Here is a 55,961-nt window from a genome sequence, read left to right on the forward strand (position 1 = left end):
GCGGTGGCCGCAGGGGCGGCAGCCTCGATCGCGCACCTCAAGCAGGACCAGGCGCTGCGCGAGCGGCACCAGACCCAGGCAAAGATCCTCAAGCTGCGGCTCAAGGGGCTGGGCATGCCGATCATCGACCACGGCTCGCACATCGTGCCGGTGATTGTCGGCAACCCGGTGCACACCAAGAAGCTGTCGGACATGCTGCTTGAGGGCTACGGCATCTACGTGCAGCCGATCAACTTCCCGACCGTTCCGCGCGGCACCGAGCGGCTGCGCTTCACGCCGTCGCCGGTTCATGGGCCGAACGAGATGGACAAACTGGTCCAGGCGATGGACGCGCTTTGGTCGCATTGCGCGCTCAATCGTCAGGAGCTGAGCGCCTGATCGGACTCTGGAAATATTCACAGCCGCAGATGTAATTGCGACGGCTGACTCGTCGGTATTGTGGCCCCGCGGTTTCCAAAATCGCGGGGTCTTGCTTTGTTCCGGAAACTGCCGCTGGGGAATGGGGAAAAGCCACGCACCCTGCGCAGAAGCGCGCCGATGACCCCCTGATTTTGTGTAATTTCAGTTGTTCTGTGCTAACGTAGGTTCAATAAAGGCCGCGACCCGAATCGCGAGCCCGTGATTTGGCAGGCGCAGGCTGAACGGTGGAGCACAAGGCGGAACGCATGATTGGGCGTAATTCCCCTCGTATGTCTGAAGACAATCAGGACGCGGATACCTCTCCGCGAAGCTTCGACGATTTCACGCTGGAGCTTGGTGACGTCATGCGCGGTGAACGCGCTACCATGGGCAAGTCGCTCCTGGACGTTCAGCGAGAACTGCGGATCAAGGCCAGCTACATCGCCGCGATCGAGAACTGCGATCCCTCGGCCTTCGACACGCCCGGCTTCATCGCCGGCTACGTGCGCTCCTACGCCCGCTACCTCGGCATGGATCCCGACGAATGCTATCGGCTCTTCTGCGAGGAGAGCGGGTTCGCCGTGGCGCATGGCATGTCCGAGAAAGCCTCGACGATCCGCAAGGGGCAGGGGCATCTGCCCGCGCCGGCGGCCCGCGATATCTTTGAGCAACCCCGCATGCCCTTCGTTCCGGCGGGCGAGTCGTTCTTCTCGCGCATCGAGCCGGGTGCCATCGGCTCGCTGCTGGTGCTGATCGCGCTGATGAGCGGCATCGGCTACGGCGGCTACGCGGTGCTTCGCGAGGTGCAGCGCGTGCAGGTTGCGCCGGTGGACCAGACCCCGCTTGTGCTGAGCGATCTTGACCCGGTTCAGCCGACCGCCGCGCCGTCGCAGAACGGCGAGGAGCAGGTGGCAAGCGCCGAGGGCGCGGGCCCGTTCTCGCCGCCGTCGAACGAGGCGCTGGATCGGCTGTATCGCCCCAAGGCGCTGGACGTGCCTGTGCTGGTGGCGCGTGACGCGCCGATTTCCTCGCTGGACCCGTCGACTGTCGGTGCCTTTGCTCAGGCGGAGCGCAACCAGCTGCCGCAGGTGGACACGGCGTCGGCCGAGGCCGCGATGCAGGTGGCCGGGCTTCCTGCTCCGCTTCCGGGGGCCGCGCAGTCTCAAACCGTGCTTGACAGGGCCGCAGTCACCCTCGTCGCGGTGCGCGCCGCCTGGGTGCGTGTACGCGGCGCCGCTGGCAACGTTCTCTATGAGCGGGTGATGGAGCCGGGCGACACCTGGACCGTGCCCGAGGGGCAGGCCGAGGCGAGCCTCACAGTCGGCGAGTCGGGTGCGCTCTACCTCGCGACCAATGGCCAGACCCTCGGCCCGCTTGGCCCCAAGGGGCAGGTGACACGCGACGTGGCGCTGGTGCCTGAGGTGGTGACCGCCGCCTATCAGCCCGCGGTGCCGCAGAACGACGCCGATCTACAACGCGTCTTGGCCAAGCTCTCCGAAACCGCCGTGCCGGCCGCAGCGCAGACCCAGGTCGCGCAGGCTGCCCCCGCGGTGACCCAGCCCGGCGCGCCGAAGGTGCTGCAGGACAGCGCCCCCGGCGTGACGATGATCGCTGTCCGCCCTGCATGGGTGCGCGTGCGCTCGGCTGATGGCTCGGTGATCTTCGAGAAAACCATGCGCGCCGGCGACACTTGGACCGCACCCGCCACGCAGGATCCGGCCAATCTGCGCGTCGGCGAATCCGGCGCGGTCTACTTCGCGGTGAACGGTCAGACCTACGGGCCGGTCGGTGCTTCGGGCACGGTGACCAAGAACCTGCCGCTCTCGGTCGAGCACCTGACCTCGGCCTTCAAGGTCGCCGATCTCAGCCGAGACGCCGACCTGTCGCGTGTGGTTGCCGAACTCTCCGGCGATTTCGCCCGGGCCGACTGAGCGCGTCCCTCACGTCTTTTCGTCTCGCCCATCGCGGGCTGATACGGCTGCGCTCTGGTTTCACCGGCGCGCGGGCGCTATGTTGAGGCCAAATACCAACGCATGCCCTCAGGAGGCCTCCAGTCCATGAGCCACAACCCGATCCGCCCCTGGCGCAGCATCGAGCGCCGCAAGTCCCGGCAGATCATGGTGGGCAACGTGCCGGTGGGCGGGGATGCACCGATCTCGGTGCAGACCATGACCAACACCGTCACGACCGACGTCAAGGCGACCATCGAACAGGTCCAACGCGCCGCCGAGGCGGGCGCCGACATCGTGCGGGTCTCGGTGCCCGACGAGGCCAGTTCGAAGGCGCTGAAGGAGATCGTGCGCGAAAGCCCGGTGCCGATCGTTGCGGACATCCATTTCCACTACAAACGCGGCATTGAGAGCGCCCTCGCCGGTGCTGCCTGCCTGCGCATCAACCCCGGCAACATCGGCAGCCCAGAGCGCGTGCGCGAAGTGATCGCCGCGGCCCGCGACAACGGCTGCTCGATGCGCATCGGGGTGAACGGCGGCTCGCTGGAAAAGCACCTGCTGGAAAAGTACGGTGAGCCCTGTCCCGAAGCGATGGTCGAGAGCGCACTCGATCATATCCGGATCCTCGAGGACAACGACTTCCACGAGTTCAAGATCAGCGTGAAGGCCTCGGATGTCTTCCTGTCGGCGGCGGCCTACATGGGGCTGGCCGAAGCGACGGACAAGCCCATCCACCTTGGCATCACCGAGGCTGGCGGTCTGACCTCTGGCACCATCAAGAGCGCCATCGGCCTCGGCCAGCTGCTGTGGATGGGGATCGGCGACACGCTGCGTGTCTCGCTGTCGGCCGATCCGGTCGAAGAGGTGAAGGTCGGCTACGAGATCCTGAAATCGCTCGGCCTGCGCCACCGCGGCGTCAACATCATCTCCTGCCCGTCCTGCGCGCGTCAGGGCTTTGACGTGATCAAGACCGTCGAGGCGCTGGAGCAAAGGCTCGAACACATCAAGACACCGATGTCGCTGTCGATCATCGGCTGCGTGGTGAACGGCCCGGGCGAGGCGCTGATGACCGACGTCGGCTTCACCGGCGGCGGCGCGGGGTCGGGCATGGTCTATCTGGCGGGCAAGGCCAGCCACAAGATGTCCAACGACCAGATGATCGACCACATCGTCGAAGAGGTCGAGAAGAAGGCCGCCCAAATCGAGGCCGAGGACGCTTCGAAAGCGCAGGCCGCGGAGTAGAATGGTGACGCGAGCGCGCGCTTTGGTCGGGGTTCTCCCGCCCGCTGGCCAGCGGCTCGATTTTACCGAACTGCGCAGCCTCGAGGGCATGCGCCGCTCTCAGGGGCTGATCAGCATCGGCCTGGTCGCCGCCGCCGCACTGGGGATCTGGGCTTTCATGGGGGTGCCGATGCTGCTGCCCTGGCTCGGCGTCATGCTGGCGTCAGTCGGCCTGCACTCCCTTGCCGTGAGGTCGCTTCCTGACACGGGCGACCGGCGCAGGCTGCTGCTGCCGGTTTTCACGCTGCTGCTCTCGGGGCTCGTCTATATCGCCGGGGGCATGATCCTCTGGGTGCAGGGCGATCCGGGGCTGACGGTGCTGTCGCTGCTCTTCATCTTCGTGGCGCTGCTCAACACGCTGACCTACCGCGCGCAGATGCGGATGTTGCTGGTGCTCGACCTGTCATTGATGGGCACCGGCATCCTGGCGCGGGCCGGCTGGCTTTGGTACGACGCGCCCGGCACGGCCGACACTGTGCTGGTGAGCGCGGCTCTGGTGATCTGCTACCTGTTCTTCTGCCGTGTCGCCTGGGGCGTGCTGCGCACGCGCGAGGCGCTTGAAGCCGCCACCGGCGACGCGCTTGTTGCGGCGCGCGGGCGCGCCATGGAGCAGCTCACCGGGGGCGTAGCGCATGATTTTAACAACCTGCTGACGGCGGTGCTGGGCAACATGGAGCTTGCCCGGCTGTCGCCGACGCCGAGCGAGCGCGACGAGTTGCTTGACGAAGCCGAGCGTGCGGCGCGGCGCGGCGCCGAGCTGACCGGCCAGCTTCTGGCCATGGCGAGCTGCGCGCGCCTCAAGCCGGTGTCCATGTACCCGGATGAGTTGGCCGAGGGGCTGGTCAGGCGTGCTGCCGACCTGCTGGGGCCGGGGCACGAGCTGGGGGTGAAGGTCGCGCCGAACCTGCCGCAGATCTGCGTCGACGGCCCGAAGCTGCAGGGCTGCCTGATCGAACTTGTCTCAAACGCCCGCGATGCGATGCCGGAGGGCGGCACGATCGAACTGCGCGTGCACTCCGAAGTGCGCGGCGGATCGCCATCGGTCTGTTTTGATGTGCGTGACCACGGCACCGGCATTCCGCCGGACCTGATGCCGCTGGTCTGCGAGCCCTATTTCACCACCAAGCCGGTGGGCGAGGGCTCGGGTCTCGGGCTGGCCATGCTGCGCGGATTTGCCGAACAGTCGGGCGGCACCTTCGAGCTTTCGGCACCCGCCTTCGGGTCGGGGACGCTGGCGCGACTGTCTCTGCCCCTGTCCACCGAGCAGCGCAACGTGGCGGCCGGACCGGCGGCAGAGATCGCCTCTGCCGCCGAATAGCGCTCAGCTCTCCTCGCGCACCTGGCGCAGGATCTGCCGCATGCCGTCGATCGGCACGTAGCCACGGAGCATCTGGTCGCCGAAGACGAACGTCGGAGTGCCGCTGATCTGCATCCGCTGCGCGAGTTCATGGGTCTCCTTGATGCGACGATCGACCTCGGGGTCGCTCATCTTGGCGAGGATCTCGTCGGCATCCAGCCCCAGCGTGGTCGCCAATTTCGACAGGACCGGCTGCGAGGGCTCCTGCTTCAGCGAGATCAGCGCATCATGCATCTGCTTGTAGGCGTCCGGACCGGCGACCAGCATGGTGGCCAGCGCAAAGCGCGACGAGGTCACCGAGTCCTGCCCGAGGATCGGGAATTCCTTGATGATGATGCGGATGTTGCCGTCGCTCTCCACCAGTTGTTCGACCTCGGGGAAGGCCTTGCGGCAATAGCCGCAGCGGTAGTCGGAGAACTCCACGATGGTCACGTCGCCGTCGGGGTTGCCACCGACCCAGCTGTAGCCGTCGTCGAAGAGCGCGCCGGCGTTGTTCTCCACCAGATCGACATCGGCCATGGCCTGCTGCTCGGCCTGCTTGGTCTCGAGCGCGTTGACCGCCTCCATGATGACCTCGGGGTTGTCGAGCAGATACTCGCGCACCTCGGCACGGAAGGCCTCACGCTGTTCCGGCGTCAGCTTCTGGAGGTCGAAGTCCTGCGCGAGGGCAGGGGGCGCCATGAGGCCCGTGGCCACGGCCAGCGAGGCGGCGGCGCGGCGAAAGGCGGTGCGTCGGGTCGTTGGGGTTTGCATCTTGTCTCCGTCGGTCAGGGCGCCCGCTCGGGCGGTATCTCAGCGTTTCCTTGCGGCGCGCTCTGATGCGTCTAGCACATCCTGCGCGCGGTTCCACGGGGCGGATCCGCGTGGCAGCAGATCTACCGCGCGCTTGGCGTGAATTCCGGCATCCTCCATCCGGCCCTCTAGCGCGTAGCGCTGCGCTGTGGCCTCCGAGGCCATGCCGTTGTTGTTCGCGCGGGCGTAGGCGACCGAAAGGTCGCGCAGGATGCGCGGGTCGGCCCAGTCGCGGCCGCGCGCCTCTTCCAGCGTCGAGAGCGCGGATTTGAACTGGCCCGACGCGAGTTGCGCGCGCCCCAGTCCGCCCAGGATCTGCGCGTTGCGCGGCGCGAAGGCGCGGGCCTGCGCATAGACGCGGGCGGAGTCGGCCGGGCGGCGACCCTCCAGCAGGATCTGGCCCTTGAGATCGTAGTAGAAGGGATCCTTGGGCCGCAGCGCGATGGCACCGTCGATGGCCCTCAGCGCCCCGGGCAGATCCGACTGCCGGTGCCGCGCCACCGCCTCGCGCATCAGAGCGATGTCGCGGCTGCCGCTGTCGTCGAGCCGCCCCAGCGTCCAGCCGGGCGCGCGCAGAAATGCCGAGAGCTTGCCGCGGGCGCGCAGGAACCAGTAGTCGGCAGCGGGATCGTTGTGTTCGGCCACCTTCGCTGCGGCGACCAGCCCCTGCGTCGTGCGGAAGCGGTCGCGGGTCAGCGGGTGGCTGCGCATGTAGGGATCCTGCCGGCCGACGTTCAGCGCCTCCTGCCCGAGAAACAGCTCCTGCACCGTGAGGGCACCGCTCGGGTCGATACCCGCCTGCACCAACGTCCGGATCGAGGCGATATCCGCAGAGCTTTCCTCGGCGCGGGTATGGCTGAGGAAATTGCGCAATGCAGAGCCCTGCGTTCCGAGCATGATCCCCGCCGCCGCTTCGCCGCTGCCGGTCGCCGCCCCGGCCGCGGCGGCCAGCACCATGCCGAGGCCCGCTGCATTGCGCGCCGCGCGCATGTTTGCCATCCGGCGGGACAGGTGGCCGCCAGTGATATGCGCCGCTTCATGTGCGATCACTGCCTGCAGCGACTTTGCGTCGGGCAGCTTCATGATCAGCCCGGAATGCACGAAGATGCGGGTCGTGTCGGCGACGAAGGCGTTGAGCCGGTCGTCCTTGATCACCAGCACATCGACCTGCGCCGGGCTGAGGCCGGCGGCGCGGAGCACCGGAGCCGAGATTTGCGCAAGGGCGTGTTCGAGGTCCGCGTCGCGCAGCAGCGTCGCGGCACGGGCCGAAGGCGCCGCGAGCAGAACCGCGAGCGCGCAGAGCGTGGCGATGAGGCGCAGCGCGGCGCGCGGTCCCGGCATTGACCCTCCCCCGGAAGCTTCGTACTTCGCCCGAAGACGATTTGCCGAGCCACCATGGGAGAGAGACATGCGAAACTCAAGCCGGGGGGCGGTCGATCCCTTCATCGTGATGGACGTGATGGAGCAGGCGCGCGCCGCCGAGGCCGCAGGCCGCCACATCATCCACATGGAGGTCGGCCAGCCCAGCTCTCCCGCGCCTGAGGGCGCCCGCAAGGCGCTGGCCCAGGCGATGGAAAGCGATGCGCTCGGCTACACGGTGGCGCTCGGCATCCCCGAACTGCGCGCGCGCATCGCGCGGCTCTATGGCGAGTGGTACGATGTTGACCTGAACCCCAACCGCGTGGTGGTCACGCCGGGCTCCTCGGGCGGCTTCATCCTTGCCTTCTCGGCACTTTTTGATGCCGGTGACCGCGTGGCGCTCGGCGCGCCGGGCTACCCCTCCTATCGGCAGATCCTCAAGGCGCTCGACCTGCGCCCGGTGGAGATCCAGACCGCCGCCGAGAACCGCTACCAGCTGACCCCCGAGGACCTAGCAGGCGTCGACTACGAGGGCGCCATGGTCGCCTCGCCGAGCAATCCCACCGGCACCATGCTCGGCAAACCCGAGCTCGCGGCTCTGGTCGAGGCGGTGCAGGCGCGCGGCGCGGCTTTCCTGTCGGACGAGATCTACCACGGCATCGATTACGACAAGAAACCGGTCACCGCGCTGCAGGTCTCGGACGACGTCTGCGTGATCAACTCCTTCTCAAAGTATTTCTCGATGACCGGCTGGCGCGCCGGCTGGCTGGTGGTGCCCGAAGCGCAGGTCCGGCAGGTCGAGCGGCTGGCACAGAACCTCTTCATCTGCGCGCCGCATGCCTCACAGGTCGCCGCGCTTGCAGCCATGGACGCAACCGAGGAGCTGCAGGCCAACCTCGCGGTTTATGCGAAGAACCGCACCCTGATGATGGAGGGGCTGCCGAAAGCCGGCTTCGATCGCATCGCGCCGCCGGACGGCGCCTTCTACGTCTATGCCGACGTCAGCCACCTGACCGACGACAGCCGCACTTTCGCCGCCGAGATCCTCGACAAGGCGGGCGTCGCGGTGACCCCGGGGCTCGACTTCGACCCTGCCCGTGGGGCAGGGACGCTGCGGTTCTCCTATGCGCGGGGCACGGCGGAGATCGAGGAGGGCCTGACACGGCTCAAGGCCTTCATGGACTCGCGTGCCTGAGCGGCACGGCGGGGCGAGCTTGGTCCGCGCCTGGCTTTTGCCTGCTTCGCGCCACGCCAAGCCACGTGCGAATCCTGCCCGGCGCTGCTAGGCTCGCGCCAAGCAACAAGAAGACAGACAGAACCAAAGTCGGGCGGATGGGCAGTTTTTTCCGGATCATCTTGGCGGGCGCGCTCTGTGCCCTGCTGGTCAGCGGCGCGCGGGCGCAGGACATTGCGCAGGAGCGGGCGCTCGGCGGGCAGGCGCGTTTCATCGCCGGCACCGTCAGCGACGCCGACTGGGGGAAGGGAACCGAGCTGACGCTCTCGCTCAGCCAGGGCGTGCCCTGGCGCGCCTTCACCCTGACCGAGCCGCCCCGGCTGGTTGTGGACTTCCGCGAGGTCGATTGGACCGGTGCCGAGGCCGCCGAGATGGACCGTTCCGACGAGGTGGCCGGGCTGCGCATGGGGCCGTTCCGCTCCGGCTGGTCGCGGCTTGTGGCCGAGTTGACCGGGCCGATGGTCCTCGACCGCGCCGGGATGCGCATCTCCGAGGAGACCGGACAGGCCGAGCTTTCGCTGCGCCTCGCCTCGTCGAGCGCCGCTGAGATGGCGGCGCGCTCCGGCCTGCCGCGCGACCCGCGCTGGGACCTGCCCGCCGCCAAGGGCAAAGCCGCGCCGCGCCGCGCCGAAGGCGCGCCGCTGCGCATCGTGCTAGACCCCGGACACGGCGGCATCGATCCCGGCGCACAGCGCGACGGGCACAATGAGGCCGACCTCATGCTCACCTTCGCCCGGGACCTGCGCGACGTGCTGCGCCGAACCGGCTTCGAGGTGCTGATGACCCGCGACGCCGACGTCTTCGTCTCGCTCGAGGCGCGCGTGGCGCAGGCGCATGACGCCCGCGCCGATCTTTTCATCTCGCTGCACGCCGATGCGATCGAACAGGGCATCGCCCATGGCGCGACGGTCTACACGCTCTCCGACGATGCCTCCGATGCCGCCTCCGCGGCCCTGGCCGAGCGCCACGACCGCGACGACATCCTCGCGGGCCTGGACCTTTCGGGCTCCGACGACCGGGTCGCGAACGTGCTCCTCGACTTGGCCCGGCTCGACAACGCGCCGCGGGGCAGGGCGCTTGCCGGTCACCTGGTGGCGGGCATCCGCAACGCGGTCGGGCAGGTGCACAAGCGGCCACAGCGGCAGGCGGGCTTCTCGGTGCTCAAGGCGGCGGACATCCCCTCGGTGCTGATCGAGGTCGGGTTCCTGTCCACCGAGGAGGACCTGCGCCACCTTCAGGACCGCGCCTGGCGCGCTGGCATGGCGGCGGGGATCCGTGACGGAATTCTGGCCTGGGCCCTGGAGGACGAGGCGCTGGCGCGGCTGCGGCGCCGATAGCGAGGGGGCGGGGCTGCCGACACAGGCCAGTCATTGGACCCATTGGCGGGACAGGGCTGGGTCGGGGGCGAACACGTATCCGAACATGCGCGCTGCGAACACGCACCCCTGCGCCAGCGACGGGCTCGCGATCGTTCGCGTGCCCTGACCCAAGGATGCCGGCTAAGCGGCGGAAAACACGTCGGGACAGCGGCTGCTACAGCCTGGCGGCCCGATGCCGAGGAAGACGGGCGAAGGAGAGGATTTGCGATTGCGGAGCGATCCGCTTTGCCGTAAGACCCCGCGCAGGCACCCGTAGCTCAGCTGGATAGAGCGCTGCCCTCCGAAGGCAGAGGCCATAGGTTCGAATCCTATCGGGTGCGCCATATTCCATCTATCTATCTGAAAGACTTCCAAGGCCTTCATGGGTAAGGCTTGGTGGAGGGTTGACGCAGTTCCTCAAGCGGGTATGCGGCTCGCTCCAAATTCGCTTACCGGAGCGCTGCTCTCCCGAGAAAGAGCCATTTTAATCCCCTATTGTTCACTGGCGCGATGGTAGGGCGGGCCCAGAGCTTCTCAGACGCGGTATTTGGCCTCATCTTGTTGGCCCTGCGCCCAGCGAAGGTCCGGGACGCCTGCCGCACTTCTCGCAGAGCGAATGAGGTTATGCGCGTCCTCCTGCGCGTCGCGGACCTTGGGCGCAGCTTCGATGGGGGCTGACATGGCAACGGGTGAGAGACGTGCCGACTTCGAGGCCGGGAGGCTTTGCCTCGCCCCGGTTGCGAGGAGCTTGTTTTGCCCCGAGGTCAGGGGCTTGCGCGCCGGATTGACGAAAATCCCCGGACCGGCTATCGCCCGTTTTGATGCACCCGAAGGCGGTGCAGCGTGTCGCCCGCCGCGTGGCCATTTCCGGAAAATGAGCGGGCCCCTTGGACAGATGAATGATGCTGGGAACGTCTTTTCCCTGTGGTGACCCGATGGCCGAGCGCCGCGCCGGCTTTGCCGAGACGCTGGCCCACCTGGGGGATTTCGGCGGCGCGATAGAGGCGCTGCGCGGCGCGATGGAGCTTGTGCCGGGCTGGGCGGCGGGCTGGTTCCGCCTTGGCGAGTATTTAGAGGCGGTGGGCGAGGTGGGTGCTGCGGCCGAGGCCTGGGACAAGGCGGTGGTCGCCGATCCACGCGACCCACTGGGCGCCGGGTTGCGCCGCGACCTGCTGCGCGGCGTGCCGGTGGCGGAGAGCATGCCGCCGGCCTTTGTGGAACTGCTCTTCGACCAATACGCGCCGCGCTTCGAGCGATCTCTGGTGGGCAAGCTGAATTACCGCGGTCCCGAGCTGCTGCTCGCGGCGCTGCACGCGCAAGGGTTCGAACGGGCGCGGCATGCGCTGGACCTCGGCTGCGGCACCGGCCTGATGGGAGAGCTGCTGCGTCCGCAGTGCGGCTGTCTCGATGGTTTCGACATTTCCTCGGGCATGCTGGCCGAAGCCGCGTCGAAAGGTGCCTACGATCTGCTCGAAAAGCGCGACATCGCCGAGATGGCCGCGATCCTGCCGCGCTACGACCTGATCGTGGCGGCGGATGTTTTCATCTATCTCGGCGCGCTCGAGCGGGTGATTGGCTGGTGCGCCGGAGCACTGGCGCCGGGCGGGCACTTCGCGTTCACGCTGGAGCTGGGCGATGCGCCGGTTCAGCTGCGCGAAAGCCGCCGGTTCGCCCATTCCCGTGACTACGTGACGGGGCTGCTGGCGGAGGCGGGCTTCACCGGGGTCGCGCTGACCGATTGCGTGCTGCGCCAGGACCGCGGCCAGGACGTTGCGGCGCTGCTGGTTGCCGCGCGCGCTCCCGCGCGCGTCTTTGACCGCGAGGGGGATGGCGAGGCGGAGGCGCTGGTCTAGGCCGGCGCCCCTGCGTCGCGGCGATCAGAAGTTGAAGCTGAGGTTGAGGCGCAGGGCGCTGTCGCCGTCGAAGTTCGACGCCGCTTCGAGCCGGCCGCCCAGCCCGTGCCCACCTTCTGCGCCGTAATCGAGGCCCAGAGACAGCTGGTCCTGGCTCAGCAACTCGCTGGCCTCGAAGCTGCGGCTGCCGGCCTCGGTGACATAGGTCAGATCGTCCTGATCGCCGCCGAAGACCGTGTAGGCCGCATAGGGCCGCAGCGTGCCGCCGACGGCGCGCATCGGCGCGCCGAGCTCGGCGCGGAAGGCCGAGGCAAAACTCACACGGCTCTCGACCTCGCCGCCCTTGCGCACCAGATCGTAATCGCCAGTGGCGTGGCGCAGCAGGTCGCCGGTGACCACGAGGTCGAACCCGGTGCCCGGGGTTGCGCCCTCGCGCAGCATGGTCTCGCCGCGCAGGCTGAGGCCGAGGATGCGGCCGTCGTGATCGCTGCTGCCGCTGGCCGAGGCGGGGCTGGAGAGCTTGTTGTGGGTACGGCCCATGTAGAGCGCGCCGCCGTAGCTGACGCCATTCGACTCGCCCGCGTAGCCGGTGCCGAGGAAATACGAGCGGATGCGCGCCTCATGGGTGTCGTCGTCGAGGTAGGACACGCCCTGACCGTAGCCGGCGAAGGCCGAGAGCCCGTTGCCGAAGCCCCAGCCCAGCACCAGCCCGCGGCTGTTGTAGCCGGCGTCCTGCGCGTGATCCGGTGCGCTGGTGCCGCCTGCCGCGTAGCCGCCGAGGAAGAAGCCGTCTTGCCGGCTGGTCACGGCGGTGCGGCCGATGCCGAATCCGATCTCCCGCGAAAGCAGGTCGGTCTGCGTCAGCGGCGCCGGGTCGAGCGTGGGCACCGAGGCCGCCTGCGCCTGAGCGGCGAAAGGCGCGAGCGTGGCAAGAAGGGCGAGGCGGAGGAGAGCGGATGCGCGGGTCATATTTCCGGCTTTAGCCCCAAGGCATGGCGCTGCCCAGAGACGAAGGGTCACAGCCGCGTGACCCCCGGGGCACTACAGTTTGCGCCGAGCGTTGAGCGCCGCGGTGATCGTGCCGTCGTCGAGGTAGTCGAGCTCGCCGCCGATGGGCACGCCCTGCGCCAGCGAGCTCATCGCCACGCGGGTCTCGAGCTGGTCGGCGATGTAATGCGCGGTGGTCTGACCGTCGACCGTGGCGTTGAGCGCGAGGATCACCTCGGTGATCCCCTCGCTCTCGACCCGCGCCACGAGCTGCGGGATGCGCAGTTCTTCGGGGCCGATGCGGTCGAGCGCCGAGAGCGTGCCGCCGAGCACGTGGTAGCGGCCCTTGAAGCTGCCGCCGCGCTCCATCGCCCAGAGATCGCCCACGTCCTCGACTACGCAGATCTGCCCGTTGCCGCGCCGTTCGTCGGCGCAGATCGGGCAGATCTCGGAGGTTCCCACATTGCCGCAGTTCAGGCATTCGCGCGCCGTGGCGGCGACCCGCGTCATCAGATCGGCCAGCGGCGTGAGCTGCAACTCACGCTTACGGATGAGATGCAGCACGGTGCGCCGCGCCGAGCGCGGGCCGAGGCCCGGCAGGCGGGCCATCATCTCGATCAGCGCGTCGATGTCGCTGCGGTCGGGCATTCGGGGATGACCTTCTGGGGCGCAGGCCCGGGCTGCCGGTGGCCGCAGAGCGCCTGCGGCGCTCCGCTCCGTTCGGCCAGATGCCGTGCCTGCGGCGGGCGTCTTAGAACGGCATCTTCATGTCGGCGGGCAGGCCAAGCTCTTCGGTGAGCTTGCGCATCTCCTGCTCGGCGCGGTCCTGCGCCTTGGTCTGCGCGTCCTTGATCGCCGCAAGGATTAGGTCCTCGACCACTTCCTTGTCATCGCTGTTGAAGATCGACGGGTCGATGTCGAGGCCTTTCAGCTCGCCCTTGGCGGTGGCCGTCGCCTTGACCAGACCCGCGCCGGACTCGCCGGTCACCAGCGTGCTGTGCAGGTCTTCCTGCAGCGCGGCCATCTTGCCCTGCATCTCCTGCGCGGCTTTCATCATCTTGGTCATGTCGCCAAGACCGCCCAATCCTTTGAACATCTGATCTCTCCTGTGTGAGCTTGCACCCTAGATACGGATCACGCCGCCGGGCGACAAGGGAGGCGCCGGCGTATTTGGAGAACAATGAAACGGACGGCGCGGGCGGGTGGCGGCGCGCCGCGCGTATTTTCGGAAAGATGAAAGGGGCCTTATGTGCCCGGCGGGGCAGGTGGCCCGATCACCTTTCCGTCTCACTTTCCGTCGCGGCCGGCAGCCTCGTCGAGCAGGCGCGTCAGGAGCAGCGCGGCGCCGCCGATCATCAGCGAACGACCGAGCGAGTCGGTGACATTGGTGGGCGCGAAGGTGGCGACCTGATCGCGCGATGCGAGCGCCGCGCGCCGCGCCTTTGAGCGGCGCGGCAGATCTCCGAACTGGCGCGGCTCGGGCACGTGGCCGAAACGCGGCTTGGCCTTCAGCAGGATGGCACCAATCGCCAGCAGCCCGCCGGCGAAGAGCATCGGCGAGAGGCGCTCGCGGCGGCTGGCGGGAAGCGCGTCGCCAATGCGGTCGCGCAGCGCGGGGAGAGTGGCCTTGTGGACGGCTTTTGCGGGATCGAAGCTCATGGCGGGTCCTCCGGGATATGACCAGAGCCAAACCCCGAAGGTCCGCCAGATGTTCCCCCGTCGGGTGCGGGTTACTCTTCCTCGAAGGGATCCCACTCGTCCTCGACCTCGGGAAGCGCCTCGACCGCGGCCTGCTGCTGCTCGGCTTCGGGGGTGCGGATCGCGACGATCTTCGCCTTGGGGAAGGCGGCGAGCGTGGCCTGCACCAGCGGGTGCTGCTCGGCCTCGGCGCGCAGCTCCAGCTCGGCGGCGTCACGCTTTTCGACGATGGTCGGTGTCTCGCAGCCGTTGACCAGCGACACGCCCCAGCGCGCGCCGGTGAACCGCTGCAGGGCGGTGCCGAGCCGCTGCGCCAGATCGCCCGCGGCATTGCGCGCCGGGGTGAACTCGATGCGGCCGGGCTGATAGGCGGCAAGACGCACGCCGCTTTCCACCTCGACCAGAAGCTTCACGTCGCGGTTGGCGCGGATCAGCTCGAGCACATGCTCGAAAGTCGGGTAGCGGGCAAGCGCGTTGTTCTGCGCCACCGCGGGCACAGCATTGCCGTAGATCGCGCTGGGGCCCGAGGGGCCGGGGTGGGTGGGCTGTACTTGGGAGCCGTAGGCCTGCGTGCTGCCTGCCTGCGCCGGGGCGCCTGCGGGCGCGTGGGCATAGCCTCCACCGCCGGGGCCATTGGGGCCGGGAGCGGGCGGGGGCGGCGTGTCCTGCAGTTTGCGCAGCAGCTCCTCGGGCGAGGGCAGCTCGGCCACATGGGTCAGCCGGATCACCGCCATCTCGGCGGCCATCATCGCGTTGGGCGCCTGCGCCACCTCGTCCAGCGCCTTGAGCAGCATCTGCCACATGCGGGTCAGCGCCCGCATGCCGAGATTGGCCGCCAGCGCCGAACCGCGGGCGCGCTCGTCGGGGCCGACGGTGGGATCCTCGGCCGCCTCGGGGGTGATCTTCACCACCGAGATCCAATGGGTCAGCTCCGCCAGATCGCGCAGCACCGCCAGCGGGTCGGCGCCCTCGGCGTATTGCTCGGAAAGTTCGGTCAGCGCGCCCGGGGCATCGCCGTGCATGATCTTCTCGAAGAGGTCCATGACCCGGCCGCGGTCGGCGAGGCCGAGCATGGCGCGGACCTGGTCGGCGGTTGTTTCCCCGGCGCCATGCGAGATCGCCTGGTCGAGCAGCGAGGTGGCGTCGCGGGCCGAGCCCTCGGCGGCGCGGGTGATCAGCGCCAGCGCGTCATCGGTGATCTCGGCGCTTTCCTTGCCGGCGATCTTGCGCAGCAGGTCGATCATCACCTCGGGCTCGATGCGGCGCAGGTCGAACCGCTGGCAGCGCGACAGCACCGTCACCGGCACCTTGCGGATCTCGGTGGTGGCGAAGATGAACTTCACGTGGGCGGGCGGCTCTTCCAGCGTCTTGAGCAGCGCGTTGAAGGCGCTGTTCGAGAGCATGTGCACCTCGTCGATGATGTAGATCTTGTAGCGTGCCGAGGCCGCCCGGTAGTGCACGCTGTCGATGATCTCGCGGATGTCGCCGACACCGGTGTTGGAGGCGGCGTCCATCTCCAGCACGTCGACGTGCCGGCCTTCCATGATCGCCTTGCAATGCTCGCACTGGCCGCAGGGTTCGGTGGTTGGCCCGCCGGTCCCATCGGGGCCGATGCAGTTCATCCCCTTGGCGATGATCCGGGCGGTGGTGGTCTTCCCGGTGCCGCGGATGCCGGTCATGATGAAGGCCTGCGCGATCCGGTCGGCCTTGAAGGCGTTCTTCAGGGTGCGCACCATGGCATCCTGCCCGACGAGATCGGCAAAGGTCTCGGGGCGGTACTTGCGCGCGAGTACCTGGTACTTGGGGCTGTCGTCAGTCATGGAATCCGTGGCGCTCCTTCGGTTGCGGCCAAGGTAAGGTGGGGGAGGGGCGAGGTAAAGCCGGGCGTCGGGGCGGCGGCGATCCCTCCGCATGTGTTGCGCGGGGACTTCCCCATGCGCCGCCGCTCTGGTATTACGCCTTCAGGCCCGATCGCAGGGGGCCGCCCCGTCCGCGGAAAGCGCGCGCACCTGCCTTTGAGAGCCGATCCCATATCTTCGGTTTCACTCCTGCCCAGACCAGCGGACACTCGGGCAATGACGGAGGATACCGGCATGCTCTTTGCTGAGCCCTTATCGGGGGCGACCCCATCCATCGAGGACTTGCGCCGCGAGGCGCGCCGACTTCACAAATCCTACGAGGCCGGCGAGCGCACCGCGCGCGAGCGCCTGCGCGAGTTGCCGCCGCGCGGTGACGGACGTGAGCTCAAGCGTGCCGACTTCCTGCAGGTCGTGGCGCGCGAGCGCGGTTTCGAGAGCTGGCCCAAGCTCAAGCTTGCTGCCGAGACGCAGGGCCTTGACCGGGCGGCGAAAATCCAGCGGCTGAAGATCGCGCTGTTCCGCGGGCAGATGCCGGTGGTGCAGGCGCTGCTGACCGAGACGCCCGACCTCGCCGAGGGGCTCTTTGGCCTGCAATGCGCGCTGGCGGATTTGCCGGGCGTGCGCGCGGCGCTGGCGAAGACGCCGCAGCTCGCCAGCGAGCGGCTGGGGCCACGCAGTCCGATCCTGCACCTCGCCTTTTCGCGCTGGCATCAGGTCCATCCCGAGCTGCGCCCGGTGACGCTGGAGATCGCCGAGCTGCTGGTCGCGCAGGGGGCGGATGTGAACGACGCGCAGGACGGGGCAGGGGGAGAGAAGCTCTCGGCGCTCTATGGTGCGCTCTGCGTCTCCCGCAACCTCGATCTGGCGCGTTGGCTGCTGGAGCACGGGGCCTCTCCCGACGACGGCGAGTCGCTCTACCATGCGGTGGAGATGGGCACGCAGGACGGTCTGAAGCTGCTGCTCGAACATGGCGCAAAGCCGCAGGGCACAAATGCGCTGCTGCGGGCGCTGGATTTCAACGACCACGGCGCGGTGGAGCTTCTGCTCGCCCATGGCGCGACATTGGACGAAGACGCGCAGACCATACCCGCGCTACACCAGGCTGTGCGGCGCGGCTGCGACCGGCGGATGGTGGAGCTGCTGCTCGAGGCCGGGGCCGATCCGGTGCGCGAGTGGCGCTGGGTCTCGCCCTACGCCTACGCCAAGGCGCTTGGCAGCCGTCCGCTGGTCGAGGTGCTCGAGGCCCGGGGCATCACCGCCACGCTGTCGCGGGAGGAAGCGCTCATGGCCGAGGCCGCAGAGGGGCGCATCACCAAGGACGCCTACATCGACCCGGAGGCGCTGCCGCCTGCCTACGATGGGCTGCTGCGCGGCCTCGCAGGGCGTCCGGACCGGCTGGAACAGATCGCGGCGCTGGTTGCGCTGGGGATGCCCTATGACGCACCGGATGCGTCCGATGGCGTGACCCCGGTGCAGGCCGCTGCCTGGGAAGGCTATCCAGAGGTGATGGGGTATTTCCTCAAGCTGCGCCCCGACATGAGCCACGTGAACGCCCATGGCGGTACATTGCTCGGCACGCTGCTCCACGGGGCCGAGAATGCGCCCGAGACCGGGGAGCGTGATCATCTCGCTTGCCTGTCGCTGCTGCTCGCGCATGGGGTTGCACTGCCGCGCAAGGCCATGGCGATGGTCGGGAGGCCGGACATCGCAAGCGTCCTGCGGGACTGGGCAGAGGCGCACCCGGGGCAGGTCGTCTGATCCGGGCCCGGGCTTTGGGTGGTTCGCCCTAACCGGGAAATTCTGTTTCACAAAATCGCGGCAGCCCCTACAATCAGGGCTGCCGCACGGATTTTCAAAAAAGGAATTTTATCATGCGTCTCAGAGGAGTGCGCCGAAGCAGCAATGTCGAGGACCGCCGCCGCTCCGGCGGGCGTGTCGCCATGGGGGGCGGGCTTGGCGGCATCGCGCTGCTGATCGTTCTGGCCATCGGCTATTTCGCCGGCGTCGACGTCACGCCGCTGCTGAACGACAGCACCATGCAGACCTCGAGCGAGCCGCGCGAACTGACGCCGCAGGAAAAGCTCGCCGGTGAGTTCGCCTCGCAGGTGCTGGCCACCACCGAGGAGGTCTGGAGCCAGCTGCTGCCCGAACAGGCGGGCCGTGACTACGTGCCGCCGGTACTGGTGCTGTTCTCCGGTCAGACCGCTTCGCCCTGCGGCGGTGCCAGCGGCGCAACGGGGCCGTTCTACTGCCCGCTCGACCAGCAGGCTTATCTCGACACCGAGTTCTTCGCGACGCTCGAGCAGCAGCTCGGCGCCGAGGGCGATTTCGCCGCCGCCTACGTGATCGCCCATGAGGTCGCTCACCACGTTCAGAACTTGCTCGGCATCCTTCCGCAGGTCGAGGAAATCCGCCAGCAAGCTAACGAGACGCAGGCCAATGCGCTGACCGTGCGGCTGGAGCTGCAGGCCGACTGCCTGTCGGGCGTATGGGCGACCCACGTCGACGGAATCCTCGAACCCGGTGACGTCGAGGAGGCGCTGAACGCGGCCCGGATGATCGGTGACGATCTGCTGCAGAAGCGGGCAGGACGGGTGCCGCAGCCGCACACATTTACCCATGGCACCAGTGCGCAGCGCTCGGGATGGTTTGCGCGCGGCTACGAGGCGGGCAATATCGCCGCATGTGACACCTTCTCGGGGGACATCTGATCCGATGATGATCTACGCGCTCTCGGTGCTCGACGGCATCCTCGCGATCTCGCCCCTGCCGGGGGCGGGCGGGGATTTCGCCGGTGACATGGCGCATGTGACCGAGTGGCGCCCGGCGCTGGTGATCACCCTCGTCACCCGCTCTGAGATGGAGGCGGCCGGCGCGGCGCTGCTCGGGGCGCAGGCGCAGGATCACGGCTCGCGCTGGGTGCACTTGCCGATCCCGGATTTCGGCACCCCGCCGGAGGAGGTGCTGCGCCTCTGGCCCGAGGTGAGCCGTCACGCGCAGCAGGCGCTTGCCGGCGGCGGTCGGGTGCTTGTGCATTGCCGGGGCGGCTGCGGGCGCTCGGGAATGGTGGCGCTGCGGCTGATGATCGAGGCTGGCGAAGCCCCCGACGATGCGTTGGCCCGGTTGCGGCATGTCCGCCCCTGCGCCATCGAGACCGGGCCGCAGATGCGCTGGGCCCTGCAGGCGCAGCGCGGCGCGGCGCAGTTCCTGCGCCACGCGGACTGAGCGCGCCGACCGTCACGAGCGCCGCCGCAGCCGATTGCCACGCCCGCGCCGCTCGGCTAGACCCTGCCTTGCAGAGCCAGCCTTTCGCCAGCCCCTGATTTTTCAAGGAGATGGTGAATGATCCTCCCCCGCAGACGCTTCCTGACCATGTTTGCCGCCGTCGCATCCTGCGCCGCCGTCCCGGCGCTGGCGCAGAGGCGGCAGCTCCCTGCGACCTTCCCGCTGTTCGACGCGCCGCCTGCCAGTCACAGGCTGACGCATTTCGACGTGACGGCGGAGGGTCTGACCTATCGGCTCTTCCTCGCTCGCCCGCGCGCAGAAGCCCCGGCGGCGGGCTGGCCCTCGCTCTGGATGCTCGACGGCAACGCCGCCTTCAGCCGCCTCGACGCCGCGCGGCTCGAGGCGCATCCCGGCCTTGCGGTGATCGGCATCGGCTACCCCATCGAGGAAGCCTTCGACGGCGCCTCCCGCGCCCGCGACTATACGCCCGTGCCGCTGGAGACTCCGACGCACGGGCGCGGGCGTGACTGGCAGTTCGGCGGGCAGGAGGCGTTCCGCGCAAGGCTGCTCGGACCGCTGTCGGCAGCACTTGCGGAGCGGGTGCCGCTCGACCCGGCGCGCCGCAGCCTCTGGGGGCATTCCTACGGCGGGGTCTTTACGCTGGCCACATTGTTGCAGGATCCGGGGGCATTTCGCGCCTACATGCCGATCAGTCCCACCGCCGGTTTTGGCGGCGGGGCGCTGCAGGCAATGGCGTCGGAGGCCCCGAGGCTGCAAGACGGCAGCGCCGAGGTGCTGATGATGCTCGGCGACAGCGAACACCGCTCGGGCACACCCGAACCGGCGGAGCCGCGACCCAGCCCCGACACCATGGAGCTGGGCGCGCGACTGGCGCGGCGCGGCGACCTGAACGTGCAGGTGAAGGTGCTGGAAGGGCTCGGCCACGGCGCGACCTTCGCCGCCTCCTTCCCGCGCAGCTTCGTGCTGGCGGAGGCGTGAACGACGCCGCTCAGGGAAAGACCAGGTAACCGCCGCGCCCGCCGTCGAGGGTGAAGCTGGCGCTGCTGCCGGTGCCTTCCTCGGGCGTGGCGAAGAGCGCGTTGCCCTGCGCCCCGTCGGTGCAGGCCAGTGCCGAGCCCATGCTCGGGAAGAGCGCGGGCGGCCCGTCGAGCTGGCCGAGGCAGGTGACACGGGTCTCTGGCAGGGTCAGCAGCAGGACGTAGTTCTCGCCGTCCGAGCTGAGCACCTGCGCCAGAGCGGTGCCACCGCCGTTCATCTCGCCCACGCCCTGCAGCGCCTGTCCGGGCGCGGTGAGCGGGGTCGTCGCGGGGGCGCGCTCGACCATGGGTGGCTGCGCAACGCGGGCGGCGGAGGCGGGCGGCGCGCTGACCACCGGCGCACCGGGCGAGTTGCGGATCTGCTTGGTGCGGGCGGGGCTGTCGCGCTCGATGGTCATGACCGGCTCGCGCACCGACCCGTCGGCTCCGGGTATGCGGCTACCGAGATCTATGGACAGGCCCAACCCTCCCAGCCCGCCGTAGCCGCCGCCCCAGTCGTCAGGCCAGTCGCCAGCCCAGTCGCCGTTGCCGCCCCAACCGCCACCCCAGCCGGGCCGGTGCGGGCGGTCGGGACGTGAGGGCCAGCCGGGACGGTCTGGCCAGCGGAAGAACGGCCGGTCGCGGTCGGGCCTGTCGAGATCGACCACCGTGCCCTGCGCCCAGAGCGGTGTGGCAAGGCTGATGAGCAGCGGGACGAAACGGGCGATCCTGAACATCGGGGCGAGCTCCGGGTGGAAAAAGTGTCGGTCCCAGAATGACATGCGAGTCGCGGTCCGGGCGCAAGCCCGAACTTCGCGGGGCAAACCGGCATAAGTGTGGCGCCGCGCGGATGTGACCGGCCCGGCGCGTCCCCGCACGCCGGGCCCAGGAGCGTCAGACGTAGCGGTTCCAGAGGTTCTCGAGCCGTTCCTGCCGCCCGGAGCGCGGTTCGGGATTGATCCCCTCGTCCCGCACCCGCGCCTCGATGCTCGCAAGATCGGACGTCAGCAGCGCCTTGCTCTCGGGCCTGTCCCAACCGGCGTAGCGCTCGGCGCGCAGCGTCTCCAGCGTGCCGTCCTCGAGCAGCTTTGCCGCTGCCTTCAGCCCGCGTGCGCAGACATCCATCGCCCCGGCGTGGCCAAGGATCAGGTCCTCCGGATCGAGCGACTGGCGGCGCAGCTTGCTGTCGAAATTGGTGCCGCCGGTGGTGAAGCCGCCCGCCTTCAGCACCTCGTAATAGGCGCGGGCGACCTCTGGCACGCTGTCGGGGAATTGGTCGGTGTCCCAGCCGGACTGGTAGTCGTTGCGGTTCATGTCGATCGAGCCCAGCAGCCCCAGCGAGGCGGCCAGCGCCAGCTCGTGCTCGAAACTGTGCCCGGCGAGGATGGCGTGGCCCTGCTCGATGTTGAGCTTCACCTCATTCTCCAGCCCGAAACGCTTGAGGAAGCCGTAGACCGTGGCGACGTCGTAGTCGTACTGGTGCTTCGACGGCTCCTGCGGCTTCGGCTCGATCAGGATGGTGCCCGGAAAGCCGATCTTGTGCTTGTAGTCGACTACCATGGACAGGAAGGCTCCGGCCTGCTCGGCTTCGCGCTTGAGGTCGGTGTTGAGCAAGGTCTCGTAGCCCTCGCGCCCGCCCCAGAGCACGTAGTTCGCGCCGCCCAAGCGGTGGGTGGCATCCATGCAGGTCTTCACCGTCGCGGCGGACCAGGCAAAGACCTCGGGATCGGGGTTGGTGGCCGCGCCGGACATGAAACGGCGGTGGGTGAAGAGGTTCGCCGTGCCCCAGAGCAGGCGGGTCTGGGAACCCTCCATCTTCTGGCCGAAGTAGTCGACGATTTCCTCGAGATTGCGCGTGGTCTCGGCGAAGCTTGTTCCCTCAGGCCTTACGTCCGCATCGTGGAAGCAGAAGAAGGGCACGTTCAGCAGGTCGAACATCTCGAAGGCCACGTCTGCCTTCAGTTTCGCTTTCTCCATTTCCGAGCCGAACCAAGGTCGGTCGAAGGTGCGTCCGCCGAAGGGGTCGCCGCCTTCCCATGCAAAGCTGTGCCAGTAGGCGACGGCAAAGCGCAGGTGGTCCTCCAGCCGCTTGCCCATGACGATCTCGTCGGGGTTGTAGTGGCGGAAGGCGAACTCGCTGTCCCCGTCCGGCTGGTAGGTGAGTTTCGGGATGTCTCCGAAAAAGCCCGTCATGAGTGCCTCTTGATATGCTGGGGTGTCCGCGATGCGCGGGTCAGTGATGCGGGTGCTTGCCGAGGATGATCATCCCGAGGATGTCCTCGTCGGTGACCTCCTTCACGTTGACCGTGCCGACGAGCTGGCCGTTCTTCATCACCGAGGCGCGGTCGCAGAGTTTCATCACGTTGTGGATGTCGTGCTCGATGAGGAAGATCCCGATGCCCTGCGCCTTCAGCTGCTCGATCAGCTCGGCGACCATCTGCGTCTCCTGCGGGCCGAGCGCGGCAGTGGGCTCGTCCATGATCAGGATCCGGGCGTTGAAATAGACCGCCCGCGCGATGGCCACCGACTGCCGCTGCCCGCCCGAGAGCGCCTTCACCGGGTCCTGGAACTTGCGGAAGTTGGGGTTGAGCCGGCCCATGATCTTGCGAGTCTCGGCCTCCATCTGCGCATCGTCCACCAGCCCCGTGGGCGAGACCAGCTCGCGCCCCAGAAAGAGGTTCGAGGCGGCGTCGAGATTGTCCGCCAGCGCCAGCGTCTGGTAGATCGTCTCGATGTTGTAGCGTCGCGCGTCGCGCGGGTTGTTGATCTCGACCTTCTCGCCGTCGATGAGGATCTCGCCGCTGTCCATGCGGTAGGCGCCAGACAGGCACTTGATCAGCGTCGACTTGCCCGCGCCGTTGTGGCCGAGCAGGCCAACCACCTCGCCGGGGTAGAGGTCGACCGTGACGTGGTCGACCGCCTTGATGCCGCCGAACGAGACCGAGACGTCGCGCATCTCGACCAGCGGGGCTCCGGTTCTGTCAGCCATCACGCGTCTCCCGTGCGTTTGCGGTAGAGGATGTCGATGAGCACGGCGAGCACCAGAACGACGCCCACGACGATGTTCTGGAACGGCGCGTCGACGCCGACCATGGCCATGCCCGATTGCAGCGACTGCATGATCAGCGCGCCGAGGATGGCGCCGTAGATCGTGCCGATGCCGCCCGCCAGCGCGGTGCCGCCGATCACCGCCGCAGCGATCACCCGCAACTCGTCAAGCGTGCCGATGTCGTTGGAATGGAACGACAGGCGTGCCGAGGCGACCATGCCGGCGAGCGCGCAGAGCACGCCCATGATGGCAAAGACCTTCACCGTCAGCAGCCGGGTGTTGATGCCCGACAGCTCGGCCGCCTCGGGATTGCCGCCGGTGGCGAAGATGTAGCGCCCGAGCCTGGTGCGGAGGGCGACCACGGTCATCACCACGGCCACGGCGATCAGCAGCAGCACAGAGTAGGGGATGCCATAGCCTGCCGTGAAGCCCTCGGGCATGGTCTCGCCGCGCGCCTCGAAGGCGCGGCGCAGCACCCGGGACGGCACCTCGTAGGCATTGAGGATGGCGACGAAGCCGAGGATCGCCACCGCCGTGAGCGCCATGAGCAGCCCTTCGGCCCAGAGCGGCTTGACCGGGAACTCGTGGTTGATCCGCGCCTTGCGGGCCTGGGCGATGGCGGCGCAGGCGACCACCGTGGCGAGAACGCCGAAGATCCAGCTGCCGGTCACGCCGAGCGTGCCACCGATGCCGCCGAGGGTCTGGAAGCTGTCGTCGAGCGGGCCTATGGTCTGGCCGCTGGTCAGGTACCAGGCGACGTTGCGCCAGACCAGAAGCCCGCCCAGCGAGACGATGAAGGCGGGCACCGCGAGATAGCCGACGATCCAGCCCTGGAAGGCGCCGATGAGACCGCCGGTGACCAGCCCGACGACGATGGCGGCGGGGGCGATCACCGGATTGCCGTAGTCGAGCCCGAGCCCGGGCAGCAGCTGGGTCTGGGTGATCGCCATCATCGCCGAGCAGGTGGCGAGCAGCGAGCCGACGCTCAGGTCGATGTTGCGGGTGACGATGACGAAGACCATGCCGGTGGCCATGATCGCCACGCTGACCGTCTGGATCGTCAGGTTGAAGATGTTGCGCGGGGTCAGGAAACGGCCGTCCGTCAGGACGTTGAACACGATGCAGACCAGGATGAACGCGCCGACCATGCCCAGAAGGCGGGTGTCGAATTCGAGGGTCTTGAAGATGTTCCTGCGGCCGGCCCCTGCGCCGGAGGCGTTCGCCTCTGCCATGGTGACCTCTGGGGGTTGGATCCGTTGCTTGGAGCGGTGTCTGGGGTGCGCTGCCCCCGCCGCGACGTGCAGGGCGGGGGCAATTCCGTCAGCCTCAGGCTGCCGGGATCAGTTGCAGGGGGCCGGGCCGTCCGTGACGCCCTGGCACAGTGCGTCCTTGCCGATCCAGCCAGCGTCGACCACGGTGCTCAGGTTGTCCTTGGTGATCGGCACCGGCTCGAGGAACTTCGCCCAGAGCGTCGTGCCTGCCGGAGAGGTCCATTCTGCCGCGCCGTCGATGTCGCTGGCCATCGTGTCGGCGGCCAGTTCTACGGCGATCTCGCCCGCCGCCTTGCCCAGCTCGCGCGCGTCCTTCCAGACCGAGACCGTCTGCGTGCCGCGCGCCACGCGGTTCAGCGCGGCATGGTCGCCGTCCTGTCCCGATACGGGGATACCGTCGAGCCCCTGCGCGGTCAGTGCCGCCACGGCGCCGCCGGCGGTGCCGTCGTTCGAGGCGACCACCGCGTCAACAGCATTGTCATTGGCGGTCAGGATCTGTTCCATGTTGCGCTGTGCGTTGGCAGGCAGCCAGCCATCCGTATAGGCCTCGCCGACAATGGTGATCGCGCCGCTGTCGATCGCCGCCTGCAGCACCTCCTGCTGGCCGCCGCGCAGGAAGTCTGCGTTGGGATCGGTGGGTGAGCCCTTGATCATCACGTAGTTGCCTTCGGGGGCCGCCTCGAGCACAGCGCGGGCCTGCATCCGGCCAACCTCGACGTTGTCGAAGGTCAGGTAGAAGGCGCGGCTGTCCTCGATCAGCCGGTCATAGGCGATCACGGGCACGCCCTCGTTGGCGGCGGCCTCGACGGCGGGGATGATGGCCTGGGTGTCTTGCGCGAGAATGATCAGCGCGTCCACGCCCTGCGCCATCAGCGACTCGACGTCCGATAGCTGCTTCGAGGACGAGGATTGCGCGTCGGCCGAGATGTAAGTCGCGCCCGCCGCCTCCAGCGCAGACTTGATCGCCGCCTCGTCGGTTTTCCAGCGCTCCTCCTGGAAGTTGGACCAGGACACGCCGACGGTCTGGGCGGATGCCGTTACGGCAAGCCCGAGTGTGATGGCCGCAGAGGCCAGCAAAGTCTTGTACATGTTTTCCTCCCTAGGTGCCCCGGTGGGGCTGCGCCGTTCTCCCTCGACGCAGCGTCAGCCTGAGCCTCTTAAATTCAGTTGTCAAAGTAAATTTGGCCGCGCATAGTGCTGTGCAGAGCAAAATTTGGTCGATATGCGCCGATAGATGCCGTTTGGGTGACCGGTCTGCGAATTTTAAGATGAATTTTGTTCGCGACTTAAATGAATTCTGGGCGCACGAAGGTATGAATGACGACGCGGAACTCCTTGGCTGCGGCCCCCTTCTTCAGTCCGCGGACTCGGCGCAGCGCCCGCTGCGCCAGCAGGTCTTCGAGCACGTGCGGGCGCTCGGCCGCGTACCGCGGGTGCAGGTTGCCAAGGACCTGCGGGTTAGCCCGGCTTCTGTCACCACGATCACCTCTGAGTTGATCGAGACGGGTTTCCTCGAAGAAGTGCAGGCGCCGCGACCGGGCGAGACCAGCCGGGGCCGCCCTGCCGTCGCGCTGCAAGTACGTCCGGGGGTGCACCATGTCATGGGGGTGAAGCTCTCGGACATCCATCACACGGCCGTTCTGGCCGATCTTTCAGGCCAGGTGATCGCCACCGCCGCGATGCCGCGCACGCCCGGGCAGCTGTCGGTCGACATGGTGGCCGAGGTGACCGGGGCGCTGATGCGCCAACTTTGTGCCGAGGCGGGGGTGGAGGCGGCATCGCTGCGCGCGCTCGGCCTTGGCGTGCCGGGCTTTGTCGATACCGACAGCGGCCTGGTGCGCTGGTCGCCGATCCTCGACATGCGCGACAGCGACCTCAGCACCGCGCTGGCGCAGCACTTCGATCTGCCCGTGCATATCGACAATGACGCGAACCTCGTCACGTTGGCCGAGCTCTGGTTCGGGGCCGGGCGGAGCCTGTCGAACTTTGCGGTGGTGACCATCGAGCACGGGGTCGGCATGGGGTTCGTCATGAACCACCGGCTCTACCGTGGCGCGCATGGCATGGGGATGGAACTGGGGCACATGAAGGTGCATCTCGACGGCGCGCTCTGCCGCTGCGGCCAGCGCGGCTGCCTCGAGGCCTATGTCGCCGATTACGCGCTGGTGCGCGAGGCGCGCACGGCGCTGAACCTGCCTGATCTCGAAACCCGCTCGGTGCGGGCGTTGCTGGAGAGCCTGTTCAGTCAGGCGCGGGCGGGTAACCCGGCGGCGCATTCGATCTTCCGCCGCGCCGGGCGCTACCTGTCGCTGGCGCTAGCCAATGTGACCAACCTCTTCGATCCGCAGCTGATCATCCTGTCGGGGGAGCGGATGCGCTACGACTACCTCTACGCCGGCGATACGCTGGCCGAGATGAAGTCGATGATGATCGAGACCGGGCGCGCGGCGCCGAAGGTCGAGATCCACGCCTGGGGCGACATGGTGTGGGCGCGGGGCGCGGCGGCGCTGGCGCTGGAGACGCTGACCGAACAGATGCTCGGCGCGAGCCGCGAGATGGCGGCGCAATGATCCGGGCGGCGCTCTGTTTCGCGCTTGTTCCGTCGCTGGCGTCGGCGGAGCCAAGGTTCGAGGATGACAGCGCGGGTCTTCCGCTTCAGCACGTCTATTCCGGTGGCTGGGAGCATTTCGTCGGCGGGGGTGTCGCGGCCTTCGACTGCAACGGCGACGACCTGCCCGAGCTCTTCGCCGCCGGGGGCACCGCCCCGGCCCGGCTTTTGGTCAACCGCTCAGACAAGGGCGGGGGACTGCGCTTCGAGGCGGGGGAGGTGGCCGAGATCACCGGTGTCACCGGGGCCTATCCGCTCGACCTGGACAGTGACGGGCATCTCGATCTTTTCGTACTGCGGGTCGGGCCGAATGTCGTGCTGCGCGGCCTCGGCGAGTGCCGCTTCGAGGAGGCGACCGAGGCGTGGCATCTGCCGCAGCGCGATGCCTGGACCACGGCTTTCGCCGCCACCTGGGAAGCGGGTCAGGGCTGGCCCACCGTCTTCACCGGAAATTACGTTGATCGGTCCGACCCTGAGGGCCCCTTCGAGGCCTGCGATGGCAGCGAGCTGATCCGCCCCGGCGCGCAGGGTTTCGGACTGGTGGAAAGCATCAAGCCCGGCTGGTGCACCCTCTCGGCGTTGATCTCCGATTGGCAGCGCAGCGGCACGCCAGAGCTGCGGCTGTCGAACGACCGGCACTACTACGTGAAGGGCGGCTACGAGCAGATGTTCCGGCTTGCGACGCTTGAGGAGCGGACGGACTGGACGAAGGTCTCGCTCTGGGGCATGGGCATCGCCTCGCGCGATCTCACCGGCGACGGGCTGCCCGAAGTGATGATGACCTCGATGGGCGACCAGCTGCTGCAGTTCAACCGCGGCGGGGGCTTCGAGGATGCGCCCTATGCGCAGGGCACCACGGCGCACCGACCCTACACCGGGGGCGATGGGCGGCCCTCGACCGGCTGGCATGCCGAGTTCGGCGACGTAGACAACGACGGGCGGGCCGATCTCTTCATCTCCAAGGGCAACGTCGACCAGATGCCGGGCATGGCGATGGACGACCCCAATTCGCTGCTGATGCAGGGGAAGGACGGGCGCTTTGCCGAGGCCGGGCTCGCGGCGGGGATCGCCAGCCTGCACCGATCGCGCGGCGCGGCGCTGGCCGATCTTAACGGCGACGGTCTGCTTGATCTGGCGGTGGTCAACCGCCGTGCGCCGATGGAACTCTGGCGCAACGTGACTGAAGGGACCGGAGCCTGGGTCGGTGTCGCGCCCGCGCAGTCCGGCAGAAATCGCCAGGCGGTGGGGGCCTGGGTCGAACTGCGCGGTGCTGCGGGGGAGCAGGCGCAGGAGGTCACCGTGGGCGGCGGTCATGCCGGCGGCAGTGCGCTGCCGCTGCATTTCGGGCTCGGCGCGGGCACGGACGCCGAAGTGCGGGTGGTCTGGCCGGACGGCAAGGCTGGCGCCTGGCAGCCGGTGCGCCCCGGCGAGGTGATGCGGATCGAGCGGCGCTAAGCCTCAGCGATCGACTGGCAAGCCCGAGGGCACGCTGTCCGGCACGCCAAGCCGCCCCGACAGAGCCACCGGATCGGTTAAGGTGTCGAGAAACGCCATGAGCGCCGCGATCTCTTCGCCCGTCAGCGTCTTGCCCGGACCCGCCGCCGCCGCCAGCGCCTGCACTTCCTGCGGGGTGTCCATCACCGCCCAGTCGGGCTTTGTTTCCGGCAACTCGGGCAGGACGACATGGCGGGTGTAACGGCTCAGCCCATCGGCCCGCGCGGCGTGATCGGCGAGAAAGGCGCGCAGGTCGTCATGCCCGCCCGCGTGGCCCCATGGGCCGGTCTTCGTGACATTGCGCAGCGAGGGTGTGCGGAAGGCAAAGCGGTCCTCCTCGCGCCCGGTCACCCGCATCCGCCCGTCGTCGCGCGCGTGATGCTCGAAGCGCTCGGCCTTGCCCGGCCCGAGCTGCGGCGCGCCCATGGCGTGGAAATCATGGTCGGTGAGGAACGGCCCCGCGTGACACTCCGCGCAGCCCGCGTTTCCGTAAAACAGCGCCGCCCCGTCGGCCGCAGCCCCGCTCAGCGGCGCCTCGCCGCGCAGGGCCGCATCGAACGGGCTCTCGTCCGACCGCCATTCGAAGGCAACGAAAGCTGCGATGGCGTTGGAGATGTCGGTGAAATGCACCGGCGTGCCGCCCGCCACATGCGGGTAGACCGCCTTGAACCGCGCGGCATAGTCGGGGATCGCAGCGACCCGCTTCGAGATGATGTCCCAGGCACCGCCCTCGCCGGTGATCCGCCCCGAGCGCACCGCCTTCGACACGTCGCTTTCCGAGTAATGCCCGGCCATCTCGTCGGGCGAGAGCACCGGGAACATGGTCTGCGCCGAGAGCACGCCCGAAAAGCCCCGCTCCATGTCCTCGGCCATCGGCGTGCGGAGGCCGCCGGGGCGTGACGGGTCGGCCTCGATCCGGCCGTCGTGGAACAGCACGGTGAATTCCTGCGCGCCGAGGTTGAAGAGCGCGGTGGCGTTGCGCGGGATGCGCTGTTCGGGTGTGTCCTCGGCGGTCACGTGGCGATCCGGCCCGAGCCCGACGCCGCCCTCGCCGAGCCCGAGGCTCAGCCCGTCCGAGGTGGCAAAGCGCGGGTGGTGGCAGGTGGCGCAGGCGATGTTGCGGTTGCCCGACAGGATGCGATCATAGAACAGCAGCTGACCGAGCGCGACTTCCGAGGCGTCCGTCTCGACGTAATCAGCATCGCTCACAGTGCGCGGCAGATGCGTGTCCGCCATGGCTGCGGACCCGGTCAGCAAGGTCAGCCCCACAAGGGCCATGCCCGTCCTGCGCATCGCCATCTCCTCCCCCTCTGTGGGTCATTGATGGCACGTGGGCGGCGTCTGCGGCAAGCGGTGTGGAGCGGGGGCTCTGCCCCGGTCCGCTGACCCGGTCCGCTGACGCGGCCTCCCCGGGATATTTGCGCCGAGGCGAAGAGGCTCAGCGGAGCGCCAGCCCCTCGACGCCAAAGGCATGGATCTGCGTGGGCTCGAAGGCCAGGCCGCAGGATGCACCGGGGGTCAGCCCGGTGTCGCCAAGCGCGCGCACCGTGAGCTTGCCCGCGGCGCCGCAGTCGACGATCACGTAGGTGTCGGCCCCGAGGTACTCGAGCACGTCGACCGTGCCGTCGAGCTGGCCGTCGCCCGGCGCGGTGAGCGTGATGTGCTCGGGGCGGATCCCGACGTGACGGGCCTCGGGCGGCATGGGATCGGCGAGGCGAAGCCCGTCCACGTCTGCCGGCATCACGTTCATCTTCGGCGATCCGATGAACTGTGCGACGAACAGGTTGCCGGGCCGCTCATAGAGCTCGCGCGGGCTGCCGACCTGGCTGATCCTGCCGGCCTCGAGCACCACGATGCGGTCGGCCAGGGTCATCGCCTCGACCTGGTCGTGGGTCACGTAGATCATCGTCGAGCCGAGCGCCTGGTGCAGCTTGGCGATCTCGTAACGCATCTCCACCCGCAGCGCCGCGTCGAGGTTCGACAGCGGCTCGTCGAAGAGAAAGGCGGTGGGATCGCGCACGATCGAGCGGCCGATGGCCACCCGTTGGCGCTGCCCGCCAGAGAGGTCCTTGGGCCGCCGCTCGAGCAGCGGCTCGAGCTTCAGCACCCTTGCTGCCTCATCGACCTTGGCGGCGATCTCTTCCTTCGGCGCGCCCGCCGACTTCAGCGAGAAGCCCATGTTCTCGCGCACCGACATATGCGGATAGAGCGCGTAGCTCTGGAACACCATCGCAAGGCCCCGCTCGGCCGGGGGCTCGGCGGTGGCGTCGCGCCCGCCGATGACGATCTGCCCGCGCGATGTTTCCTCCAGCCCGGCGATCATTCGCAGCAGGGTGGATTTGCCGCAGCCCGAGGGGCCGACGAAGATGACAAACTCGCCTTCCTCGACGGCGAGGTCCACGCCCTTGATCACCTGCGCGTCGCCGTACCATTTCTCGACGGATTTGAGCTCGATGCCAGCCATGTCAGTCTTTCCTCATCAGTCTTGCGGAAGGCGCTGCGGCGCCTCTCATCCTTTCACCGAGCCGGCGGTCAGCCCCTTGGTCATGAACCGCTCCAGCCCCAGGAACAGCACCATGATCGGCACCGTGGCGATCACCGAGCCGGCCATCAGGTGCTGGCGCGGCACCTCGGAAGAGTTCAGCGAGGCAATGCCGCGGGTCAGGGTGAACTTGTTCGGGTCATCCAGAAGCATGAAGGCCAGCAGGAACTCGTTCCACGCGATCATGAAGACGTAGAGCGAGACCGAGGCCAGCGCCGGCAGCGACAGCGGCAGGGTGATCTTCCAGATCACTTTCAGCCGCGACAGCCCGTCCATCAGCCCGGCCTCCTCGACCTCGGACGGCAGGCCGCGGAAGTAGCCCTGCAGCATGTAGAGCGCCACGGGGATGGTGGTGACCGGGTAGATCAGCACGATGCCGAAGATGGTGTTGCGCAGCCCGGTCATCGAGAAGGCGATGTAGATCGGCAGCGCCAGCACGATCATCGGCACCATGTAGATCAGCAGGATCGAGCGCGAGAACACCTTCTGCCCGCGGAAGCGCAGCCGCGCCACGGCATAGGCGCCGGGGATGGCGAAGGCGAGGGTGATCAGCACGGTCAGCACCGAGACGTAGAAGGACGTCCAGAGATAGCTGCCGAAATTGTAGTCCCGCATCAGCTCGACGTAGGAGCGGAAGAGCCCGAGCCCCTGATCTAGGTCGAGCGAGAAATCCAGCGGGTTCTGCACCAGCGCCGCCTGGTTCTTCAGCGAGGTCATCACCATCACGTAGAAGGGGATGACCACGATGGCGGTGAAGAAGATGTAGCCGAAGCCGGTCAGGAAGCGGATCACCGCCGCCTCGAAGACATGGCGGGTGAGCGCGCCGGGCACCACCTTGTCGAGGATCTTCCAGAGCCCGACCCCGGTGAAGAGCACGGTGGCGAGGATGCCGGTCCAGCGGGCCAGCGGCGCGGCCTCGGGGTCGATGGCGATGGGCGAGAGACCCGCGAGCCCTGCGGCGAGCAGCATGATCGCGCCGAGGCCGAGCGGCAGCGCGGGCCTGCCGCCGCCACCCCGCAGGCAGGCGAGGCCCATCAGCGCACCCCAGGGCAGCGCCAGCCACGCGGGCCGGAAGCCGGCGCCGGTGGCAAAGCTCATGGCGACCGCCACGGTGGTGGCGACGACGAAGCACCAGAGCGCTCCCAGCAGCGGCGCAGTGACATATCCGAAACGCAGCGGTCTCATGGCGTCCCCCTGCTTCCATATGTGCCAAATATCCCGGGGGTCCGGGGGCTGGCCCCCGGTCCGGCACAGCTCAAGGTCGGCACGGTTCGGAAAATGCGCATCACAGCCCCTCCTCCCGGCTCATCACGCGGAAGAAGAACAGCGAGAAGAGGATCAGCGACAGGAAGATCACCACCGCCACCGCCGCCCCCGCGCCGATGTTCGACAGGGCGAAGGCCTGCTCGTAGACGTTGACCGTCAGCACGCGGGTGCCGGCGTTGCCGCCGGTGAGCAGGAAGATGTCGTCGAACTTGTTGAAGGTCCAGATGAAGCGCAACAGGAACAGCACCGAGAGGATCCCCAGCAGCTGCGGCAGCGACAGGTAGCGGAACTTCTGGAAGGGCGAGGCGCCGTCCATGTCCGCGGCCTCGTACATGTCGGTGTCGATCGACTGCATCCGCGCGAGGATGAAGAGGAACGACAGCGGGAAATAGCGCCAGATCTCGAAAAGGGTCACCATGATCAGCGCCAGAGGCCGCTCGCCGAAGAAGTTGATCGCCTGGCTGGTCACGCCCATCTGCATCAGCAGGGCGTTGGCCGAGCCGGAGTAGGGATCGAAAAGCAGGATCCAGGCAAAGGCCACGGCGATCACCGGGGCAACATAGGGAAAGAGGTACAGCCCGCGCAGGATGCCTTGTCCGGTGAAGCTCTTGTCGAGCAGCATCGCGGCGAAGAGCCCGAGGATCAGCGCGCCGGCGGTGCCGAAGACGGTGTAGAACAGCGTCACGCCGAGCACCGACCAGAACTCGGCGCCATTGAAGATGCGCGCAAAGTTCTCAAGCGTGAAGCCCGAGAAGGAGGTCAGGACGTTGTTGGCGCGACCGCTGATGACCGGCTCGCTCGCTTCGACGTCGGGCCCCTCGAAATAGGACGGGTCCGCCGCGACAGGGATGCGGATCTGATCGCGGAAGCCGCCCTCCCAGTCGCCGAGGTCGCAGGTGAGCGTGGCGTCGTCGAGCGTGCAGCGCGGGTCCATCTCGGTGGCACTCAGCCCTTCGGGCCATGTGTCGGTCAGCGTGACGCCGGTGATCGCCTGGTCCTGCGAGGAGTTGCGCAGGCGGTAGCGCAGGTAGGCGTCCGGATCGCCTTCTTCGAGGTCGCCGCGGATGTCCTCGCGCACCACCGGCGCGGGCGGGCGCAGCTCGGCGAGGCCGATCGGCTTGAAGGCGATCCAGAACACCGCCAGCAGCGGCAGGATCACCACCAGCGCCACGGCGGCGAGGGTGGGGAAGAGCAGGCCCCAGGCCAGCCGCGCCTCGCGGCGGGCGAGCGGGCCCATGCCCTTCGGTGGAACGGGTTCCATCATGGACACCCTCCGGTCTTGCACGTCAACAGATGCGGGGCGCCGGAAAAGCGCCCCGCCGTATCAATCGCTTACTGGATCGCGCTCAGCTCTTCGTTGAGCTGGCTGACTGCCTCGGCGGCGTCGATCTCGTCGTCGATGAAGGCACGCACGACGCGGTTCACCGCCTGGCTGTTGACCATCTTCGAGGCCAGCGCCATCTGGCCGACGTCGGCACCCCAGCGCTGCGCCACGTCGAGGCCGGCGACAAGCTCGTTCACCGTGTCCTCGCCGTAGAGATCGCCAAGCGCCGCCTGGCGATCGACGCCGACCGGCAGTTTCGACCACTCGGTGACGAACATCTCGGGGTCCTCGTCGGTGCCGCGGCGGACCGGGAACTTGCCCTCTGGGGCGATTGCCAGCGTGTCGAGATAGCCCTCGTCCATCGAGAACTTGACGAATTCCTCGGCGACGTCGGTATTGGCGTCGCCGGTAATGCCGAGGAAGTTCAACTCGGCAAAGGCGGCGCCGTCGGGGTTGGACGGGCCCGAGAAATTGGTGACGATGCCGGTCTTCCCGGCCAGCTCGGCCGAGGTCGGATCATCGGTGATCGTGGGCGGCGCGCTGTCGCGCAGGCCGGCCAGCTCGTCGAGGATGAAGGGCGACCAGATGGTCATCGCGGTATTGCCCGAGAAGTAGATCGTCCGCGCCTGGTCCCAGTAGAGATCGCCCGGCGGCGAGGCCTTGGCGATGGTCTTGTAGAACTCCAGCACCTCGGTGGTCGCGGCCTCGTCGAGCTCGGCAAAGCCGTCCGCGCCGACGGGTGAGACGCCGTTGGCGAGGAAGACGTGCTCGAGAACCTGGCTCATGAAGGCCTCATCGACCTTGGTGGCGGCGACGAAACCGTACATCTCGGGTGGATTGTGCAGCTTCTCGATCGCGGCTTCGACCGCGGCGTAGCTGGTCGGCGGCTCCAGCCCGGCCTCGTCGAAGAGGTCCTTGCGGTAGATGATCATCTGCGTCCAGCCGTCGGCGGGCACCGAGGCGAAGCCGTCGTCGAACTCGGCCATCTTCAGCGCGCCGGGGGCAAAGGTGGCGCCGCCCAGCTCCTCGATCACATCGGTGGCGGCATCGGGGTCGAGAATGCCGGCCTCGGCCCAGGGCAGGGCATATGAAAGCGGGTGGTAAATGACATCGGGCATGTCGCCCGCGGCATAGGCGGCGGTGGCGCGGGTGCCCATCTCGCTCTCGGTGACCGGGATCACCTCGACCTCATGGCCGCTGGCCTCGGTGAAGGCCGCGGCCATGGCCTCCTGCTTGGCCAGCCGCTCGGGCTGCTCCTCGATGGTCCAGAACCGGATGGTGTCGGCCTGGGCCATCCCGGCGGTCAGCGCCAATAGCATGGCGGTGCCGCCGAGAGCGCGGCGTTTGATGGGTGTCATCGTCTTCCTCCTGTTGCCTTTTTTGGTCAATCCAGCGGGCGGAAGGGGAGGCATGCACCAACCGTGCAGCAAGCGGGGGAGGGCGCGCGTGCGCGCGCGGGGCTGCCGAAATGCAGCAAGACCTCCTCCCTGGAAAACCCCTTCACAAGCGTAAACATTCGAACAATCTCCTGGGGGGAGACTTGGGGCTCAAAGCGCTTTAGGCAAGGAAAAAAGACGCTGCAGCGCGGCAACTTACGAGGTTTTCAGGTCAGATGGAGACTTTTTCGAGCAGCGCCTCGCGATCGATCTGCCCGGCCTGTCCGGAAAGCGACACAGCCCCCCGGGTCACGGCATAGAAACTGTCGGCCAGACCCCAGGTGAAATCGAAGTATTGCTCGACCAGCACCACCGCCATGTCGCCTTGGTCGCGCAGCTGCGCGATGACCCGGCCGATCTGCTGGATGATGTTGGGCTGGATGCCCTCGGTCGGCTCGTCGAGGAGCAATACGCGCGGTCGACTGATGAGCGCGCGGGCGATGGCAAGCTGCTGCTGCTGCCCGCCCGACAGATCGCCGCCGCGGCGGTGAAGGAAGTCCTTGAGAATTGGGAAAAGCTCGAAGATATGCGCCGGCACGCCGCGCTCGGAGCGCGGCAGGCAGGCAAAGCCGGACTCGAGGTTTTCCTGCACCGTCATCAGCGGGAAGATCTCGCGCCCCTGCGGCACGTAGGCAATACCGGCGCGGGCCGCCTGATAGGCGTTGAGGTGCTCGAGCGGCGTGCCGTCGAGACTGATCGTCCCGCTGGAGTAGGGGTGGCGCCCGGCGATGGCCTTGAGCAGCGAGGTCTTTCCCACGCCGTTCGTGCCCATCACCGCGGTGACCTTGCCGGGCTCCGCCGCGAGGCTGATCCCGTGCAGGATCTGGCTCTGCCCGTAGTGCAGGGTGAGGTTGTCGACCTTCAGCATGGCGTCTCGCTCCGTCCGCAAATCTCTTCGAAGAGATTTGCAACGTCCTTCGAAGGACGTTGCAGTGTCGCGTGTGTCTTCATCGTCCGAGGTAGACGTCGATGACGTCCTGGTTGGCGGTCACGTGATCGAGCGAGCCCTCGGCAAGCACCGAGCCCTCGCAGAGCACCGTCACCTTGCAATCGAGCCGCCGCACGAATTCCATGTCGTGCTCGACCACCACCACCGCGTGTTTCTGCGCCGCGCGGCGCAAGAGGTCGGTGGTGTGCTCGCGTTCCGCCGGGGTCATGCCCGCCGCGGGCTCGTCCACGAGCAGCAGCCGCGGGTCCTGCGCCAGCAGCATGCCGATCTCGAGCCACTGCTTCTGGCCGTGGCTTAGCTCGCCCGAAACCCGGCCAAGCTGGTCCGAGAGGCCGATCTCGGCGGCGATCTCCTCGATACGCTCCGCCCCGGCCCTGGTCTTGTTGTAGAACAGCACGTCGAACGGCCCGCGCTTGTTCTTCAGCGCCATGGCGAGGTTTTCGCGCACGGTCTGGGCCTCGAAGACCGTGGGTTTCTGGAACTTGCGCCCGACGCCGGAGCGGGCGATCTGGCTTTCCGACATCTTCAGCAGCGACACGGACTTCTCGCCCCAGAGCACGCGGCCTTCGTCGGGGCGGGTCTTGCCGGTGATGATGTCCATGAAGGTGGTCTTGCCGGCGCCATTGGGGCCGATGATGGCGCGCAGCTCCGGCTCGCCGATGCGGAAGGAAAGGTTGTTGATCGCCTTGAAGCCGTCGAAGCTGACGGAGACGCCGGACATCTCGAGCAGGGTCTTCATTTCTCTTCCTCCCCCTCGACGGTGCGATGCGCGCCCATGTCCGGGCCGAAGTCGCCGACGCGCTCGGGCACAGGATGGCGGCGGGTGAACAGGTCGAAGATGCCGCCGATTCCTTTGGGCGCGAGCAGGGTCACGGCGACGAAGCTGAGGCCGAGCAGCACCAGCCACCAGTCGGTCCAGTTGATCGTGTAGACCCCGAGGTTGACGTTCGGTGCGCCGCCACCGGTGAACCAGCTCGACAGCAGCGAGACCACGGCCGCGCCGAGCGCCGCGCCGTAGAGCCGCCCGCGGCCGCCGATGGCGACCCAGACCGCGAGGTAGATCGAGGCGATGGGGGCGATCTCGGCCGGGTTGATGATCCCCGCCTGCGGGTAGTAGAGCGCCCCGGCGAGCCCCGAGACGATACCGGTGAGTGTGAAGATGAAGAGCTTGTAGCTTTCCACGTGGTAGCCGAGGAAGCGCACCCGGTTCTCGTTGTCGCGGATGCCGCGGATCACCGAGCCCATCTTGCCCGAGACCACCCAGGCAAAGAGCAGGTAGCCGAGGCCGAGCGCCGCCGCCGAGCCCCAGAAGAACCAGATCGAAATGGTCGATTGCGGCACCGCGTCGAGTCCCGGCAGGTTCTGCAGGCCCGACAGCCCGTTGTTGCCGCGCAGCCCGGCCTCGTTTTGGAAGAGGTAGAGCGAGAGCGCCAGGGTCATCGCCTGCGTCAGGATCGACAGGTACACCCCGGTGACCCGGCTGCGGAAGGCGAGCCAGCCGAAGACCAGCGCGAGGATCCCCGGCACCAGCACCACCATCGCAAGCTGCAGCGGGAAGCTGTGGGCAAAACCCCAGAGCCAGGGGAAGTCGGCGCTGCCGACCACGCCGAAGATCTGCTGGCCGATGGCGTCGTGGATTTCCTCGGGGGTGGGCGGGATCGGCGCGGCGCGCAGGCTCTCGGCGATGATGAGCTCGGTACGGGCGTACATCAGCCACATGCCGATCATGTAGCCGCCGAGCCCGAAGAAGGCCATGTGGCCGAGGCTGAGGATGCCTGTGTAGCCCCAGACCACATCCATCGCCACGGCGACCAGCATCAGGCAGAGCGTCTTGCCCAGCGTCTTGACGAAGGAGGTCGAGAGGAACCCGGTGCCGGTGGCGGGCGCGAGCACGGTGACCAGCAGCACGAAGAGCGCCAGCGCCAGCAGGAACCAGGCGACCGATTTGTTTTGGGCGAAGAAGCTGCTCATGCGGTGGCTCCCTGGGTCAGTGCCCTCGCCGCGCGGGCGCGTTGCCCGCGGGTCGGTCGCCCTCCGGCCGGAAGAAGGGGGCGCTGCCCCCGAGCCGCTGCGCGGCTCTCCCCCGGGATATTTGCAACATGTGGACGTGCAGGGGGCGGCGCGGATTTCATCTTTCCGAAAATACTCCCGCCGGAGGCGTCCGCGAGCGCAGCGATGCGGGCACGGCTGGTCATCAGGGTCATGGTCAATCTCCTGCCGCGCGGCCCTTGAGGGCGACAATGCCCTTGGGTCGGAACTGGATGAACAGGATGATGAAGAGGATCATGTAGGTCTGCGCCGCCAGCGTGTTGCTGGGGTTCATCCACTCGATGCCCTTCTGCAGGATGCCGATCAGCGCGGCGCCCGCGAGGGTTCCCCAGACGTTGCCGACACCGCCGACGACCACGGTCATGAAGCTCTGCACGATGTAGTTGGCGCCCATCTCGGAGGTGACCTGCGCGTAGAGGCCGATGGCGATGCCAGCGATGCCCGCGATGCCCGAGCCGAGTCCGAAGGTCAGCATGTTGATCTTGTCGGGGTTGATGCCCATCGAGGCGGCCATGCCGGGGTTCTGGGTGACGGCGCGGACCTCGAGGCCGATGCGGGTCTTATTGAGGATGAAGAGGATCAGGCACAGGAAGACCAGCGCCAGCACGAAGATCGCGATGCGGATATTGGCGATGCCGGCGACGTCGTTGATGATCCAGGCACCGTCGAGCCAATGCGGCGAGGTCAGCGGGCGGGCCTGGGTGCCGAAGATGTTCTTCGCCAGCTGCTGCAGCGCGATCGAGATGCCGAAGGTGGCGAGCAATGTTTCCAGCGGGCGGTGGTAGAGCCAGCGGATCACCAGCCGCTCCATGGCAACGCCGGCGGCGAAGGTGATCGCGAAGGCCAGCGGCAGGGCGACGATCAGCGACAGCGTGTAATCGGGGATGATCTGTTGCACCACGTAGCCGGTATAGGCGCCCATCATGATGAACTCGCCATGCGCCATGTTGATCACCCCCATGACGCCGAAGGTGATGGCAAGGCCGATGGCGGCGAGGAAGTAGATCGAGGCCAGCGACAGCGAGTCGAGCCCGAAGTCCACCGCCTGCCAAAGGCCGACGCGGGTGCGCACCGAGCCGAGCGCCGCTTCGGCGGCTCCGGTGATCGCGGCATCGGGCTCGGTGTATTCCTCGTAAAAGACATGGGAGGCGAGGGCGGCGGCGCGGTCGTCCTCGGTGACGCGGGCGGGCACGAGACCTTCGGCGGCGAGGGCGGCATAGGCGCGGTCGCGGCCCGCTTCCGAGACGAGCTGGCCGAGCGGCACGCCGCCGACGGCACCATCCACGAGGTTGGCGGTGAGCGCGGCCTTAATCTGCTCGCGGCTCTGCACCGGCTGGGCGAGCTCGGCGCTGACCAGGCGGGCATAGGCCTCGGTCTCGGTCAGCTCCTTGCCGGGGGTCAGCTCGCGGGCGATGTTGGCGCCCTCGGGCAGGGTTTCGGCAACACCGGAGCGGGTGGTGAGGATCTGGTTGAGGACCGCGCGCACGTCGACGCTGAGCTCGGAGGACAGGGCCTCGATGGCGGCGATACGCACCTCGGGCGTGGCGCCGAAGCTGGCGGTGAGCATGCCGTCGAGGCGCTTCTTGCGGGCCAGAACGCCGGGGTCTTCCTCGGTCTCGATCGAGGCGCGCAGCGGCTCTATCTGGTCTGCCGAGGGGCTGCGGGCGATGGCGTCGAGCGCGGCGATGCGGTTGTTGATGTTCGGATCGGACAGCTGGAACTGCACCAGCGCGGTGCCGATCACCCGGCGCACACCGCCGTTGGGGCGAATCTGGTCGATCTCGGCACCGGGGGCGGTGCCTGCGGGGTCTCCGGTGACGATGTCGGTCAGCGCGTAGTCGCCGCCATCCTTCTTGGCGTAGAAGAACTGCCCGTCGGAGGTGCGCTGGTAGACCTCGCGGTCGGCCCAGTTCTGCAGGAAGGCGGGTACGGCGGGATCGCCGGAGGTGACGAGCGCCTCTATCAGCGTGTCCACGGTCTGGCGTCCGGGCTTGGCCACCTCGTCCGCATATTGCTGGAGGATCGCCTTGAGGCCCGTGTCCTGCGCAACGGCTGCGAGCGGCGCGAGTGTCAGGCAAAGCAGGAGCGCAAGGGCGGAGAGTAGCGCGCGCGGCATGGGCGGCCCCCGGGAACAGAGTTCGGAAATCGGAACGATGGGGCGGCGGGCGCGCGGCTGATGCACGCGCCCGCCGGAGGGTGGGTCAGATCAGTAGTTGGACTGGATCTGCACGCAGCTCTCGGTCTCGGTGTTGTACATGCCGCACTCGAGGTCCTTCCAGTCGGACTTCAGGACGGCCGAGTCCGGCAGGAAGTCGGTCCAGGCATCGCCCGGAACCGGATCGGTTTCCGAGATGATGTCGAACTGGCCGTCGGCGCGGATCTCGCCGATCAGCACCGGCTTGGACAGGTGGTGGTTCACGCCCATCACGGCGGTGCCGCCGGTCAGGTTCGGGTACTCCTGGCCCCACATGGCTTCGCGCACGGCGTCGACATCGGTGGTCTCGGCGGCGGTCACCGCGTTCACCCACATGTTGAAGCCGATGTAGTGGGCTTCCATCGGGTCGTTGGTAACGCGGGCTTCATCGCCGATGAAGGCATGCCATTCCTTGATGAACTCGGCGTTCTCGGGGGTGTCGGCGGTCATGAAGTAGTTCCAGGCCGCGAGGTGGCCCACGAGGTTCGAGGTGTCGAGGCCGGAAAGCTCTTCTTCACCCACGGAGAAGGCCACCACGGGGATGTCGTCGGCCGAGACGCCCTGTGCCGCCAGTTCCTTGTAGAAGCCGATGTTGGCATCGCCGTTGATCGTCGAGATCACGCCGACCTGCTTGCCGTCGGCACCGAGCGCGACCACGTCGGAGACGATGGTCGACCAGTCGGAATGGCCGAAGGGGGTGTAGTTGATGAAGATGTCTTCCTCGGCGATGCCCTTGTCCTTGAGATAGGCCTCGAGGATGCGGTTCGTGGTGCGCGGGTAGACGTAGTCGGTGCCGAGCAGGGCGAATTTCTCGACGCCAAGCTCGTCGAGGAAGTAATCGGTGGCCGGGATCGCCTGCTGGTTCGGCGCGGCGCCGGTGTAGAAGACGTTCTTCGAGCTTTCCTCGCCTTCATACTGCACCGGGTAGAAGTAGAGCGCGTTCAGCTCTTCGATGACCGGCAGTACGGCCTTGCGCGAGGCGGATGTCCAGGAGCCGAAGATCACGTCGACCTCGTCGTTGGAGATCAGCTCGCGGGCCTTTTCCGCAAACAGCGGCCAGTCGGAGGCCGGGTCCTTCACCACAGCTTCGAGCTGGCAGCCCAGAAGCCCACCAGCGGCGTTCTGCTTCTCGATGAGCATCAGCATGGTGTCTTTCAAGGTGGTCTCGGAAATTGCCATGGTGCCGGAGAGCGAGTGCAGCACGCCCACCTTGATCGGGCAGTCAGCGGATTGCGCCGAAACCGCACCCGCGGAAATCATGGCCAGCGCGGCCACGGTGGAAAATTTCATTGCTTTGATCATGTTCAACATCCCTAGAGAGCGGGGTCTTCGCTCCGCGCAGCGCGGCTCTTCCGGCCGGCGATCTGGGCGGGACCTCCTCCGCTTCGATTATCGTTGTGCCACAGGCGGCTGCCCTGTTGAGCTTGGTCCGCCTAGGCTCCCCGTTGACGCACCGACACGCGGCGCTCTCTTCGGATAACGGAGGCGGGACGACCCGCCACGTGCTTTCCGTATCGGAGCCTTGCGCCGGGATGGTGTGCTTATTTGGCGGGCATCACACGGCGTAATCGCTCAACATTTAGTCAAAAAATATGAAGAATGAGGCCCTTGTCGGGCTAAACTCAGTTGAATGCTTAGGAGATCAGATTCGTGACGGCTGAGTTGCCGGTTTTTTGGGCAGCGAAATCGGGGCGTGGAGCGTTTTTCTGCGCGGGGGGCTTTCCCTCCGCCTGCGAAACAGAGAACGTGAGCCTCAGAGCAAAGGGATTATCATGAGCGCCACGAAGCCAGCGATTTTCAATGAGATGTTGAACGGCGAGCAGGTTCGCCCGCCCTATCAAAACCTCGAGAAATGGTACCGGTCGATGCCGGCGGAACTGCGAAGCCTCAAGCAGAGTGAGGCGGAGGCGCTGTTCCGAAGGGTCGGCATCACCTTCGCGGTCTACGGCGAGGGCGGCGATCCGGAGCGGCTCATTCCCTTCGACATGTTCCCGCGGGTGATGACCGCCGAGGAGTGGCGCAAGCTCGATCGCGGCGTGCGGCAGCGGGCGGCGGCGCTGAACGCCTTCCTCGCCGATGTCTACGACCGCCGGGAGATCATCCGTGCCGGCAAGATCCCCGAGCATCTGGTCACCAACAACGAGGCCTTCGAAAAGGCCGCCATCGGCTTCCGCCCGCCGCGCGGTGTGTTCAGCCATATCGTCGGGGTCGACCTGGTGCGCACCGGACCCGACCAGTTCTACGTGCTGGAAGACAACTGCCGCACGCCCTCGGGTGTCAGCTACATGCTGCAGAACCGCGAGATTATGATGCGCATGTTCCCGCAGCTCTTCATGGAAAGCCGCATCCGCCCCGTCGATGGCTACGCCGGCCTGCTGAAGAAGACCCTCGCGTCTGTGGCGCCGCAGAAATGCCAGGGCGAGCCGAACATCGTCATCCTCACGCCGGGCCATTTCAACTCGGCCTACTACGAACACAGCTTCCTTGCCGACCTGATGGGCGTGGAGCTGGTCGAGGGGCAGGACCTCTTCGTCGAGGGTGATTTCGTCTGGATGAAGACCACCGAGGGTCCCAAGAAGGTCGACGTGATCTACCGACGGATCGACGACGCCTTCATCGACCCGCTGTGCTTCCGGCCGGATTCGATGCTGGGCGTGCCTGGCCTGATGAGCGTCTACCGCTCGGGCGGGGTGACCATCTGCTCGGCTCCCGGCGCGGGCGTCGCCGACGACAAGGCGATCTACACCTTCGTGCCCGAGATGATCCGCTTCTACCTCGGCGAGGAGCCGATCCTCGAGAACGTGCCCACCTGGCAATGCGCGAAACAGGACGACTGCAAGTACGTGCTGGAGAACCTCTCGGAGCTCGTGGTCAAGGAAGTGCACGGCTCGGGCGGCTACGGCATGCTCGTGGGGCCCAAGTCCGACAAGTCGACCATCGAGTCTTTTGCCGCGAAGATCCGCAAGAACCCCGACAACTACATCGCCCAGCCGACGCTGGCGCTCTCGGCCTGTCCCACATTTGTCGAGGAGGGGATCGCGCCACGCCACGTCGATTTGCGACCCTATTGCCTCGTGGGGGAAACCATCGAGTTGGTGCCGGGCGGGCTAACCCGCGTGGCGCTGACCGAGGGGTCGCTCGTGGTGAACTCGTCGCAGGGCGGCGGGGTCAAGGACACCTGGGTATTGGCGGAGTGACGACATGCTGAGCCGGACTGCAGAACACCTTTACTGGATGGCGCGCTACATCGAGCGCACCGAAACCACCGCCCGCCTGCTCGAGGTCGGCGCCCGCAACGCGCTGCTGCCCAATGCCACAGGCGGCTACCGCAACGACTGGGAGGCCGTGCTCCAGGCAAAGGGCACGCTCGAACCCTTCATCGAGAAATACAAGGACACCAACCAGCGCAATATCGAGACCTGGCTGTTCTTCGACTCGGACAACCCGTCGTCGGTCTATTCGTGCCTGTCGGCGGCGCGGGAGAACGCGCGCGTGGTGCGCACGGCGCTGACCGCCCCGGCCTGGGACGCGATCAACACCTCGTTCCAGGAGCTTCAGCAGCTCCACCGCACCGAGCGCAGCAAGCTGATGGTGACCGATTTGTGCGAATGGACGCTGCGCTCCTGCCAGCTGATCCGCGGTGCCATCATGTCGACCCAGCTGCGCAACGACGGATACGACTTCATGGGCATCGGAACCACCGTGGAGCGCGCCGACAACACCGCGCGGCTGATCGACGTGAAATACTACGTGCTGCTGCCCTCGGTGAACTATGTCGGCTCGGGGCTCGACCAGAGCCAATGGGCCCTTCTGCTGCAGTCGATGACCGCGCAGAGGGCCTTCAACTGGAGCTACCAGGGCGAGATCACCGCCGCCAAGATCGCGCATCTGCTGATCCTCAACCGCCGCTTCCCGCGCTCGCTGCGCGCCTGCGCGCAATGGTATTGCGAACATCTCGACAATCTCGCCGAGAGCTACCAGACTGCAACGGCGGCGCAGGAGGTGGCGCACAAGTTGCTCGACGATCTGCGTGCGGCGACCGTCGAGGACATTTTCGAGGAGGGGCTGCACGAATTCCTCGCGCGATTCATGTCGCGCAACGCCGAGGTCGCGACCACGGTGCAAGAGGTCTACCTGAGCGGACTGCCGGCATGAGACTTTCGATCCGACATATCACCCGCTACCGGTTCGACGAGCCGGTGCGCGGCATCGTGCAATCCCAGAAGCTCTGGCCGGCCGAATGCGCCAACCAGCGCATCCTGTCGTGGGAGGTAACCTCGCACGGCGGCCAGACCGGGGCGGAATTCGTCGACGGTGCCGGCGACATGATCCGCCTCGCCACCTGGCGAGGCCCGCTGACCGAACTGACCGTCGAGGTGGCGGGCGAGGTCGAGACCTCGGACCTCTACGGCGTGTTGCGCGACCACCGCGAGCGCGTCCCGGCCTCGGCCTATCTGCGGCCGACCCGGCAGGTCGAGGCCGATGCCGAGCTGAAGGCGCTCTCGGCGGTGGCGCTCAAGGGCATGGAGGAGGCCAGCGCGCTCGACCGCGCCCATGCGCTCAGCCGTGCCGTCTCGGAGGCGATCGCCTACAAGCCCGGCGAGACCAAGCCGCACACCACCGCCGCGGAGGCGCTCTCGGGCGGGGTCGGCGTGTGCCAGGACCACGCCCATGCGCTGATCTCCATCGCCCATGTGGCCGAGATGCCGGCGCGCTATGTCACCGGCTACCTGCAGGCCAGCGAAGATGGCTCGCCGCATGAGGCCAGCCACGCCTGGGCCGAGATCTGGGTGCCCGAGCTTGGCTGGGTGGGCTTCGACGCGGCGAACAAATGCTGCCCCGACGAGCGCTACGTTCGGCTCGGATCGGGCTATGACGCGCTCGACGCCGCACCGATCCGCGGGCTGGTGCAGGGCGCGACGCCGGAAGAACACCTCGAGGTCGAGGTCATGGTGAACGCCGTCCAATCCGGGCAACAACAGCAGCAGTGAACGGATCGGGCGGAGGAGGGGCCGCCCGGAAATGAGCCGCCGCTCACCAAGCCGTAACCCTATCCCTTCGAGCAGGATTGCCGGGGCGGTGGCGCGGCGGTATATCGGTGCGTTGCCTATCGGAAGGACTCGGGGACAGATGACCTATTGCGTGGGATTGCTGCTGGATGCGGGCGTTGTTCTGCTGTCCGACACGCGCACCAATGCCGGGCTCGACAATATTGCGACCTATCGCAAGATGTTCCTTTTCGAACAACCGGGTGACCGCGCCATCGGCATCATGACCGCGGGCTCGCTGTCGATCACCCAGACGGTGATCGCGCGGCTGACCGAGGCCAACGAGGATGCCGACTCGCCCCGCTCGATCCTGCGCGCGCCGGGCATGCTGCAGGTCGCCGAGATCGTCGGCGCCACTCTGTCCGATGTCACCTCCGAGGTGTCGGGCAAGATGGAGCGGATGAATCAGAGCGCCACCGCCTCGATGATCGTCGCGGGCCAGCGCAAGGGCGGGCCGATGCGCATGTTCCTCGTCTACCCCGAGGGCAATTTCATCGAGGCCACCCCCGACACGCCCTTCCTGCAGATCGGTGAGCACAAGTACGGCAAGCCGATCCTCGACCGGGTGATCGCGGCCGAGACCACGCTGGCGGATGCCGAGAAGGCGGTTCTCCTGTCGATGGATTCGACCCTGCGTTCGAATCTCAGCGTCGGCATGCCGCTCGATTTTGCGGTGATCGAGCGTGACGCGCTGGCAGTCACCCGGCGGCGGCGCATCGAGCCGACGGATGAGGCCTTCCAGAAGATGAGCCACGACTGGTCCGAGGCGCTGCGCAACGCCTTTGCCGAGATCGACCCGATCTGAAATCCGGCGCAGCTGACGCCTGAGAACACAGGCGCGCCGGGCGCTCCGTCTGTCCCCAAGATCTGCCCCAAGACACGCAGTAGGCATGGCGCCTGTCGGCGCAAGGTGCGCTTTCGCTTTGCCCGTTGTCTTCTGGAGTTTCCTGCATCCCGGGGCCTCATTCGTCGGGCTGTGAAAGGCGATGGGTCTTCGAAGATGGCATGCCCGCCTGCTTGGCCCCGCAACCGGCGCCCTCAGAACAGCGTGATCTCGGACGTCGGCGGTTTCGGAGGCTTTATGGGCGCCACGGCCTCGATCTCTCCGGGCACGATGAACTGCCGCACCCGTCCATCCGCAGGCCAGAAGCGGATGCGTCGCGCCGAGGTGCCGCCGGTGCTTTCCGAGGCGAGCGGGATCGCCTCGTTCTGTAGGAATTCCTTGGCAAAGGTGACATTTGAGCCGCCGATGTCGCGCAGCTGGCTGAGCATATTGGCCCCGCCGAAAAGCTTGGCAACCAGCCGGTTCTTGCGCGCGCCGCTTTTCAGCAGCCCGTTGATCAGCAGCTCCATCGAATAGGCGCCATAGCGCACGTTCTCACCCTCCTTGCCGGCGCGTTGCGGCAGCAGGAAGTGGTTCATCCCGCCGACCCCGGCCTCGACATCGGTCAGGCAGACCGCCACGCAGGAGCCGAGCACGGTGGACAGTACCTCAACGCGAGACACGGAGATCCGGTATTCGCCCTGGATCACGTTCACCAGCTTTTCTGCGCCATCGGTCATCTTGCGGGGATCCTTCCATTTGCCGCCGGGGCAGGCGCCGGCGCTGGAGACGCGCAGGCGTTCAGGAGGGCGGGGCCGATCTGTGGGAGCGGCAGGCTGGTTTGCACCGCACCGAGATCGCGGGCGGCCCGGGGCATGCCGTAGACAATGCAGGTGTCCTCGTCCTGGGCGAAGGTCGTGGCTCCGGCGTCACGCAGCGCCTTGAGTCCCTGCGCGCCGTCGCGCCCCATGCCGGTCAGCAGGGCCGCGACCGCGCGGGGCGCGCCGGGCAGGGCCGAGGTGAAAAGCGCGTCGACGGACGGCATGTGGCCCGAGATCGGCTCGCCGCTTCGAAGCGCGATCTTCATTGGCGCGCCCCCCGCCAGGTGCAGATGCGCGCGGTTCCCGGCGGCCACGACGATCTGGCCATCCGCCACCCGCTCGCCGTCACGGGCGGGGCGGACTTGCGCCGCGCATTGCCGATCGAGCAGCCGCGTCAGGCTCTCTCCAAAGCCGCCGCCCGTATGCTGGACGATAAAGGTGGGCGGGCAATTGGCCGGGAAGGACGAGAGCACGGTGAGCAGCGCATCGACGCCGCCTGTCGAGGCACCGAGCAGGATGAAACGATTGCTGCGGTTGTCTGCCGGGCCGCTTGGCCCCCGCGCTGGCGGCTCCGGTTGCAGGCCCCGCCGTCGTGCGGTTCGGGTCAACGAGCGCAGGGTGGCGACCAGGTCCTCGGGCGGGATCTCCGGATCGATGGCGAAGAGGTCCGAGCGCTTGTCCCAGGGACTCGCGGGCAGGCCGGCCCCCGTGATGCTGCGGGTCTTGATCACCAGCCAGCGCACGTCCAGCGCGGCGAAGAGCGCACGCATGACCTCGAACTCAGGCAGCATGGCGAGCCTCTCGGCGATCAGCACCGCCATCGGCTCCAGCTCTTCGACCGCGGTGTAGGTGGTCATGAGATCATGGGTCTCGGCGGTCAACTCGATGAAGGCGGAGCCCCGCAGCCCCGCGGCCAGCTGCCGTCGCAGGCTAAGATCCGGATGGGCCAGGATCAGGGATATCTTCGACATCGGTCTTTTCCTTCGAGGCCTGTGGCGCCGAATGCCGGGCCAGCTACGGGTTTCCATTCAGCCTGGGCTCCGGTCTCGGGTCCGCGCCAGAACTCTTGATCCGCCCAGGCCGCCCCGGGTCGGCCAACTCGCGCAGAGCGCCAAGGCCGCCGCGTCCGTTTTCCGGGACAGGACGTCGGTCCGGATCGTTGCGCCGGCCGCTCGGGGCCGGTGCGTGCCCTGCGATGCGACCGAGCCGCGCCGCTGAAGTTCCGCGCTTTCGCGCGGGCGTAGTCACGACAAGCCGAGTCACGCTCTGCCCCCGCCATCGGACGCTTTTGGCTCGCCCATGTCGAACCGCGACGGCCCTCTCTGGGATCGCAAGGGATCGCGGCTGCGATGCCCGGGCGAGAGACGTTGCATACCCCACCAACGCTCCGCGACCGCCCCCGGTCAGAACAGTTCTGGTGCATTTGGCTCGAGCGGGTCGCCCCGTGCCCCGCCAAGCCGATGGCGAAGGTCGCGCAAGGGGATTACCGCCAGCGCATCGCGCAGATCCAGGGCAGCTTCGCCGTCCAGGAGCCGAGCCAGCCGCTCGACGTAGCCAGCAAGCGCATCGGTCGATTGCGCCAGCATGTCGAGTTCCTGGAAGGCGGAGATCGCCACCGAGCCGAGACGCGAATCCGCGTTGCCGGAATAGATGTGCTCCATGCCATGTTCGAGTCGCTCCAACCTCTCTTGCAGGTGCCGTATCTCGCGGGACAGCAGCCAGGTCGCTTCATTGGCGGTGATCGGGACAGTCATGGGCTCAGAGCTTTCCGACGACGCTTTCGATGCATTGTTTCATTGCGAGAGAAGTGAAGGGCTTCTTGATCATGTTATTGAGACCCAGCTGCTTGGCCTGTGTCACCATGTCCGGCGTCGGTTTGCCGGTCACCAGGATGAAGCCGATCTTCTGGGTGGCGCGGTTCTGGCGCACCGCTTTCAGCAGCGCCAGGCCGTCCATGTTCGGCATGTTGAAATCCGATAGAACCAGGTGCACCGGGCTGCTTGCCATCCGGGTCAATGCCTTGCTGCCGTCATTCTCGGTCAGGTAGTTCTTGATCCCGATCTCGTCGAGCGCCTGGGTGATCAGCCCGCGGCTCGTGGCCATGTCATCGACCACCATGATGCGCAGCGAATCCTTCAAACTCATCTTTTTCTCCTAGGTCGGCCGGGACGGACCGGGGGTGGCGCGTTTGCGATAGGTGGTCACGCCTGCCGTGGTGAAATCTGCCAGGGCGGGGCCGGACAGGCGTTCGGAATGCCCGATGAAGAGAAACCCGCCGGCGCGCAGCTTCGCGCTGAAACGGTCCCAAAGCCGCTGCTGCGTCTCCTGGTCGAAGTAGATCGCGACATTGCGGCAGAAGATTGCGTCGAAGGGGCCGTTGAACGGCCAGTCGCAGATCAGGTTGAGCTCGGCGAAACTGATCATGGCACTCAGCTCGGGGTTGGTCTCGACCATCTCTGCCTCGCCGGGGACGGGGCGCAGCCAGCGAGCGCGAAATTCGGCGGGGACCGTTTCGCAATCCTCCGCCGGGTAGCGCCCGAGCCTTGCCTTGCGCAGAATCGCCGGGTCGATGTCCGTCGCGAGGATGCGCGTGTCGCGCGTGCCGGGCGGCAGCGCGTCGAGCAGGGTCATGGCAATCGAAAATGCCTCCTGCCCGGAGGAGCAGCCAGCGGACCAGATGCGCACGCGCTTTTGTCCCGAAAGCTCTGGAACCAGCGCGCTACGCAGCGTTTCGAAATGGTGCTTTTCACGAAAGAAACTGGTGACATTGGTGGTGAGAGCCGAGACGAGTTCGAGCCGCTCCGCCGCTTCGCCGTCCCTGTCGAGAAGCGCCATGTAATCGCGAAACGAGGCGAGGCCCCGTGCCCGCAGCCGCCTGGCAAGACGGGAATACACCAGAGGCTTTTTGCTGACCGCAAGGCTGAGGCCGAATTCGCTCCGCGCCAGACGGGCCAAGGCCTCGAAGTCCGCGTCGGTGAAGGCAAACTCCCCGGGCAGGGCGTCGGCAGCGGCCAGGGTCATGCGGCTACTCCCCCCTCCTGGTCGAGCACGGCATCGAGGTTGACGACGCGCACCATGGATTCACCGACGGAGATCACGCCTACTATGGCCTGTCGCGCAGCATCGGACTTCATGTCCGGGGTTTCCTGGATCGAGGATTTGGCGACCGAGAGGATCTCGGAAACGGATTCCACCAGCAGACCGATGGTCGTGCCGCCGGCGGCGGCGACGATCACCACGTTGCGTTCGTTGTCCGGCGTCTCGCCCAGGCCGAAGCGGGCGGACAAATCGAAAATCGGGATCACAGCGCCGCGCAGGTTCATAACGCCGAGCACGTCATCCGGCGTGTGGGGCAGCTTGGTGACCGGTGTCCAGCGCCGGATCTCGCGGATCTGCATGATCTCGAGGCAGAAACTCTGGTTGCCAGCCGAGAATGTGATGAACTCGAACTGCGCCTCGGTGGGGCCCTCGTTGGCGTCAAGCATGGTGAAGCTCCAGTTTCGGGGGGGTTATCGCGGGGAAATAGGGCGCAGCGGGTTGCAGCTTGACCACTTCCTCGGGATCGAGGATCAGCGCGATCTTGCCGTCGCCGAGGATGGTCGCGGCCGAGACGCCGGGAATGGCGACATAGTTGCTTTCGAGGCTCTTGATCACCACCTGACGCTGGTCGTGGATCGCCTCGACCCGCAGGGCGGTCAGCCCCTGGCTTTCGGTGCTGACCAGCAGCAGCACGCCCTCGCCGGCTTCCTTTCGCCCTGGGGCGAGGCCGAGGTTGAAGGCGACATCCACCACCGGCACGTAGGCGCCGCGAACGAGGATCACCATGCCCTTGGTCCCCACCGCGTGCAGGTCACGCTGGCCGGGGCGGATGGTCTCGATGATCGAGGCGATGGGGATCACCATGGTCTGGTCGGCCACCGAGATGACGAAGCCGTCCATCACCGCGAGGGTCAGCGGCAGCACGATGGTGAAGGTGGTGCCGGACCCGGGGGTCGAGGTGATCGAGACCCTCCCACCGAGCGCCGCGACGGCGTTCTTTACCACGTCCATGCCGACCCCGCGCCCCGAGAGGTTCGACACCTCGCTGGCCGTCGAGAAGCCGGGCAGGAACAGCAGGTTGTCGATTTCGGATTCCGAAAGTTCCGCCTCGGGCAGGACGAGACCCTTCTCGATTGCCTTCTCGAGGATGCGCGCGCGATTGAGCCCGGCGCCGTCGTCGGCGATCTCGATGAAGACGCTGCCCGAGCGGTGCGACGCCGATAGGCGGATGGTGCCGATCGCCTCCTTTCCGGCCGCGGCGCGGGCGTCGGACTTTTCCAGGCCGTGGTCGACCGCGTTGCGCACCATGTGGGTCAGCGGGTCGGCCAGCCGCTCGATGACCGTCTTGTCGACCTCTGTGGAGTCGCCGACGGTGACCAGCCGCGCCTTTTTTCCTGTCGCTTCCGCGGCCTCGCGGACGATGCGCGACATGCGCTGGAAGAGCGGCTTGACCGGCTGGGCCCGGATCGCCATGACCCCTTCCTGGATGTCGCGGGCGAGAAGCTTGTAGGCCTCCAACTCGTTGGTGAGATGGGCCACCGCGGGCAACTCCAGCTCTTCGATGCGCTGCGAGATCATCGCCTGGTTGATGATCAGCTCGCCTACCGTGTTGATCAGGCGGTCAACCCGTTCGAGATCAACGCGCAGCGTCGGCCGCGGGCCGCGCGCCTCGCCGCCGCGGGCGTCGCTGCGGGCCTCGGCGGCCTCCGCCGCGGCGGAGGGGCTCCCCGTTTCGCGCGGGGCTAGAGGCGCAAGCCCCGGCAGGTCCGGCGGGTCATCCGAGAGCGCTGGTGGCGCGGCGCCATCCTCTTCGCGGATGTCCAGCTCGCAGAGGGACTCCACGAATTCGAAGATCTCGTGCAGCACCGTTTCAGGCTCGGAGGTCTCGAGCTGGAGTGTCCAGGACATTACCGCGCCATTTGGATCGAAGGCGTCGAATTCCGGAAGCTCCGAAAGGTCCGCGACCGCCCGCAACTCACCGAGTTCGGCGAGTGCATCGAAGAGCAGCAGCGGCTCGTGGCCGTTGGCGTAGAGCGCGGCGCTGGGTTTGAAATGGATGCGGAAGCGCCGGAGCGCGGCGTCTTCTTCGGAGCTGTCTTCGGGCGCGTCGACCTCGGCCGGGGCGGCGTCGAAGTCCAGCGTGACCGCGTCGAAGCTGAAGCTGTCGTCCTTGTCTGCCTCGCCGAGGTAGCTGTCGAGCTCCTTGAGGATCGCGGCCTCGGACTCGGCGTTAGGCTCGCGCTCGTCCCGCGCCGCCTCCACGAGGTCGGCAAGCTGGTCCCCCGACCGGTGGAAGAGGTGCATCAGCTCCTCGGTGACCTTGAGGTCCTGGCTGCGGACCTTGTCCATCACGGTCTCGAAGGTGTGGGCGAAGCTGACCAGACGGTCGAGCGCGAAGGCGCCGGCGCCGCCCTTGATCGAATGCACGGCCCGGAACACGGCGTTGACGACGTTCATGTCATCGGGGTCCTGCTCCATCGAGGACAATCCCTCGACCAGTGCCTCGAGCAATTCTTCGCACTCTTCGAAAAACGTATCGCGGATCGAATTTCTCGACATGTCTACACCATGTGTCCAGTGAGGCGGCGCAGCACCGAGACCAGCGATGCGTCGTCGAAAGGTTTCACGATCCAGCCGGTGGCCCCGGCCGAGCGGGCGCGGGCCTTGAGATCGGCGCCGCTTTCGGTGGTCAGCACGATGATCGGCACGGTGGTCCGGTTGGGGCCGTTGCGCAGGGTCTCGATGACGCCGAAGCCGTCCATGTTTGGCATGTTGATGTCGGTGATCACCACGTCGGGCTCGACCTCCGAGAACTGCTCGACGCCTTCGACGCCGTCGCAGGCCGAATGAAACTCGAACCCGGCCCCTTCGAGCGAGATGCGCAGCAGGTTGCGGATCGTGCGGGAATCGTCGATCGCCAGAACCTTCGTCGTCATTGCAGCGCCTCCTTGCCGTTTTCGGGGCCGCTTGCGGGGCCGGGCTCGGCGTTTTCGCGGTCGAACTGGGTGGCAGGCAGGCCGAGCCGTTCCAACCCTGCGCGGAAGGACTCGGTGATGTCGGACAGGGTGAAGGGCAGTTCCTCGGCCTGCCATTGTCGTTGCGCCACGAGCAGGATCTGCAGCCGGTGCGCATCGAGCCGCAGCACGTCCCGGGCCGAGATCGCCACCGGCATGTGGCGCGCGCCGAGCAGGAAGGGCACGAGGGGGTCTTCGCCGTTTCGGTTGCGCCCCGGATCGAGCACATGGCTGTGAATCTCAGTCATCGCGAATTCAATCCTTTGCCACAGGAAAGCGGAGGCAACCTGCCGCCAGCTTGCTGCCGGTCACCGTGGAGTCGTCTAGAGCCTTCGGCCCCGAGCGGGGACGGGCGGCTGCAGAGGACGCCTGTCGCCCCCGCAGGTTGCCGGTGCCTTCGGCGCGGTGCCGGGTCGGGACCGAGAACTACAGAGGGGGTCTTAACAAAGCGTTCTGGGTCACGGGATTTCTGTATCCGACCCGGCAGGCGTCTCGGAGCTGGATGGCGCGCTTGCATCCCCCCGGTTCAGCGCGCACAAATCGCCAAAAGCGATCTGTGAGGGAGTGGCGGAAGATGCGCAACGGTGGGCAATTGGTCGTCGAAAGCCTGATGGCGCTGGGGGCGACGCGGGCGTTCGGCGTGCCGGGAGAAAGCTATCTGGCGGTGCTCGACGCGCTGCATGACACCGGCGGCAAGCTCGATTTCGTGCTCTGCCGGCAGGAGGGCGGCGCGGCTTTCATGGCGGCGGCGCATGGCAAGCTGACCGGCAGTCCGGGGATCTGCATGGTGACGCGCGGTCCGGGCGCGACCAATGCGGCGATCGGCGTGCATACCGCGATGCAGGACAGTGTGCCGATGATCCTGCTGGTCGGGCAGGTGGCCACCGACATGAAGGAGCGCGAGGCCTTCCAGGAAGTCGACTACCGCGCGGTCTTCGGCACCATGGCCAAATGGGCGACAGAGATCGAGCACGTGGAGCGTATCCCCGAGATCCTCTCGCGCGCCTGGATCACCGCCACCACCGGCCGGCCCGGCCCGGTGGTCGTGGCGCTGCCCGAGGATGTGCTCATGGCACAGACCGGAGTGCCGCCGCTCACCGGCCCGGCGAAGGTCTACGAGGCCGAGCCCGCCGCCGATGCGGTGTCCGAGGCCGTGGCGCTGCTGCAGCATGCCGAGCGTCCGCTGATCGTGGTTGGCGGCGCCGAATGGACCGGCCCGGCGCGCGCGGCGCTGCAGGGCTTTGCCGAGGCGTCCGACATCCCGATCATCACCTCGTTCCGCTACCAGGATCAGGTCGACAGTGCCTGCGCCTGTTTCTGTGGCGATGCCGGGGTGGGTATGACCGAGGGGGTCAAGGGTCTGCTGCGCGACGCCGATGTGGTGCTGGCACTGGGCACGCGCTTCGGCGAGAACATGACCGACGGCTACACGCTGCTCGAGGTGCCGCAGCCGAAACAGAAAATCATCCATGTGCATGCCTCGGACCGCGAGATCGGCAAGGTCTACCAGCCCACTCTGGGCGTGCATGCCGATCCGGGCCGCTTCGTGCAGGCGCTGCCGGTGCAGGTCACCGGCAACTGGAAGGCCTGGCGGTCCGAGGCGCGGGCCGCCTACCTCGGGTTCATCGACAAGGCCCCTGCGCAGCCCGGCCCGGTCGACATGGTGGCGGTCTGCAAGCACATGCGCGAAGTGCTGGGCACCGACGTGGTGCTGACCAATGGCGCGGGAAACTTCACTGTCTGGCCAACGCGCTTCTTCCGCTTCCGGCCCGGAATGCGCCTTCTGGCGCCGCAGTCGGGGGCGATGGGCTACGGCGTGCCCGCCGCCATCGCTGCCAAGCTGGCGCGGCCCAAGTCGACGGTGATCTGCTTCGCCGGCGACGGCGATTTCCAGATGAACGGGCAGGAGCTGTCCTCCGCGCGGCAGGCCGGGGCGGCGGTGATCGTGCTGGTGCTCAACAACGGCACCTATGGCACCATCCGCGCCCACCAGGAGCGCGAGTTCCCCGAGCGGGTCAGCGGCACCTCCATCTTGAACCCCGATTTCGCCGCGCTGGGTCGGGCCTACGGGATGCACGGCGAGCATGTGGCGCGGACAGAGGATTTCGCCGCGGCCTTCGCGCGCGCGCTTGCCGCGCCGCACGGCGCGGTTCTGGAGCTCGACATCGCCGCAGAGGCGCTGACACCCTATCGCACCCTTTCGCAGATCCGTGCCGGAGGCCTGGCCGCGAAGCGATGAACAAGCGCCCCCAGGCACGTCGCGCCGGGGGGATCTCAGGAAGTGGAGTGCGGATGCCAAATGCGCTCAGCGGGATTCACCTCATGGTGATAGGCGCTTAGGTGCCGACTCTCACGTCACGTGTTGCTGATATGTTCCGCCCGGGATAGGACGGGAGGAAACACCGTACCGAGGCGGCAGCACATGAGAAAAGAGTACGAAACGATCCTGGGCGCGGTGACCTTTCTGGCCCTGCTTTGCACCGGCTACGCCTATTATGCGCTGGACGCCTCGGTGGCCACGACACAGGCGCTCCCGCTGATCGTCATGGGCTATTTCACCGTGCTGGTGATCGTCTTCAAGGCGCTCGGTCTCTCGCTCACCCGCTCGAAGCGTCAGGAGCTGACACGTCACATCGAGGCGCATGC

Annotated in this window: 50 protein-coding genes and 1 tRNA gene (2 of these 51 running past the window's edge); 20 read left to right on the forward strand and 31 right to left on the reverse strand. The window is 67.3% G+C overall.

Features of this window, described 5'->3' with window-relative positions; translation table 11 throughout:
* From hemA to BM397_RS22115, 4 genes are all read left to right on the forward strand, one after another.
* Positions 1–378: the final stretch of a 5-aminolevulinate synthase gene (hemA, locus tag BM397_RS22100; protein WP_092428597.1), read on the forward strand. 846 nt of this gene lie to the left of the window's left edge; 378 of the gene's 1,224 nt are visible here — the last part of the coding sequence; its start codon lies off the left edge, out of view; its stop codon occupies positions 376–378.
* 311 nt (positions 379–689) lie between these two features.
* A complete protein-coding gene (locus BM397_RS22105) occupies positions 690–2,330 on the forward strand; it encodes a helix-turn-helix domain-containing protein (protein WP_245696173.1) in 1,641 nt (546 codons plus the stop codon).
* Positions 2,331–2,456: 126 nt separating this feature from the next.
* On the forward strand, positions 2,457–3,590 hold the full coding sequence (ispG, locus tag BM397_RS22110; RefSeq protein WP_092428599.1) for a flavodoxin-dependent (E)-4-hydroxy-3-methylbut-2-enyl-diphosphate synthase: 1,134 nt from the start codon (positions 2,457–2,459) through the stop codon (positions 3,588–3,590).
* 22 nt (positions 3,591–3,612) lie between these two features.
* Entirely contained in the window at positions 3,613–4,947 is a 1,335-nt protein-coding gene (locus tag BM397_RS22115; protein ID WP_177239599.1) for a sensor histidine kinase, read from the forward strand.
* 3 nt (positions 4,948–4,950) lie between these two features.
* Here BM397_RS22115 and BM397_RS22120 read toward each other — a convergent pair whose 3' ends face one another.
* Complete coding sequence (locus BM397_RS22120; RefSeq protein WP_092428603.1) at positions 4,951–5,739, reverse strand: DsbA family protein; 789 nt, start codon at positions 5,737–5,739, stop codon at positions 4,951–4,953.
* 39 nt (positions 5,740–5,778) lie between these two features.
* Positions 5,779–7,119: a M48 family metalloprotease gene (locus tag BM397_RS22125; protein ID WP_245696174.1), complete on the reverse strand. Its 1,341-nt coding sequence runs from the start codon at positions 7,117–7,119 to the stop codon at positions 5,779–5,781.
* A 67-nt stretch (positions 7,120–7,186) separates the two neighbouring features.
* Between BM397_RS22125 and BM397_RS22130 the strand changes: the two genes are divergently transcribed.
* The 4 genes from BM397_RS22130 (at position 7,187) to BM397_RS22145 (ending at position 11,582) form a co-directional block, all read left to right on the forward strand.
* Positions 7,187–8,332, forward strand: a complete 1,146-nt coding sequence (locus BM397_RS22130) for a pyridoxal phosphate-dependent aminotransferase (protein WP_092428605.1) — start codon at positions 7,187–7,189, stop codon at positions 8,330–8,332.
* 137 nt (positions 8,333–8,469) lie between these two features.
* On the forward strand, positions 8,470–9,708 hold the full coding sequence (locus BM397_RS22135) for an N-acetylmuramoyl-L-alanine amidase (RefSeq protein WP_092428608.1): 1,239 nt from the start codon (positions 8,470–8,472) through the stop codon (positions 9,706–9,708).
* 288 nt (positions 9,709–9,996) lie between these two features.
* Positions 9,997–10,073 (forward strand) — tRNA-Arg (locus BM397_RS22140).
* Between the two features lie 555 nt (positions 10,074–10,628).
* Entirely contained in the window at positions 10,629–11,582 is a 954-nt protein-coding gene (locus BM397_RS22145) for a class I SAM-dependent DNA methyltransferase (protein WP_245696175.1), read from the forward strand.
* 24 nt (positions 11,583–11,606) lie between these two features.
* Here the strand turns inward: BM397_RS22145 and BM397_RS22150 are convergent, their stop codons facing one another.
* The 5 genes from BM397_RS22150 to BM397_RS22170 all read right to left on the reverse strand — a co-directional run bounded on the left by BM397_RS22150 (position 11,607) and on the right by BM397_RS22170 (position 16,087).
* Positions 11,607–12,551 carry a hypothetical protein gene (locus tag BM397_RS22150; protein ID WP_092428610.1) on the reverse strand — a complete coding sequence of 315 codons (945 nt, stop codon included), beginning with the start codon at positions 12,549–12,551 and terminating at the stop codon, positions 11,607–11,609.
* Between the two features lie 72 nt (positions 12,552–12,623).
* The gene (gene recR / locus BM397_RS22155; protein WP_092428612.1) at positions 12,624–13,217 is read right to left on the reverse strand and encodes a recombination mediator RecR; all 594 of its coding nucleotides are present in this window, start codon (positions 13,215–13,217) and stop codon (positions 12,624–12,626) included.
* Positions 13,218–13,320: 103 nt separating this feature from the next.
* The gene (locus BM397_RS22160) at positions 13,321–13,665 is read right to left on the reverse strand and encodes a YbaB/EbfC family nucleoid-associated protein (protein ID WP_092428614.1); all 345 of its coding nucleotides are present in this window, start codon (positions 13,663–13,665) and stop codon (positions 13,321–13,323) included.
* A gap of 191 nt (positions 13,666–13,856) precedes the next feature.
* The gene (locus BM397_RS22165; protein ID WP_245696176.1) at positions 13,857–14,228 is read right to left on the reverse strand and encodes a hypothetical protein; all 372 of its coding nucleotides are present in this window, start codon (positions 14,226–14,228) and stop codon (positions 13,857–13,859) included.
* 71 nt (positions 14,229–14,299) lie between these two features.
* Positions 14,300–16,087 (reverse strand): DNA polymerase III subunit gamma/tau, encoded by a 1,788-nt coding sequence (locus tag BM397_RS22170; protein WP_092428616.1) that lies wholly within the window; start codon positions 16,085–16,087, stop codon positions 14,300–14,302.
* Between the two features lie 255 nt (positions 16,088–16,342).
* On the opposite strand from BM397_RS22170, the gene BM397_RS22175 reads away from it, so the two are divergent.
* From BM397_RS22175 to BM397_RS22190, 4 genes are all read left to right on the forward strand, one after another.
* On the forward strand, positions 16,343–17,884 hold the full coding sequence (locus BM397_RS22175; protein ID WP_245696177.1) for an ankyrin repeat domain-containing protein: 1,542 nt from the start codon (positions 16,343–16,345) through the stop codon (positions 17,882–17,884).
* Positions 17,885–17,997: 113 nt separating this feature from the next.
* A complete protein-coding gene (gene ypfJ / locus BM397_RS22180) occupies positions 17,998–18,837 on the forward strand; it encodes a KPN_02809 family neutral zinc metallopeptidase (RefSeq protein ID WP_092428618.1) in 840 nt (279 codons plus the stop codon).
* Between the two features lie 4 nt (positions 18,838–18,841).
* On the forward strand, positions 18,842–19,351 hold the full coding sequence (locus BM397_RS22185) for a protein-tyrosine phosphatase family protein (RefSeq protein WP_092428620.1): 510 nt from the start codon (positions 18,842–18,844) through the stop codon (positions 19,349–19,351).
* Between the two features lie 117 nt (positions 19,352–19,468).
* The gene (locus BM397_RS22190; RefSeq protein ID WP_092428622.1) at positions 19,469–20,350 is read left to right on the forward strand and encodes an alpha/beta hydrolase; all 882 of its coding nucleotides are present in this window, start codon (positions 19,469–19,471) and stop codon (positions 20,348–20,350) included.
* Between the two features lie 10 nt (positions 20,351–20,360).
* On the opposite strand, the gene BM397_RS22195 is transcribed toward BM397_RS22190, so the two are convergent.
* The 5 genes from BM397_RS22195 to xylF form a co-directional block, all read right to left on the reverse strand.
* Complete coding sequence (locus tag BM397_RS22195; RefSeq protein ID WP_092428624.1) at positions 20,361–21,125, reverse strand: hypothetical protein; 765 nt, start codon at positions 21,123–21,125, stop codon at positions 20,361–20,363.
* Positions 21,126–21,282: 157 nt separating this feature from the next.
* Complete coding sequence (xylA, locus tag BM397_RS22200; RefSeq protein ID WP_092428626.1) at positions 21,283–22,581, reverse strand: xylose isomerase; 1,299 nt, start codon at positions 22,579–22,581, stop codon at positions 21,283–21,285.
* 40 nt (positions 22,582–22,621) lie between these two features.
* The gene (locus BM397_RS22205) at positions 22,622–23,377 is read right to left on the reverse strand and encodes an ATP-binding cassette domain-containing protein (protein ID WP_092428628.1); all 756 of its coding nucleotides are present in this window, start codon (positions 23,375–23,377) and stop codon (positions 22,622–22,624) included.
* Positions 23,377–24,669 (reverse strand): sugar ABC transporter permease, encoded by a 1,293-nt coding sequence (locus BM397_RS22210; protein WP_092428630.1) that lies wholly within the window; start codon positions 24,667–24,669, stop codon positions 23,377–23,379. The genes BM397_RS22205 and BM397_RS22210 overlap by 1 nt, the downstream gene beginning before the upstream one ends.
* A gap of 108 nt (positions 24,670–24,777) precedes the next feature.
* Positions 24,778–25,797, reverse strand: coding sequence for a D-xylose ABC transporter substrate-binding protein (xylF, locus tag BM397_RS22215; protein ID WP_092428632.1), 1,020 nt, complete (start codon positions 25,795–25,797; stop codon positions 24,778–24,780).
* Between the two features lie 224 nt (positions 25,798–26,021).
* Here xylF and BM397_RS22220 point away from each other — a divergent pair, with 224 nt between their 5' ends.
* Both BM397_RS22220 and BM397_RS22225 read left to right on the forward strand, forming a co-directional pair.
* Positions 26,022–27,278: an ROK family protein gene (locus BM397_RS22220; protein ID WP_092428634.1), complete on the forward strand. Its 1,257-nt coding sequence runs from the start codon at positions 26,022–26,024 to the stop codon at positions 27,276–27,278.
* A complete protein-coding gene (locus tag BM397_RS22225) occupies positions 27,275–28,771 on the forward strand; it encodes a CRTAC1 family protein (RefSeq protein ID WP_092428636.1) in 1,497 nt (498 codons plus the stop codon). The genes BM397_RS22220 and BM397_RS22225 overlap by 4 nt, the downstream gene beginning before the upstream one ends.
* Positions 28,772–28,774: 3 nt before the next feature.
* Here BM397_RS22225 and BM397_RS22230 read toward each other — a convergent pair whose 3' ends face one another.
* From BM397_RS22230 to urtA, 10 genes are all read right to left on the reverse strand, one after another.
* On the reverse strand, positions 28,775–30,103 hold the full coding sequence (locus BM397_RS22230) for a cytochrome-c peroxidase (RefSeq protein WP_092428638.1): 1,329 nt from the start codon (positions 30,101–30,103) through the stop codon (positions 28,775–28,777).
* Positions 30,104–30,248: 145 nt separating this feature from the next.
* Entirely contained in the window at positions 30,249–31,274 is a 1,026-nt protein-coding gene (locus tag BM397_RS22235) for an ABC transporter ATP-binding protein (protein WP_092428640.1), read from the reverse strand.
* Positions 31,275–31,319: 45 nt separating this feature from the next.
* Positions 31,320–32,537, reverse strand: a complete 1,218-nt coding sequence (locus tag BM397_RS22240; RefSeq protein ID WP_092428642.1) for a carbohydrate ABC transporter permease — start codon at positions 32,535–32,537, stop codon at positions 31,320–31,322.
* Positions 32,538–32,637: 100 nt separating this feature from the next.
* Positions 32,638–33,882 carry a carbohydrate ABC transporter permease gene (locus tag BM397_RS22245; protein WP_092428644.1) on the reverse strand — a complete coding sequence of 415 codons (1,245 nt, stop codon included), beginning with the start codon at positions 33,880–33,882 and terminating at the stop codon, positions 32,638–32,640.
* A gap of 68 nt (positions 33,883–33,950) precedes the next feature.
* A complete protein-coding gene (locus BM397_RS22250) occupies positions 33,951–35,300 on the reverse strand; it encodes an ABC transporter substrate-binding protein (RefSeq protein ID WP_092428646.1) in 1,350 nt (449 codons plus the stop codon).
* Positions 35,301–35,550: 250 nt separating this feature from the next.
* Entirely contained in the window at positions 35,551–36,246 is a 696-nt protein-coding gene (gene urtE, locus BM397_RS22255; RefSeq protein ID WP_092428648.1) for an urea ABC transporter ATP-binding subunit UrtE, read from the reverse strand.
* 79 nt (positions 36,247–36,325) lie between these two features.
* On the reverse strand, positions 36,326–37,066 hold the full coding sequence (gene urtD / locus BM397_RS22260) for an urea ABC transporter ATP-binding protein UrtD (RefSeq protein WP_092428650.1): 741 nt from the start codon (positions 37,064–37,066) through the stop codon (positions 36,326–36,328).
* Positions 37,063–38,298, reverse strand: coding sequence for an urea ABC transporter permease subunit UrtC (gene urtC / locus BM397_RS22265; protein ID WP_092428652.1), 1,236 nt, complete (start codon positions 38,296–38,298; stop codon positions 37,063–37,065). Before urtC ends, urtD begins: the two co-directional genes overlap by 4 nt.
* A 235-nt stretch (positions 38,299–38,533) precedes the next feature.
* Positions 38,534–40,492 carry an urea ABC transporter permease subunit UrtB gene (urtB, locus tag BM397_RS22270; RefSeq protein ID WP_092428654.1) on the reverse strand — a complete coding sequence of 653 codons (1,959 nt, stop codon included), beginning with the start codon at positions 40,490–40,492 and terminating at the stop codon, positions 38,534–38,536.
* A 90-nt stretch (positions 40,493–40,582) separates the two neighbouring features.
* Entirely contained in the window at positions 40,583–41,830 is a 1,248-nt protein-coding gene (urtA, locus tag BM397_RS22275; protein ID WP_245696184.1) for an urea ABC transporter substrate-binding protein, read from the reverse strand.
* A 512-nt stretch (positions 41,831–42,342) separates the two neighbouring features.
* Here urtA and BM397_RS22280 point away from each other — a divergent pair.
* The 4 genes from BM397_RS22280 (at position 42,343) to BM397_RS22295 (ending at position 46,423) form a co-directional block, all read left to right on the forward strand.
* A complete protein-coding gene (locus BM397_RS22280; RefSeq protein ID WP_092428656.1) occupies positions 42,343–43,767 on the forward strand; it encodes a circularly permuted type 2 ATP-grasp protein in 1,425 nt (474 codons plus the stop codon).
* A 4-nt stretch (positions 43,768–43,771) separates the two neighbouring features.
* Positions 43,772–44,725 (forward strand): alpha-E domain-containing protein, encoded by a 954-nt coding sequence (locus tag BM397_RS22285; RefSeq protein ID WP_092428657.1) that lies wholly within the window; start codon positions 43,772–43,774, stop codon positions 44,723–44,725.
* On the forward strand, positions 44,722–45,561 hold the full coding sequence (locus BM397_RS22290) for a transglutaminase family protein (protein WP_092428658.1): 840 nt from the start codon (positions 44,722–44,724) through the stop codon (positions 45,559–45,561). The genes BM397_RS22285 and BM397_RS22290 overlap by 4 nt, the downstream gene beginning before the upstream one ends.
* Before the next feature lie 139 nt (positions 45,562–45,700).
* Entirely contained in the window at positions 45,701–46,423 is a 723-nt protein-coding gene (locus BM397_RS22295) for a proteasome-type protease (protein ID WP_092428660.1), read from the forward strand.
* Positions 46,424–46,656: 233 nt separating this feature from the next.
* Here the strand turns inward: BM397_RS22295 and BM397_RS22300 are convergent, their stop codons facing one another.
* The 9 genes from BM397_RS22300 to BM397_RS22340 form a co-directional block, all read right to left on the reverse strand.
* Positions 46,657–47,181: a chemotaxis protein CheD gene (locus tag BM397_RS22300; protein ID WP_092428662.1), complete on the reverse strand. Its 525-nt coding sequence runs from the start codon at positions 47,179–47,181 to the stop codon at positions 46,657–46,659.
* Positions 47,178–48,233 (reverse strand): CheB methylesterase domain-containing protein, encoded by a 1,056-nt coding sequence (locus BM397_RS22305; protein WP_092428664.1) that lies wholly within the window; start codon positions 48,231–48,233, stop codon positions 47,178–47,180. The genes BM397_RS22300 and BM397_RS22305 overlap by 4 nt, the downstream gene beginning before the upstream one ends.
* A 432-nt stretch (positions 48,234–48,665) precedes the next feature.
* The gene (locus BM397_RS22310; RefSeq protein WP_092428666.1) at positions 48,666–49,016 is read right to left on the reverse strand and encodes a DUF8776 family protein; all 351 of its coding nucleotides are present in this window, start codon (positions 49,014–49,016) and stop codon (positions 48,666–48,668) included.
* Positions 49,017–49,020: 4 nt separating this feature from the next.
* Positions 49,021–49,407, reverse strand: a complete 387-nt coding sequence (locus BM397_RS22315; RefSeq protein ID WP_092428668.1) for a response regulator — start codon at positions 49,405–49,407, stop codon at positions 49,021–49,023.
* A gap of 9 nt (positions 49,408–49,416) precedes the next feature.
* The gene (locus BM397_RS22320; RefSeq protein WP_092428670.1) at positions 49,417–50,283 is read right to left on the reverse strand and encodes a CheR family methyltransferase; all 867 of its coding nucleotides are present in this window, start codon (positions 50,281–50,283) and stop codon (positions 49,417–49,419) included.
* Positions 50,280–50,747: a chemotaxis protein CheW gene (locus BM397_RS22325; protein WP_092428672.1), complete on the reverse strand. Its 468-nt coding sequence runs from the start codon at positions 50,745–50,747 to the stop codon at positions 50,280–50,282. Before BM397_RS22325 ends, BM397_RS22320 begins: the two co-directional genes overlap by 4 nt.
* Positions 50,740–52,860, reverse strand: a complete 2,121-nt coding sequence (locus tag BM397_RS22330) for a chemotaxis protein CheA (RefSeq protein WP_092428674.1) — start codon at positions 52,858–52,860, stop codon at positions 50,740–50,742. The genes BM397_RS22325 and BM397_RS22330 overlap by 8 nt, the downstream gene beginning before the upstream one ends.
* A gap of 2 nt (positions 52,861–52,862) precedes the next feature.
* Positions 52,863–53,237 (reverse strand): response regulator, encoded by a 375-nt coding sequence (locus BM397_RS22335; protein WP_092428676.1) that lies wholly within the window; start codon positions 53,235–53,237, stop codon positions 52,863–52,865.
* Entirely contained in the window at positions 53,234–53,563 is a 330-nt protein-coding gene (locus tag BM397_RS22340) for a hypothetical protein (RefSeq protein ID WP_092428678.1), read from the reverse strand. Before BM397_RS22340 ends, BM397_RS22335 begins: the two co-directional genes overlap by 4 nt.
* 326 nt (positions 53,564–53,889) lie before the next feature.
* On the opposite strand from BM397_RS22340, the gene BM397_RS22345 reads away from it, so the two are divergent.
* Together BM397_RS22345 and BM397_RS22350 are read left to right on the forward strand one after the other, a co-directional pair.
* Positions 53,890–55,554, forward strand: coding sequence for a thiamine pyrophosphate-dependent enzyme (locus tag BM397_RS22345; protein ID WP_092428680.1), 1,665 nt, complete (start codon positions 53,890–53,892; stop codon positions 55,552–55,554).
* 183 nt (positions 55,555–55,737) lie between these two features.
* Positions 55,738–55,961, forward strand: the start of a protein-coding gene (locus BM397_RS22350) for a restriction endonuclease (protein ID WP_092428682.1). 589 nt of this gene lie beyond the right edge of the window; only the first 224 of its 813 coding nucleotides appear in the window; it begins with the start codon at positions 55,738–55,740; its stop codon lies beyond the right edge, outside the window.

The sequence above is a fragment of the Alloyangia pacifica genome, assembly GCF_900116195.1.
GTDB lineage: Bacteria > Pseudomonadota > Alphaproteobacteria > Rhodobacterales > Rhodobacteraceae > Salipiger > Salipiger pacificus.

What these genes read in the sequence shown, in the direction of transcription:
- BM397_RS22190 (WP_092428622.1), top strand. Translation starts at nt 19,469, where the DNA reads ATGATCCTCCCCCGCAGACGCTTCCTGACCATGTTTGCCGCCGTCGCA.
- BM397_RS22105 (WP_245696173.1), top strand. Translation starts at nt 690, where the DNA reads ATGTCTGAAGACAATCAGGACGCGGATACCTCTCCGCGAAGCTTCGAC.
- BM397_RS22145 (WP_245696175.1), top strand. Translation starts at nt 10,629, where the DNA reads ATGATGCTGGGAACGTCTTTTCCCTGTGGTGACCCGATGGCCGAGCGC.
- BM397_RS22230 (WP_092428638.1), bottom strand. Translation starts at nt 30,103, where the DNA reads ATGCGCAGGACGGGCATGGCCCTTGTGGGGCTGACCTTGCTGACCGGG.
- urtC (WP_092428652.1), bottom strand. Translation starts at nt 38,298, where the DNA reads ATGAGCAGCTTCTTCGCCCAAAACAAATCGGTCGCCTGGTTCCTGCTG.
- BM397_RS22245 (WP_092428644.1), bottom strand. Translation starts at nt 33,882, where the DNA reads ATGATGGAACCCGTTCCACCGAAGGGCATGGGCCCGCTCGCCCGCCGC.
- BM397_RS22205 (WP_092428628.1), bottom strand. Translation starts at nt 23,377, where the DNA reads ATGGCTGACAGAACCGGAGCCCCGCTGGTCGAGATGCGCGACGTCTCG.
- BM397_RS22290 (WP_092428658.1), top strand. Translation starts at nt 44,722, where the DNA reads ATGAGACTTTCGATCCGACATATCACCCGCTACCGGTTCGACGAGCCG.
- BM397_RS22340 (WP_092428678.1), bottom strand. Translation starts at nt 53,563, where the DNA reads ATGACTGAGATTCACAGCCATGTGCTCGATCCGGGGCGCAACCGAAAC.
- BM397_RS22310 (WP_092428666.1), bottom strand. Translation starts at nt 49,016, where the DNA reads ATGACTGTCCCGATCACCGCCAATGAAGCGACCTGGCTGCTGTCCCGC.
- urtA (WP_245696184.1), bottom strand. Translation starts at nt 41,830, where the DNA reads ATGATTTCCGCGGGTGCGGTTTCGGCGCAATCCGCTGACTGCCCGATC.
- BM397_RS22195 (WP_092428624.1), bottom strand. Translation starts at nt 21,125, where the DNA reads ATGTTCAGGATCGCCCGTTTCGTCCCGCTGCTCATCAGCCTTGCCACA.
- BM397_RS22335 (WP_092428676.1), bottom strand. Translation starts at nt 53,237, where the DNA reads ATGACGACGAAGGTTCTGGCGATCGACGATTCCCGCACGATCCGCAAC.
- BM397_RS22345 (WP_092428680.1), top strand. Translation starts at nt 53,890, where the DNA reads ATGCGCAACGGTGGGCAATTGGTCGTCGAAAGCCTGATGGCGCTGGGG.
- BM397_RS22185 (WP_092428620.1), top strand. Translation starts at nt 18,842, where the DNA reads ATGATGATCTACGCGCTCTCGGTGCTCGACGGCATCCTCGCGATCTCG.
- BM397_RS22320 (WP_092428670.1), bottom strand. Translation starts at nt 50,283, where the DNA reads ATGACCCTGGCCGCTGCCGACGCCCTGCCCGGGGAGTTTGCCTTCACC.
- BM397_RS22220 (WP_092428634.1), top strand. Translation starts at nt 26,022, where the DNA reads ATGAATGACGACGCGGAACTCCTTGGCTGCGGCCCCCTTCTTCAGTCC.
- BM397_RS22210 (WP_092428630.1), bottom strand. Translation starts at nt 24,669, where the DNA reads ATGGCAGAGGCGAACGCCTCCGGCGCAGGGGCCGGCCGCAGGAACATC.
- ypfJ (WP_092428618.1), top strand. Translation starts at nt 17,998, where the DNA reads ATGCGTCTCAGAGGAGTGCGCCGAAGCAGCAATGTCGAGGACCGCCGC.
- BM397_RS22135 (WP_092428608.1), top strand. Translation starts at nt 8,470, where the DNA reads ATGGGCAGTTTTTTCCGGATCATCTTGGCGGGCGCGCTCTGTGCCCTG.
- BM397_RS22280 (WP_092428656.1), top strand. Translation starts at nt 42,343, where the DNA reads ATGAGCGCCACGAAGCCAGCGATTTTCAATGAGATGTTGAACGGCGAG.
- BM397_RS22175 (WP_245696177.1), top strand. Translation starts at nt 16,343, where the DNA reads ATGACGGAGGATACCGGCATGCTCTTTGCTGAGCCCTTATCGGGGGCG.
- BM397_RS22225 (WP_092428636.1), top strand. Translation starts at nt 27,275, where the DNA reads ATGATCCGGGCGGCGCTCTGTTTCGCGCTTGTTCCGTCGCTGGCGTCG.
- BM397_RS22165 (WP_245696176.1), bottom strand. Translation starts at nt 14,228, where the DNA reads ATGAGCTTCGATCCCGCAAAAGCCGTCCACAAGGCCACTCTCCCCGCG.
- BM397_RS22120 (WP_092428603.1), bottom strand. Translation starts at nt 5,739, where the DNA reads ATGCAAACCCCAACGACCCGACGCACCGCCTTTCGCCGCGCCGCCGCC.
- ispG (WP_092428599.1), top strand. Translation starts at nt 2,457, where the DNA reads ATGAGCCACAACCCGATCCGCCCCTGGCGCAGCATCGAGCGCCGCAAG.
- BM397_RS22315 (WP_092428668.1), bottom strand. Translation starts at nt 49,407, where the DNA reads ATGAGTTTGAAGGATTCGCTGCGCATCATGGTGGTCGATGACATGGCC.
- xylA (WP_092428626.1), bottom strand. Translation starts at nt 22,581, where the DNA reads ATGACGGGCTTTTTCGGAGACATCCCGAAACTCACCTACCAGCCGGAC.
- BM397_RS22295 (WP_092428660.1), top strand. Translation starts at nt 45,701, where the DNA reads ATGACCTATTGCGTGGGATTGCTGCTGGATGCGGGCGTTGTTCTGCTG.
- BM397_RS22285 (WP_092428657.1), top strand. Translation starts at nt 43,772, where the DNA reads ATGCTGAGCCGGACTGCAGAACACCTTTACTGGATGGCGCGCTACATC.
- BM397_RS22325 (WP_092428672.1), bottom strand. Translation starts at nt 50,747, where the DNA reads ATGCTTGACGCCAACGAGGGCCCCACCGAGGCGCAGTTCGAGTTCATC.
- BM397_RS22160 (WP_092428614.1), bottom strand. Translation starts at nt 13,665, where the DNA reads ATGTTCAAAGGATTGGGCGGTCTTGGCGACATGACCAAGATGATGAAA.
- urtB (WP_092428654.1), bottom strand. Translation starts at nt 40,492, where the DNA reads ATGCCGCGCGCGCTACTCTCCGCCCTTGCGCTCCTGCTTTGCCTGACA.
- BM397_RS22305 (WP_092428664.1), bottom strand. Translation starts at nt 48,233, where the DNA reads ATGTCGAAGATATCCCTGATCCTGGCCCATCCGGATCTTAGCCTGCGA.
- BM397_RS22170 (WP_092428616.1), bottom strand. Translation starts at nt 16,087, where the DNA reads ATGACTGACGACAGCCCCAAGTACCAGGTACTCGCGCGCAAGTACCGC.
- BM397_RS22300 (WP_092428662.1), bottom strand. Translation starts at nt 47,181, where the DNA reads ATGACCGATGGCGCAGAAAAGCTGGTGAACGTGATCCAGGGCGAATAC.
- BM397_RS22150 (WP_092428610.1), bottom strand. Translation starts at nt 12,551, where the DNA reads ATGACCCGCGCATCCGCTCTCCTCCGCCTCGCCCTTCTTGCCACGCTC.
- BM397_RS22330 (WP_092428674.1), bottom strand. Translation starts at nt 52,860, where the DNA reads ATGTCGAGAAATTCGATCCGCGATACGTTTTTCGAAGAGTGCGAAGAA.
- urtD (WP_092428650.1), bottom strand. Translation starts at nt 37,066, where the DNA reads ATGAAGACCCTGCTCGAGATGTCCGGCGTCTCCGTCAGCTTCGACGGC.
- urtE (WP_092428648.1), bottom strand. Translation starts at nt 36,246, where the DNA reads ATGCTGAAGGTCGACAACCTCACCCTGCACTACGGGCAGAGCCAGATC.
- BM397_RS22125 (WP_245696174.1), bottom strand. Translation starts at nt 7,119, where the DNA reads ATGCCGGGACCGCGCGCCGCGCTGCGCCTCATCGCCACGCTCTGCGCG.
- BM397_RS22130 (WP_092428605.1), top strand. Translation starts at nt 7,187, where the DNA reads ATGCGAAACTCAAGCCGGGGGGCGGTCGATCCCTTCATCGTGATGGAC.
- recR (WP_092428612.1), bottom strand. Translation starts at nt 13,217, where the DNA reads ATGCCCGACCGCAGCGACATCGACGCGCTGATCGAGATGATGGCCCGC.
- xylF (WP_092428632.1), bottom strand. Translation starts at nt 25,797, where the DNA reads ATGTACAAGACTTTGCTGGCCTCTGCGGCCATCACACTCGGGCTTGCC.
- BM397_RS22235 (WP_092428640.1), bottom strand. Translation starts at nt 31,274, where the DNA reads ATGGCTGGCATCGAGCTCAAATCCGTCGAGAAATGGTACGGCGACGCG.
- BM397_RS22250 (WP_092428646.1), bottom strand. Translation starts at nt 35,300, where the DNA reads ATGACACCCATCAAACGCCGCGCTCTCGGCGGCACCGCCATGCTATTG.
- BM397_RS22240 (WP_092428642.1), bottom strand. Translation starts at nt 32,537, where the DNA reads ATGAGACCGCTGCGTTTCGGATATGTCACTGCGCCGCTGCTGGGAGCG.